This window comes from Thioalkalivibrio sp. ALE16, assembly GCF_000381305.1.
Lineage (GTDB): Bacteria > Pseudomonadota > Gammaproteobacteria > Ectothiorhodospirales > Ectothiorhodospiraceae > Thioalkalivibrio.
Map to the genome: position 1 here is coordinate 1 of NZ_KB906371.1, position 56498 is coordinate 56498.

52 protein-coding genes and 2 tRNA genes are annotated in these 56498 nt (G+C 66.4%); 43 read left to right on the forward strand and 11 right to left on the reverse strand.

The window, feature by feature from the left end; genetic code table 11:
- Nucleotides 1-595: 595 nt before the first annotated feature.
- The 3 genes from carA to greA are packed head-to-tail and all read left to right on the forward strand — an operon-like array spanning nucleotide 596 to nucleotide 5487.
- Nucleotides 596-1729, forward strand: a complete 1134-nt coding sequence (carA, locus tag F627_RS0112830; RefSeq protein WP_019584273.1) for a glutamine-hydrolyzing carbamoyl-phosphate synthase small subunit — start codon at nucleotides 596-598, stop codon at nucleotides 1727-1729.
- A 48-nt stretch (nucleotides 1730-1777) separates the two neighbouring features.
- Nucleotides 1778-5011, forward strand: a complete 3234-nt coding sequence (carB, locus tag F627_RS0112835) for a carbamoyl-phosphate synthase large subunit (protein WP_019584274.1) — start codon at nucleotides 1778-1780, stop codon at nucleotides 5009-5011.
- Nucleotides 5008-5487 carry a transcription elongation factor GreA gene (gene greA / locus F627_RS0112840; RefSeq protein ID WP_018867783.1) on the forward strand — a complete coding sequence of 160 codons (480 nt, stop codon included), beginning with the start codon at nucleotides 5008-5010 and terminating at the stop codon, nucleotides 5485-5487. The genes carB and greA overlap by 4 nt, the downstream gene beginning before the upstream one ends.
- 18 nt (nucleotides 5488-5505) lie before the next feature.
- On the opposite strand, the gene yhbY is transcribed toward greA, so the two are convergent.
- Nucleotides 5506-5805 (reverse strand): ribosome assembly RNA-binding protein YhbY, encoded by a 300-nt coding sequence (gene yhbY, locus F627_RS0112845; RefSeq protein WP_018867784.1) that lies wholly within the window; start codon nucleotides 5803-5805, stop codon nucleotides 5506-5508.
- Nucleotides 5806-5873: 68 nt separating this feature from the next.
- On the opposite strand from yhbY, the gene rlmE reads away from it, so the two are divergent.
- From rlmE to F627_RS0113000, 31 genes are all read left to right on the forward strand, one after another.
- Nucleotides 5874-6500, forward strand: coding sequence for a 23S rRNA (uridine(2552)-2'-O)-methyltransferase RlmE (gene rlmE, locus F627_RS0112850; protein ID WP_018867785.1), 627 nt, complete (start codon nucleotides 5874-5876; stop codon nucleotides 6498-6500).
- Nucleotides 6501-6542: 42 nt separating this feature from the next.
- The gene (ftsH, locus tag F627_RS0112855; protein WP_019584275.1) at nucleotides 6543-8507 is read left to right on the forward strand and encodes an ATP-dependent zinc metalloprotease FtsH; all 1965 of its coding nucleotides are present in this window, start codon (nucleotides 6543-6545) and stop codon (nucleotides 8505-8507) included.
- A 78-nt stretch (nucleotides 8508-8585) separates the two neighbouring features.
- Nucleotides 8586-9479, forward strand: coding sequence for a dihydropteroate synthase (folP, locus tag F627_RS0112860; protein ID WP_019584276.1), 894 nt, complete (start codon nucleotides 8586-8588; stop codon nucleotides 9477-9479).
- Nucleotides 9479-10819, forward strand: a complete 1341-nt coding sequence (gene glmM, locus F627_RS0112865) for a phosphoglucosamine mutase (protein WP_018877160.1) — start codon at nucleotides 9479-9481, stop codon at nucleotides 10817-10819. Before folP ends, glmM begins: the two co-directional genes overlap by 1 nt.
- Nucleotides 10820-10998: 179 nt before the next feature.
- Nucleotides 10999-11766: a triose-phosphate isomerase gene (gene tpiA / locus F627_RS0112870; protein ID WP_018875888.1), complete on the forward strand. Its 768-nt coding sequence runs from the start codon at nucleotides 10999-11001 to the stop codon at nucleotides 11764-11766.
- Complete coding sequence (gene secG, locus F627_RS0112875) at nucleotides 11763-12143, forward strand: preprotein translocase subunit SecG (RefSeq protein ID WP_018867790.1); 381 nt, start codon at nucleotides 11763-11765, stop codon at nucleotides 12141-12143. Before tpiA ends, secG begins: the two co-directional genes overlap by 4 nt.
- 22 nt (nucleotides 12144-12165) lie before the next feature.
- A tRNA-Leu gene (locus tag F627_RS0112880) sits at nucleotides 12166-12250 on the forward strand.
- Between the two features lie 265 nt (nucleotides 12251-12515).
- Complete coding sequence (locus F627_RS0112885) at nucleotides 12516-12872, forward strand: NADH-quinone oxidoreductase subunit A (protein ID WP_017941353.1); 357 nt, start codon at nucleotides 12516-12518, stop codon at nucleotides 12870-12872.
- Nucleotides 12863-13339, forward strand: coding sequence for an NADH-quinone oxidoreductase subunit B family protein (locus F627_RS0112890; protein WP_012982122.1), 477 nt, complete (start codon nucleotides 12863-12865; stop codon nucleotides 13337-13339). Before F627_RS0112885 ends, F627_RS0112890 begins: the two co-directional genes overlap by 10 nt.
- Before the next feature lie 17 nt (nucleotides 13340-13356).
- Entirely contained in the window at nucleotides 13357-14076 is a 720-nt protein-coding gene (locus F627_RS0112895) for an NADH-quinone oxidoreductase subunit C (RefSeq protein ID WP_019584277.1), read from the forward strand.
- Nucleotides 14069-15322 carry an NADH-quinone oxidoreductase subunit D gene (locus tag F627_RS0112900; RefSeq protein ID WP_019584278.1) on the forward strand — a complete coding sequence of 418 codons (1254 nt, stop codon included), beginning with the start codon at nucleotides 14069-14071 and terminating at the stop codon, nucleotides 15320-15322. Before F627_RS0112895 ends, F627_RS0112900 begins: the two co-directional genes overlap by 8 nt.
- The gene (gene nuoE / locus F627_RS0112905; protein WP_012982125.1) at nucleotides 15322-15852 is read left to right on the forward strand and encodes an NAD(P)H-dependent oxidoreductase subunit E; all 531 of its coding nucleotides are present in this window, start codon (nucleotides 15322-15324) and stop codon (nucleotides 15850-15852) included. Before F627_RS0112900 ends, nuoE begins: the two co-directional genes overlap by 1 nt.
- A gap of 1 nt (nucleotide 15853) precedes the next feature.
- Nucleotides 15854-17134, forward strand: a complete 1281-nt coding sequence (gene nuoF / locus F627_RS0112910) for an NADH-quinone oxidoreductase subunit NuoF (RefSeq protein WP_018877162.1) — start codon at nucleotides 15854-15856, stop codon at nucleotides 17132-17134.
- A gap of 33 nt (nucleotides 17135-17167) precedes the next feature.
- Nucleotides 17168-19567: an NADH-quinone oxidoreductase subunit NuoG gene (gene nuoG / locus F627_RS0112915; protein WP_019584279.1), complete on the forward strand. Its 2400-nt coding sequence runs from the start codon at nucleotides 17168-17170 to the stop codon at nucleotides 19565-19567.
- Between the two features lie 12 nt (nucleotides 19568-19579).
- On the forward strand, nucleotides 19580-20644 hold the full coding sequence (gene nuoH, locus F627_RS0112920; protein ID WP_019584280.1) for an NADH-quinone oxidoreductase subunit NuoH: 1065 nt from the start codon (nucleotides 19580-19582) through the stop codon (nucleotides 20642-20644).
- Nucleotides 20645-20654: 10 nt separating this feature from the next.
- Nucleotides 20655-21143 (forward strand): NADH-quinone oxidoreductase subunit NuoI, encoded by a 489-nt coding sequence (gene nuoI / locus F627_RS0112925; protein WP_018141815.1) that lies wholly within the window; start codon nucleotides 20655-20657, stop codon nucleotides 21141-21143.
- 15 nt (nucleotides 21144-21158) lie between these two features.
- Nucleotides 21159-21815: an NADH-quinone oxidoreductase subunit J gene (locus F627_RS0112930; protein ID WP_018867796.1), complete on the forward strand. Its 657-nt coding sequence runs from the start codon at nucleotides 21159-21161 to the stop codon at nucleotides 21813-21815.
- A gap of 99 nt (nucleotides 21816-21914) precedes the next feature.
- The gene (nuoK, locus tag F627_RS0112935) at nucleotides 21915-22220 is read left to right on the forward strand and encodes an NADH-quinone oxidoreductase subunit NuoK (RefSeq protein ID WP_018141813.1); all 306 of its coding nucleotides are present in this window, start codon (nucleotides 21915-21917) and stop codon (nucleotides 22218-22220) included.
- A 6-nt stretch (nucleotides 22221-22226) separates the two neighbouring features.
- Nucleotides 22227-24236: an NADH-quinone oxidoreductase subunit L gene (gene nuoL / locus F627_RS0112940; protein WP_019584281.1), complete on the forward strand. Its 2010-nt coding sequence runs from the start codon at nucleotides 22227-22229 to the stop codon at nucleotides 24234-24236.
- Between the two features lie 52 nt (nucleotides 24237-24288).
- Nucleotides 24289-25803 (forward strand): NADH-quinone oxidoreductase subunit M, encoded by a 1515-nt coding sequence (locus tag F627_RS0112945; RefSeq protein WP_019584282.1) that lies wholly within the window; start codon nucleotides 24289-24291, stop codon nucleotides 25801-25803.
- Nucleotides 25804-25816: 13 nt separating this feature from the next.
- On the forward strand, nucleotides 25817-27265 hold the full coding sequence (gene nuoN / locus F627_RS0112950; RefSeq protein WP_019584283.1) for an NADH-quinone oxidoreductase subunit NuoN: 1449 nt from the start codon (nucleotides 25817-25819) through the stop codon (nucleotides 27263-27265).
- Nucleotides 27266-27268: 3 nt separating this feature from the next.
- On the forward strand, nucleotides 27269-27613 hold the full coding sequence (locus F627_RS0112955; RefSeq protein WP_019584284.1) for a DUF2818 family protein: 345 nt from the start codon (nucleotides 27269-27271) through the stop codon (nucleotides 27611-27613).
- 60 nt (nucleotides 27614-27673) lie between these two features.
- A tRNA-Met gene (locus tag F627_RS0112960) sits at nucleotides 27674-27750 on the forward strand.
- A 214-nt stretch (nucleotides 27751-27964) separates the two neighbouring features.
- Nucleotides 27965-28420: a ribosome maturation factor RimP gene (gene rimP / locus F627_RS0112965; protein WP_019584285.1), complete on the forward strand. Its 456-nt coding sequence runs from the start codon at nucleotides 27965-27967 to the stop codon at nucleotides 28418-28420.
- 75 nt (nucleotides 28421-28495) lie between these two features.
- A complete protein-coding gene (nusA, locus tag F627_RS0112970) occupies nucleotides 28496-29992 on the forward strand; it encodes a transcription termination factor NusA (RefSeq protein ID WP_019584286.1) in 1497 nt (498 codons plus the stop codon).
- Nucleotides 29993-30056: 64 nt separating this feature from the next.
- A complete protein-coding gene (gene infB / locus F627_RS0112975; RefSeq protein ID WP_026332112.1) occupies nucleotides 30057-32813 on the forward strand; it encodes a translation initiation factor IF-2 in 2757 nt (918 codons plus the stop codon).
- Nucleotides 32813-33289, forward strand: coding sequence for a 30S ribosome-binding factor RbfA (gene rbfA / locus F627_RS0112980; protein WP_019584288.1), 477 nt, complete (start codon nucleotides 32813-32815; stop codon nucleotides 33287-33289). The genes infB and rbfA overlap by 1 nt, the downstream gene beginning before the upstream one ends.
- Before the next feature lie 31 nt (nucleotides 33290-33320).
- Nucleotides 33321-34280, forward strand: coding sequence for a tRNA pseudouridine(55) synthase TruB (gene truB / locus F627_RS0112985; protein ID WP_019584289.1), 960 nt, complete (start codon nucleotides 33321-33323; stop codon nucleotides 34278-34280).
- Between the two features lie 112 nt (nucleotides 34281-34392).
- On the forward strand, nucleotides 34393-34662 hold the full coding sequence (rpsO, locus tag F627_RS0112990) for a 30S ribosomal protein S15 (protein WP_017941333.1): 270 nt from the start codon (nucleotides 34393-34395) through the stop codon (nucleotides 34660-34662).
- Nucleotides 34663-34784: 122 nt separating this feature from the next.
- Entirely contained in the window at nucleotides 34785-36872 is a 2088-nt protein-coding gene (pnp, locus tag F627_RS0112995; RefSeq protein WP_019584290.1) for a polyribonucleotide nucleotidyltransferase, read from the forward strand.
- A 67-nt stretch (nucleotides 36873-36939) separates the two neighbouring features.
- Complete coding sequence (locus F627_RS0113000) at nucleotides 36940-37557, forward strand: class I SAM-dependent methyltransferase (protein ID WP_019584291.1); 618 nt, start codon at nucleotides 36940-36942, stop codon at nucleotides 37555-37557.
- A gap of 321 nt (nucleotides 37558-37878) precedes the next feature.
- Here the strand turns inward: F627_RS0113000 and F627_RS0113005 are convergent, their stop codons facing one another.
- Nucleotides 37879-38157, reverse strand: coding sequence for a hypothetical protein (locus F627_RS0113005; protein WP_017941330.1), 279 nt, complete (start codon nucleotides 38155-38157; stop codon nucleotides 37879-37881).
- A gap of 111 nt (nucleotides 38158-38268) precedes the next feature.
- Here F627_RS0113005 and F627_RS0113010 point away from each other — a divergent pair, with 111 nt between their 5' ends.
- Nucleotides 38269-39717: a circularly permuted type 2 ATP-grasp protein gene (locus tag F627_RS0113010; protein WP_019584292.1), complete on the forward strand. Its 1449-nt coding sequence runs from the start codon at nucleotides 38269-38271 to the stop codon at nucleotides 39715-39717.
- A 1-nt stretch (nucleotide 39718) separates the two neighbouring features.
- A complete protein-coding gene (locus F627_RS0113015) occupies nucleotides 39719-40678 on the forward strand; it encodes an alpha-E domain-containing protein (protein WP_042835265.1) in 960 nt (319 codons plus the stop codon).
- Nucleotides 40679-40717: 39 nt separating this feature from the next.
- Here F627_RS0113015 and F627_RS0113020 read toward each other — a convergent pair whose 3' ends face one another.
- Entirely contained in the window at nucleotides 40718-41542 is an 825-nt protein-coding gene (locus F627_RS0113020; protein WP_019584294.1) for a proteasome-type protease, read from the reverse strand.
- A gap of 164 nt (nucleotides 41543-41706) precedes the next feature.
- On the opposite strand from F627_RS0113020, the gene F627_RS0113025 reads away from it, so the two are divergent.
- Entirely contained in the window at nucleotides 41707-42303 is a 597-nt protein-coding gene (locus F627_RS0113025; RefSeq protein WP_018875902.1) for a histidine phosphatase family protein, read from the forward strand.
- Between the two features lie 113 nt (nucleotides 42304-42416).
- The gene (locus F627_RS0113030; protein ID WP_019584295.1) at nucleotides 42417-43001 is read left to right on the forward strand and encodes a histidine phosphatase family protein; all 585 of its coding nucleotides are present in this window, start codon (nucleotides 42417-42419) and stop codon (nucleotides 42999-43001) included.
- 111 nt (nucleotides 43002-43112) lie between these two features.
- Here the strand turns inward: F627_RS0113030 and F627_RS0113035 are convergent, their stop codons facing one another.
- Complete coding sequence (locus F627_RS0113035; RefSeq protein WP_018867815.1) at nucleotides 43113-43562, reverse strand: host attachment protein; 450 nt, start codon at nucleotides 43560-43562, stop codon at nucleotides 43113-43115.
- A 225-nt stretch (nucleotides 43563-43787) separates the two neighbouring features.
- Between F627_RS0113035 and F627_RS0113040 the strand changes: the two genes are divergently transcribed.
- Nucleotides 43788-44825 carry a DUF21 domain-containing protein gene (locus F627_RS0113040; RefSeq protein WP_019584296.1) on the forward strand — a complete coding sequence of 346 codons (1038 nt, stop codon included), beginning with the start codon at nucleotides 43788-43790 and terminating at the stop codon, nucleotides 44823-44825.
- 25 nt (nucleotides 44826-44850) lie between these two features.
- The gene (locus F627_RS0113045) at nucleotides 44851-45432 is read left to right on the forward strand and encodes a GNAT family N-acetyltransferase (RefSeq protein WP_019584297.1); all 582 of its coding nucleotides are present in this window, start codon (nucleotides 44851-44853) and stop codon (nucleotides 45430-45432) included.
- A 15-nt stretch (nucleotides 45433-45447) separates the two neighbouring features.
- On the opposite strand, the gene F627_RS0113050 is transcribed toward F627_RS0113045, so the two are convergent.
- From F627_RS0113050 to F627_RS0113060, 3 genes are read right to left on the reverse strand one after another with little or no spacing between them, the layout of a single operon-like run.
- The gene (locus tag F627_RS0113050) at nucleotides 45448-45834 is read right to left on the reverse strand and encodes a YajD family HNH nuclease (RefSeq protein ID WP_018880342.1); all 387 of its coding nucleotides are present in this window, start codon (nucleotides 45832-45834) and stop codon (nucleotides 45448-45450) included.
- Nucleotides 45835-45892: 58 nt separating this feature from the next.
- Nucleotides 45893-46927, reverse strand: coding sequence for an alpha/beta fold hydrolase (locus F627_RS0113055; protein WP_019584298.1), 1035 nt, complete (start codon nucleotides 46925-46927; stop codon nucleotides 45893-45895).
- Nucleotides 46917-48935: a site-specific recombinase gene (locus F627_RS0113060; RefSeq protein WP_019584299.1), complete on the reverse strand. Its 2019-nt coding sequence runs from the start codon at nucleotides 48933-48935 to the stop codon at nucleotides 46917-46919. Before F627_RS0113060 ends, F627_RS0113055 begins: the two co-directional genes overlap by 11 nt.
- A gap of 264 nt (nucleotides 48936-49199) precedes the next feature.
- Here F627_RS0113060 and F627_RS0113065 point away from each other — a divergent pair, with 264 nt between their 5' ends.
- The 3 genes from F627_RS0113065 (at nucleotide 49200) to F627_RS0113075 (ending at nucleotide 51749) form a co-directional block, all read left to right on the forward strand.
- Complete coding sequence (locus tag F627_RS0113065) at nucleotides 49200-49814, forward strand: BMC domain-containing protein (RefSeq protein WP_018867821.1); 615 nt, start codon at nucleotides 49200-49202, stop codon at nucleotides 49812-49814.
- A gap of 1 nt (nucleotide 49815) precedes the next feature.
- Nucleotides 49816-50388 carry an NUDIX hydrolase gene (locus tag F627_RS0113070; protein WP_018875908.1) on the forward strand — a complete coding sequence of 191 codons (573 nt, stop codon included), beginning with the start codon at nucleotides 49816-49818 and terminating at the stop codon, nucleotides 50386-50388.
- 92 nt (nucleotides 50389-50480) lie between these two features.
- A complete protein-coding gene (locus F627_RS0113075; RefSeq protein ID WP_026280262.1) occupies nucleotides 50481-51749 on the forward strand; it encodes a TlpA disulfide reductase family protein in 1269 nt (422 codons plus the stop codon).
- A gap of 19 nt (nucleotides 51750-51768) precedes the next feature.
- On the opposite strand, the gene F627_RS0113080 is transcribed toward F627_RS0113075, so the two are convergent.
- From F627_RS0113080 to F627_RS0113095, 4 genes are all read right to left on the reverse strand, one after another.
- The gene (locus F627_RS0113080; protein ID WP_018867824.1) at nucleotides 51769-52467 is read right to left on the reverse strand and encodes a rhodanese-like domain-containing protein; all 699 of its coding nucleotides are present in this window, start codon (nucleotides 52465-52467) and stop codon (nucleotides 51769-51771) included.
- An 89-nt stretch (nucleotides 52468-52556) separates the two neighbouring features.
- The gene (locus F627_RS0113085; protein ID WP_019584300.1) at nucleotides 52557-53861 is read right to left on the reverse strand and encodes a TlpA disulfide reductase family protein; all 1305 of its coding nucleotides are present in this window, start codon (nucleotides 53859-53861) and stop codon (nucleotides 52557-52559) included.
- Nucleotides 53862-53972: 111 nt separating this feature from the next.
- On the reverse strand, nucleotides 53973-55526 hold the full coding sequence (mltF, locus tag F627_RS0113090; RefSeq protein ID WP_019584301.1) for a membrane-bound lytic murein transglycosylase MltF: 1554 nt from the start codon (nucleotides 55524-55526) through the stop codon (nucleotides 53973-53975).
- Nucleotides 55527-55613: 87 nt separating this feature from the next.
- Nucleotides 55614-56474 carry a diiron oxygenase gene (locus F627_RS0113095; RefSeq protein ID WP_018877178.1) on the reverse strand — a complete coding sequence of 287 codons (861 nt, stop codon included), beginning with the start codon at nucleotides 56472-56474 and terminating at the stop codon, nucleotides 55614-55616.
- Between the last annotated feature and the right edge of the window lie 24 nt (nucleotides 56475-56498).

Genomic DNA, 56498 nt, shown 5'->3' on the forward strand with positions numbered 1-56498 from the left:
GGAGAGGGTTTTCGCGGGATCAGAGGCGCTGGATGTCTGAGCGGAGCCGAAGGCGCAGCGAGTTCAGCGCCGCCCGCGAAAACCCTCGGAGCGAGGGGAACCCCGGCCCGCGTAGCGGGCCGGGGTCGCGGCAGTCGGGCGTGTTTCTTGGGTACTTCTTTGCACGAGCAAAGAAGTACCTCGCGGCGCGCTGGCGAGTCAGCGCCAGGCAGTATGTGGACCGGAGGCACCGTAAAAACCGAACGATGAACCAGGACCAGCCACAACCAGGCAGGCGGCGGACCGAAGGCAGGTGAAACACCAGGCGACGAACGGGGGCCAGCCATCAACGGCATAGAATGAGGGATCGCCGGGCTGGAGCGGAGAGGCGGATGACGTCGCAAGCGGGCATCTCGTTGGACGCCGCGCGCGGCGCTCGCGTACACTTGAAGGCGTATCCGTACCCGTCCCGCGAGCACCGAACCGTTGTCCAGAACAGGGCCCTGTCCCTGTTGAAACGGTGCGGGCGAGGCCGGGTCAAAGACCCGAATCGATCGCAGTACCGCCGCCGGCGAACCGCCTGGCGGCCCCGACCCAGACCATCCGGAGGTCCCCTGTGTCCGCGCCCGCTCTGCTCGTCCTGGAAGATGGCACTGTGTTTCATGGTCAGGCGATTGGCGCCCAGGGCCAGACGGTTGGCGAGGTGGTGTTCAACACCGCGATGACCGGTTATCAGGAGATCCTGACGGATCCCTCCTACCACCGGCAGATGGTCACGCTGACCTATCCGCATATCGGCAACACCGGTACCAACCCGGAGGATGACGAGTCCACCCGCGCCTATGCCGCCGGGCTGGTCATCCGCGACCTGCCGCCGCTGGTGTCCAACTGGCGCTCGCGCGAATCCTTGCCGGATTACCTGCTGCGTCATGGCATTGTGGCGATCAGCGGGATCGACACCCGCAAGCTGACCCGTATTCTGCGCGAGAAGGGCGCGCTGAACGGCTGCATCCAGGCCGGTGAGGTGGACGAGCAAGCGGCCCTGGCCGCCGCGCGCGAGTTTCCCGGCATCAAGGGCATGGACCTGGCGCGCGAGGTCACCACGCGCAGCCGCTACGAATGGCTGGAGGGCACCTGGCAGCTCGGCGAAGAGCCGGCCCGGGTGGACCCGGAGCAGGCTGAATTTCATGTGGTGGCCTACGACTTCGGCATGAAGCAGAACATCCTGCGCAAGCTGGCGGACCGGGGCTGCCGCGTGACCGTGGTGCCGGCCGAGACCCCGGTGGACGAGGTGATGGAGCTGAAGCCCGACGGGGTGTTCCTGTCCAACGGCCCGGGCGACCCCGAACCCTGCACGTACGCGATCGAGGCGATCCGCGACATCTGCGAGCGCAAGCTGCCGCTGTTCGGCATCTGCCTCGGGCATCAGCTGCTGGGCATCGCCAGCGGCGGCAAGAGCGTGAAGATGAAGTTCGGCCACCACGGGGCGAACCACCCGATCCGCCACGAGGAAAGCGGGCGGGTGATGATCTCGTCGCAGAACCACGGTTTTGCGATCGACGAGGACAACCTGCCCGATACGCTGACGCCGACTTACCGGTCGCTGTTCGACGGCACGCTGCAGGGGATCGCCCGCACCGACTGCCCGGCCTTCAGCCTGCAGGGACACCCCGAGGCCAGCCCGGGCCCGCACGACGTGTCCCCGGCGTTCGACGACTTCGTCGAGATGATGCGCGCAGCGCGCCGCTAAAGCTCCTCCTCCCGATTTCCGATTTCGACAGCCTGCGAGAGCCGTCACATGCCCAAGCGTACCGACATCCAGAGCATCCTGATCCTCGGGGCCGGCCCGATCGTGATCGGTCAGGCCTGCGAGTTCGACTACTCCGGCGCCCAGGCCTGCAAGGCCCTGCGCGAGGAGGGTTACCGGGTGATCCTGGTGAACTCCAACCCGGCGACCATCATGACCGACCCGGAGATGGCGGATGCCACCTACATCGAGCCGGTGGAGTGGGAGACGGTCGCCAAGATCATCGAGAAGGAGCGCCCGGATGCGGTCCTGCCCACCATGGGCGGTCAGACCGCGCTGAACTGCGCGCTGGACCTGTCGAAGGAAGGCGTGCTCGAGAAGTTCGGGGTGGAGATGATCGGCGCCAACGAGGCGGCGATCGATATGGCCGAGGACCGCGATCACTTCAAGGCGGCGATGGCCGATATCGGTCTGGACACCCCGACCGCGATGCTCGCGCACTCCTGGGAGGAGGCGCAGGAGATCCAGCCGAAGATCGGCTTCCCGGTAATCATCCGCCCGTCGTTCACCCTCGGCGGCTCGGGGGGCGGTATCGCCTACAACCGCGAGGAGTTCGAGTACATCGTCAAGAACGGGCTCGACCTCTCGCCGGTAAACCAGGTGTTGCTGGAGGAATCGGCGCTTGGCTGGAAGGAGTTCGAGATGGAGGTGGTCCGCGACAAGGCGGACAACTGCATCATCATCTGCTCGATCGAGAACCTCGACCCGATGGGTATTCACACCGGGGACTCGATCACCGTGGCGCCGGCGCAGACCCTGACCGACAAGGAATACCAGATCATGCGCGACGCCTCGCTGGCGGTGCTGCGCAAGATCGGCGTGGAGACCGGTGGCTCCAACGTGCAGTTCGCGATCAACCCGGAGAACGGGCGCATGATCGTGATCGAGATGAACCCGCGGGTGTCGCGCTCCTCGGCGCTGGCCTCCAAGGCGACTGGCTTCCCGATCGCCAAGGTCGCGGCCAAGCTGGCGGTGGGCTACACCCTGGACGAGCTGAAAAACGAGATCACCGGCGGGCTGACCCCGGCCTCGTTCGAGCCGTCCATCGACTACGTGGTCACCAAGATCCCGCGCTTCACCTTCGAGAAATTCCCGCAGGCCGAGGCGCGCCTGACCACGCAGATGAAGGCGGTGGGCGAGGCGATGGCCATCGGCCGCACCTTCCAGGAGTCGTTCCAGAAGGCGCTGCGCTCGATGGAGACCGGCATGGACGGCCTCGACGAGCGTATCGACCTGCAAGCCGACGACGTGGTGGACCAGCTGCGCACCAAGCTCGCCAACCCCAGCCCGGAGCAGGTGCTGTACGTGGCCGACGCCTTCCGCGCCGGCTTCTCGATCCAGGACATCTTCGACCTGACCGCGATTGACCCCTGGTTCCTGGCTCAGATCCAGGAACTGGTGGACGTCGAGAAGGGCCTGCGCGACCGCATCCTGGGCGACATCAAGGCCGAGGAGATGTACCGCCTGAAGCAGCGCGGCTTCTCCGACCTGCGCCTGGCGACGATCCTCAACGAGACCGAGAAGGCCGTGCGCAAGCACCGCCACGGCCTCGGCGTGCGCCCGGTCTACAAGCGGGTGGATACCTGCGCGGCCGAGTTCGCGACCACCACCGCCTACATGTACTCCTCATACGAAGAGGAGAACGAGGCCGAGCCGACTGACAGGCAGAAGATCATGGTCCTGGGCGGCGGGCCGAACCGCATCGGTCAGGGCATCGAGTTCGACTACTGCTGCGTGCATGCGGCGCTGGCGATGCGCGAGGACGGCTACGAGACCATCATGGTCAACTGCAACCCGGAGACCGTCTCCACCGACTACGACACCTCGGATCGCCTGTACTTCGAGCCGCTGACGCTGGAAGACGTGCTGGAGGTCGTGGCGACCGAGAACCCGGCCGGCGTGATCGTGCAGTACGGCGGGCAGACCCCGCTGAAGCTGGCGCGCGATCTCGAGGCCGCGGGCGTGCCGATCATCGGCACCAGCCCGGACTCCATCGACCTGGCCGAGGACCGCGAACGCTTCCAGGCCCTGCTGAACAAGCTGGGACTCAAGCAGCCGCCGAACCGCACCGCGCGCAGCGAGGAAGAGGCGGAGAAGCTGGCCGACGAGATCGGCTACCCACTGGTGGTGCGTCCGTCCTACGTGCTCGGTGGCCGCGCGATGGAGATCGTCCGCGACCGCGAGGACCTGCGCAGCTACATGCAGAACGCCGTGTCCGTCTCCAACGATGCCCCAGTGCTGCTGGACCGCTTCCTGGATGATGCGATCGAGGTCGACGTCGACGCGATCTCGGACGGCGAGAACGTGATCATCGGCGGGATCATGGAACACATCGAGCAGGCGGGCGTGCACTCCGGCGACTCGGCCTGTTCGCTGCCGCCGTTCTCCCTGTCGATGGCGCTGCAGGACGAGATGGTCGAGCAGGTGCGCAAGATGGCGCTGGGGCTCAAGGTCGTCGGCCTGATGAACACTCAGTTCGCGATCAAGGGCGACGATATCTACGTGCTGGAGGTCAATCCGCGTGCCTCGCGCACCGTGCCGTATGTCTCCAAGAGCGTCGGCCGGCCGCTGGCCAAGATTGCCGCCCGCTGCATGGCCGGGCAGACCCTGCCCGAGCAGGGCGTGGGCGATGCGGTCTACCCCGATTACTACTCGGTAAAGGAATCGGTGTTCCCGTTCGCCAAGTTCCAGGGCGTGGACCCGATCCTGGGGCCGGAGATGAAGTCCACCGGCGAGGTGATGGGGGTCGGTCGCAGCTTCGCCGAGGCCTTCGCCAAGAGCCAGCTGGGGGCGGGCGTGCTGCTGCCGTCCACCGGCAAGGCCTTCGTGTCCGTGCGCGAGATCGACAAGCCGCTGGTGGGTGAGGTCGCGCGCCGCCTGGTCGAGCTGGGTTTCGAGGTTCTGGCCACCCGGGGCACGGCGAACGTGCTGGAGGAGGCCGGGATCGCGGTGACCCGCGTGAACAAGGTCACCGAGGGTCGTCCGCATATCGTGGACATGATCAAGAACGACGAGATCAGCTTCATCATCAACACCGTGGAGGGCAAGCAGTCGACCTCCGACTCCTACACCATCCGCCGCGAGGCGCTGATGCACAAGGTGGGCTATACCACCACCATTGCTGGGGCCAAGGCCACCGTGCAGGCCCTGGATCATCTGGGGGCGAACGACGTCTTCCGGCTGCAGGACCTCCACCAGGAAAATCTCGGAGGGAAAAGCGCATGAACAAGACGCCCTTGACCGTGACTGGCGCGGAAAAGATGAAGGAAGAGCTGAAGAAGCTGAAGGGCGAGGACCGCCCGCGCGTGGTCAACGCGATCTCCGAGGCGCGCGAGCATGGTGACCTCAAGGAGAACGCCGAGTATCACGCCGCGCGCGAGCAGCAGAGCTTCATCGAGGGCCGCATCCGCGAGCTGGAGGCGAAGCTCTCCAATGCCCAGATCATCGACGTCACGGCCCTGCCGCAGACCGGCAAGGTCGTGTTCGGGACCACGGTGGTGCTGGAGGCGACCGAGGACGGGCGCCAGGTGACCTACAAGATCGTGGGCGAGGACGAGGCCGACATCAAGAACAACATGATCTCGGTGTCTTCCCCGATCGCGCGGGCGCTGATCGGCAAGGAAGAGGGCGATGTGGTCACCGTGCAGGCCCCGGGCGGGGAGACGGAGTACGAGATCCTGGAGGTCCGCTACGTCAACTGACGCCGCCGTATCCGGCTGTCAGGCCGGGTCCAGCGAGACCTTCGGGTCCTCCGGGTTGCGCCGGAACAGGGTGGCGACATGACCGATGCGCTGAATCCGCTCGGCGCCGGTGCGCTCGCACAGTTCCTCGACGGCCCCGTTGCGGGCCTCGCGATCCCCGATATTCACCTTGATCTTGACCAGTTCGTGGTGGGTGAGCGCCAGTTCCAGTTCCGCCAGCACCGCGTCGGTCAGCCCGTTGCGGCCAATGGTCACGACGGGTTTGCGGGGATGGGCGAGGCTGCGCAGGTGGCGGCGTTGCGCGTCGGTCAGATTCACGGGAGGCCGTTTTTCGGTGTTGGAAAGCCAAAATTGTAGCACGCCGAGTGCCGGCGCAAGGATCGGGCATGCCCAAGCGTAGCCGCTCCAGCCAGCGCTGGCTGAAGGAACATTTCGATGACCCCTACGTCCAGCGGGCCCAGCAGGAGGGCTACCGCGGGCGCGCGGTCTACAAGCTGCAGGAGCTCGACGAGCGCGACCGGCTGCTGAAGCCCGGGATGCGCGTGGTGGACCTGGGTGCGGCGCCGGGCGGCTGGACCCAGTACGCCGCGCAGAAAATCGGGCGCAAAGGGGTCCTGGTCGCGACCGATATCCTGCCCATGGATCCCGTGCCGGGCGCGGAGATCGTGACCGGCGACTTCCGCGAGGACGCCGTGCTGGATGCGATCCTGAGCGCGCTCGGGGACGAGCCGGCCGACCTTGTGCTTTCCGATATGGCCCCCAACCTGACCGGTACGGATGCCGTGGATCAGCCGCGTTCCATCCATCTGTGTGAACTGGCGCTGGAGTTGGCCACCCAGATTCTGAACCCCCGGGGGGCTTTTCTGGTCAAGCTGTTTCAGGGCGAAGGTTCCGATGCCTACCTGGCCGAGGTGCGCCGCCGGTTTCGCTCGGTCAAGGTGCGCAAACCGAAGGCCTCGCGGCCTCGGTCACGGGAAGTGTATGTATTGGCACGCGAGCCCCGGGATGTGTAAAGCTGCCTGCAACTGACGATTGATGTTTTTCGAGGTGTCGTTTTGAACGGTCTGGCCAAGAACCTGATCATCTGGGCGGTGATTGCCGTCGTCCTGATGTCTGTCTTCAACAACTTCGGCCCACAGCAGCAGACGCAGGATGTGCGGAGCATTACCTACTCCGAGTTCATCCGCGATGTGCAGGGCGGTCGCGTGGATAACGTGACCATCAAGGGCGAGAAGATCGAGGGCACCACGCTGGAAGGCCAGCGATTCACCACGGTGAATCCGAACGACCCGGGCCTGATCGGCGACCTGCTGCAGAACAATGTGGAGGTCAATGCCCACGAGGAGGCCGAGCGTTCCCTGCTGATGAGCATCCTGATCAGCTGGTTCCCGATCCTGCTGCTGATCGCCGTGTGGATCTACTTCATGCGCCAGATGCAGGGCGGTGGCGCCGGCGGCAAGGGCGCGATGTCCTTCGGCAAGTCCAAGGCCAAGCTGATGTCGGAGGACCAGGTCAAGGTCGGCTTCGGTGACGTGGCCGGCTGCGACGAGGCCAAGGAAGAGGTCACCGAACTGGTGGACTTCCTGCGCGACCCGTCCAAGTTCCAGAAACTCGGCGGCCAGATCCCGCGCGGGGTGCTGATGGTGGGCTCTCCGGGTACCGGCAAGACGCTGCTGGCCAAGGCCATCGCCGGCGAGGCCAAGGTGCCGTTCTTCAGCATCTCCGGTTCCGACTTCGTCGAGATGTTCGTCGGCGTGGGTGCCTCGCGCGTGCGCGACATGTTCTCCGAGGCCAAGAAGCACGCTCCCTGCATTATCTTCATCGACGAGATCGATGCGGTCGGTCGCCAGCGCGGCGCCGGCATGGGCGGTGGTCACGACGAGCGCGAGCAGACGCTGAACCAGCTGCTGGTCGAGATGGACGGCTTCGAGGGCACCGAGGGGGTCATCGTGATCGCCGCGACCAACCGCCCGGACGTGCTGGACCCGGCGCTGCTGCGCCCGGGCCGCTTCGACCGCCAGGTGGTGGTGCCGCCGCCGGACGTGCGCGGCCGCGAGCAGATCCTCAAGGTCCACATGAAGAAGACCCCGATCGCGGAGGATGTGCGCCCGGACCTGATTGCCCGCGGTACGCCGGGCTTCTCCGGGGCGGATCTGGCCAACCTGGTCAACGAGGCGGCGTTGTTCGCGGCCCGGGCCAACAAGCGCCTGGTGGATATGTCCGACTTCGAGCGCGCCAAGGACAAGATCATGATGGGTGCCGAGCGCAAGTCCATGGTGATGTCCGAGGACGAGAAGAAGCTGACCGCCTATCACGAGGCCGGGCATGCGATCGTGGGCCTGACGGTGCCGGAGCACGACCCGGTGTACAAGGTCAGCATCATCCCGCGTGGCCGTGCCCTGGGTGTGACCATGTTCCTGCCCGAGGAAGACCGCTACAGCCATTCCAAGACGCGCTTGCAGAGTCAGCTGGCGAGCCTGTTCGGTGGACGTCTGGCGGAGGAAATCATCTTCGGCGACGAGAAGGTGACCACCGGGGCCTCGAACGATATCGAGCGCGCCACGCAGATCGCCCGCAATATGGTGACCAAGTGGGGGCTCTCGGAAAAACTGGGGCCGCTGGATTACGGCGAGGAAGAGGGTCACCCCTTCCTCGGTGGTCAGATGGGCAAGTCCAAGCCGATGTCGGATGACACCGCGCGGCAGATCGACGCCGAGGTGCGCCAGATCATTGATACCAACTACCAGCATGCGAAGCAGATTCTGGTGGATAATATCGACAAGCTGCATGCCATGGCCGGGGCGTTGATGAAGTACGAGACCATCGACGACAAGCAGATCGAGGACATCATGGCCGGGCGCGAACCCCGCGAACCCGCCGACTGGGACAGCGGCGGTGGCCCCGGCGGTACCGCGCAGGCCGGCGAGGAGCCCGACGCCAATGGCTCGGGTGACGGCTCCGAAGGTCGCGATGACGACGACAACAAGGGTGTTGTAGGCGGGCCCGCGCCGCAGTCCTGAGCGGGGCCCCCGCCGACGCGTCGAACCCAGGCCGCCAGGCCCTTTCCTGGCGGCCTTTTTCGTTGGTAGCAAAGGAGAATGATCGTGCCGACCGATGCACCGGTGCTGCAATGCGGAGCGCGCCGCCTGGACCTGGGGCGGCCACGCATTATGGGTATCCTCAATGTGACCCCGGACTCGTTCTCCGATGGCGGGCAATATGCCCGGGTCGAAGAGGCCCTGGCGCGCGCCCGCGCCATGGTCGCGGAGGGGGCGGATCTCCTCGATGTGGGGGGTGAGTCCACGCGTCCCGGCGCGGAGCCGGTACCACTGGAGGAGGAGCGCTGCCGGGTGCTGCCGGTGATCGAGGCGCTGCACGCGGAAATCGGTGTGCCGCTGTCCGTGGATACGATGAAGCCGGCGTTGATGCGCGAGGCGGTCGCGGCCGGCGCCGGGTTGCTCAACGACGTCAACGGCTTCCGAGCCGAGGGGGCCCTGGAGGCGGCGGTCGAGGCGGCGCGCGAGGATGGCGTGGCGCTTTGCGCGATGCATATGCAGGGCGAGCCGCAGTCGATGCAGCGTGCGCCGCATTATGACGACGTGGTGACCGAGATCGCGGCCTTTCTGGACCAGCGGGTGCGCGAATTGCGGGCCGCCGGCGTGCCGCGAGGCCAGATCCTGCTGGACCCGGGGTTCGGCTTTGGCAAGACCCTGGCGCACAACGTCGCCCTGTTTCGTGGCCTGCCGCATCTGGCCGGGGCCGGCCTGCCGTTGCTGGTCGGCGTTTCGCGCAAATCGATGATCGGCCAGTTGCTGGGGGATCGCCCGGTCGCCGAGCGGGACCCGGGGAGTGCCGTGGCGGCGATGCTGGCGGCGCAGGCCGGGGCGCGTGTCCTGCGTGTGCACAACGTCTCGGCGACCCGCGACGCGCTGGCGCTATACTCGGAGTTGCGGCCGGATGGCGGCGAAGAGCAGGACAATCGAGGGAACTGATGGGCAAGTATTTCGGGACGGACGGGATTCGCGGGCGCACCGGCGAGTGGCCCATGACGCCGGAGTTTGCGCTGCGGTTGGGCTATGCCGTGGGCGAGGTGCTGGGCGAGAACGGCCAGCGCCAGGGCCCGGTGCTGGTGGGCAAGGACACGCGGGTGTCCGGCTACATGTTCGAGTCGGCGCTGGAGGCCGGGCTGTCGGCCGCCGGGCTGGATGTCGCGCTGCTGGGGCCGATGCCCACGCCCGCGATCGCCTACCTGACCCATACCTTCCGTGCGACCGCGGGCATCGTGATCAGTGCCTCGCACAACCCGTTCCACGACAACGGGTTCAAGTTCTTCACGCCCGAGGGCGACAAGCTGCCGGATGCGACCGAGGCCGCGATCGAGGCGCGCCTGGATCAGCCGGCGCAGCCGATCGACGCGGCGCGACTGGGCAAGGCCGTGCGCATCAGCGATGCGGCCGGGCGCTATGTGGAGTTCTGCAAGAGCGCCATCCCGGCGCGCTCCGAGTTGCGCGGCATGAAGGTGGTGATCGACTGCGCCCATGGGGCCACCTACAACGTCTCCCCGCATGTATTCGAGGAGCTGGGCGCCCGTGTCGAGATCCTTGGCGCGAGTCCTGACGGCTACAACATCAACGAGGGCGTGGGCGCCCTGTACCCCGAGAAGGTGGCGGCGCAGGTGCGCGCCAGCGGGGCGGACCTCGGGATTGCCCTGGACGGCGATGGTGACCGCGTGATTCTGGCCGATGCCGATGGCACGGTCGTGGACGGCGATCAGATCCTCGGCATCCTGGCGCTGGCGCGGCAGCAGAGCGGGGGCTTCGATGGTGGGGTGGTCGGGACGCTGATGACCAACCTCGGCCTGGAGCAGGCCCTGAATGGCGCCGGCATCCCGTTCGTGCGCGCGAAGGTCGGGGATCGCTACGTGCTGGAGGAGCTCCGGCGTCGCGACTGGACCCTGGGTGGCGAGGGGTCGGGCCACATCGTCTGCCTCGAGCACACCACGACCGGTGATGGCACGGTCGCGGCGCTGCAGGTCGCCCACCTGATGCATCGCACCGGCCAGCCGCTGTCGGCGCTGGCCGCGGCGATCCCCAAGCTCCCGCAGTGCCTGATCAATGTGCCCGTCAGCGGTGCCGCTTCGGGCTGCCTGGAGGCCGAGCCGGTACGCGCGGAGGTTGCCGCGGTCGAGGGTCAGCTGGGCCAGCGCGGCCGAGTGCTGCTGCGTCCCTCGGGTACCGAACCGCTGGTGCGGGTGATGGTCGAGGGCGAGGACGCGAACGAGACCCGCTCGGCCGCTGAGCGCATCGCCGACAGTATCCGCGCGGCGATCTGACGCCCTCGGCGCCCGCGGGCGGCTCTCCCTGCGTGACCCCGCGCCGGGCGCCGCCGGCGTGGCGCGTGCCGGCTTGGTTGATTTGCTCCCGGTGCGCCGGTAACATCCCGCCGCTCTAATCATCATGATCGGACCCCGTCTATCCATGGGGTGCGTCCGACCGCAGGAGGAAGATCCGCATGCGCACGCCGCTGGTCGCCGGAAACTGGAAGATGAACGGTTCGCGGGACGCGAACCGCGCGCTCCTGAGCGCCCTGAAGGGCAGCCTGGGCGATATCCGGGGCGTGGACGTGGCGGTGTGTCCGCCCGCGGTCTACCTCGCCGAAATCGCCGACGACCTCTCGGGCGGCCCCATTGCGGTGGGTGCCCAGGATTGCTCGGACCAGGAGAAGGGCGCCTACACCGGCGAACTGGCCGGCGCCATGCTGGCCGAGGTCGGCTGCCGTTACGTGATCGTCGGGCACTCCGAGCGCCGTGAGCGGCAGAACGAGGACAGTGCCTGGGTGGCCGCGAAATTCGTTGCGGCCCAGGCGGCCGGCCTGATTCCGATCCTGTGTGTCGGCGAGCAGAAGGACGACCGCGAGGGTGGCCGTACCGAGAGCGTCGTGGCCGAGCAGCTGGATGCGGTGCTGGACGCGGCCGGGGTCGAGGCCTTCGCCAGTGCCGTGGTGGCCTACGAGCCGGTCTGGGCGATCGGCACCGGGCTGACCGCCACGCCGGAACAGGCCCAGGAGGTGCATGCCTTCATCCGTAATCGCGTCGCCGGCCGCGACCCGCGCATCGCCGCGGAGCTGCGCATTCTCTACGGCGGCAGCATGAAGGCCGACAATGCATCCGGGCTGCTGGCGCTGGAGGATATCGACGGCGGTCTCATCGGCGGCGCCTCGCTGGATGCCGACGGGTTCACCGCCATCGTCCGTGCCGCGGGCGAGCGAGTCGCAGCATGATTTACGGCCTGCTCCTGGTTGTCCAGGTCGCGGTCTCGATCGGCCTGATCGCGCTGATCCTGATGCAGCACGGCAAAGGGGCCGATGCCGGCGCCGCCTTCGGCAGCGGGGCTTCGGCAACGGTGTTCGGGGCGGCCGGTTCGGCCAACTTTCTGAGCCGTTCGACCGCGTTTCTGGCGGTGGTGTTCTTCCTGAATAGCCTGACACTGGCCTATCTGGCCGCCTCCAGCCCGGAGGCCGAGAGCCTGCTGGACCAGATGGAGGCCATGGAAGAGGAAGGTGACGGTCCGCCGGATCTTCCGCGCGAGGTGGTCCCGGGGCAGGAGCCCGCGGGCGATACCCCGCAATCCGGCCGGCCGGCCGACGTGCCCGACTGATCCCGGGTACCTGTACCAAACGGCAGATGTGGTGGAATTGGTAGACACGCTATCTTGAGGGGGTAGTGGCGCAAGCCGTGTGGGTTCGAGTCCCACCATCTGCACCAAATTCTGGATGGCCCGGGTTGCTCTCTGTTCCTGAGTGCCCGGGCCAAATAACAATAAAATCAGCGTCTTATAAAATTACGAATACTTGACACCGTTTTTGGGCATCACCTAGACTCCGTGCCCGGTGTGCGGTCCTGTCTCGTCTCCACGAGGGCGGTCCGTACCCGCGCTTTCAACCAGCAACGCTGAACGGCTCGCCGGCGCGCCCGATCCACGCGACGCCTCGCGAACCTGCCCGCCAGAGGCGGCGTACGGGAGAGAGAAATGCTGGAAGGTTATCTACCCATCCTGCTGTTCATCGCAGTGGGCATCGTGATCGGGATCGTACCGCTGATCGTCGGTATGGCGGTGGGTCCGCGCAAGCCGGACGCCGCCAAGAACTCGCCCTACGAGTGCGGCTTCGAGGCCTTCGAGGACTCGCGGCTCAAGTTTGATGTGCGCTTCTACCTGGTGGCGATCCTGTTCATCATCTTCGATCTGGAGATCGCCTTCCTGTTCCCGTGGGCAGTGTCGCTAGACACCATTGGCCTGTTCGGGCTTCTTGCGATGGCGCTGTTTCTCGTCATTCTGGTGGTCGGTTTCATTTACGAGTGGAAGAAGGGGGCGCTGGAATGGGAATAGAAGGCGTTCTTGAAAAGGGCTTCGTCACGACCTCGGCGGACAAGCTCATCAACTGGGCCCGTACCGGCTCCCTGTGGCCGATGACCTTCGGCCTGGCGTGCTGCGCGGTGGAGATGATGCACGCCGGTGCGGCGCGCTATGACCTCGACCGCTTCGGGATTATCTTCCGGCCCAGTCCGCGCCAGTCGGACGTGATGATCGTCGCCGGCACCCTGGTCAACAAGATGGCCCCGGCCCTGCGCAAGGTCTACGACCAGATGCCCGAGCCACGCTGGGTGATCTCCATGGGCTCCTGTGCCAACGGGGGCGGGTACTACCACTACTCCTACGCCGTCGTGCGCGGCTGCGACCGCATCGTGCCGGTGGATGTCTACGTGCCGGGTTGCCCGCCGACGGCCGAGGCGCTGCTCTACGGCATCATCCAGCTGCAGAACAAGATCCGGCGCACGAACACCATCGCGCGCTGACGCACCCGGGGTTTCCGATGGCTGAACAAGACAACTGGATCGACGCCCTGCGGGCGGAACTGGGCGATGCCCTGGAAAGCCTGCACGAGGCGAACGACGAGATCACCGTCGATATCACGCCCGGGTCCTGGCGCGAGGCGGGCGAGAAGCTTCGTGATGCGCTGGGTTTCGAGATCCTGATCGACCTGTGCGGGGTGGATTACCTCGAATACGGCCAGGACGAGTGGGGTACCGATTCCGCCACCAATACGGGCTTCTCCCGGGGAGTCGAGGCTGCGACCTCGGGGCGCTTCACCTTCGATGACGCGCCGGAAGATTCCAACTGGGACGGGCCGCGCTTCACCGTGGTGGCCCACCTCCTGTCGGTGGCGCACAACCGCCGCGTCCGCATGCGGGCCTGGCTGGACGATGAGGAATTTCCCGAGATCGAGTCGCTGGTGGAGGTCTGGGCCTCGGCCAACTGGTTCGAGCGCGAGGCCTTCGATCTGTTCGGCATCCTGTTCTCCGGGCACCCGGACCTGCGCCGCATCCTCACCGACTACGGCTTTGTCGGCCACCCGTTCCGCAAGGACTTCCCGCTGATCGGCCACGTCGAGATGCGTTACGACGCCGAACAGGCGCGCGTGGTGTACCAGCCAGTGACCATCGAGCCCCGCGTGCTGGTGCCCAAGGTGATCCGCGGCGACCATCGCTATAGCGAGGGCGAGAAGCCGGGCGAAGGAGCCGAGAATGCCTGAGATTCGCAACTTCACCCTGAACTTCGGGCCGCAGCATCCGTCCGCCCACGGCGTGCTGCGTCTGGTGCTGGAGATGGACGGCGAGGTCGTGCAGCGCGCCGACCCGCATATCGGTCTGCTCCATCGCGGCACCGAGAAGCTCGCCGAGAGCAAGCCCTACAACCAGTCCATCGGCTATATGGACCGTCTCGACTACGTGTCGATGATGGCCAACGAGCACGGCTACGTGCTGGCGATGGAGAAGCTGCTGGGCATCGAGGCCCCGCTGCGGGCGCAGTACATCCGGGTAATGTTCGACGAGATCACCCGCATCCTGAATCACCTGATGTGGCTGGGTGCGCATGCGCTGGATATCGGCGCGATGGCGGTGTTCCTGTATGCCTTCCGCGAGCGCGAGGACCTGATGGACTGCTACGAGGCGGTCTCGGGTGCGCGCATGCACGCGACCTATTACCGTCCGGGCGGCGTCGCGCGCGACCTGCCGGGCACGATGCCGAAGTATCAGCCGTCGTCCTGGAAGTCCCAGGAGGTCGTGGACGACCTGAACCGGATTCGCCAGGGCTCGCTGCTGGACTTCATCGAGGCCTTTACCGAGCGCTTCCCGGGCTGCGTGGACGAATACGAGACCCTGCTGACTGACAACCGGATCTGGAAGCAGCGCACCGTGGGCATCGGCGTGGTCGATCCCGACCGTGCCAAGCAGCTGGGCTTTACCGGTCCGATGCTGCGCGGCTCCGGCATCGAGTGGGACCTGCGCAAGAAGCAGCCCTACGAGGTCTATGACCGCCTCGATTTCGATATCCCGGTGGGCGTTAACGGCGACTGCTACGACCGCTATCTGGTGCGCATCGAGGAGATGCGCCAGTCCAACCGCATCATCCGTCAGTGCGTGGACTGGCTGCGCCAGAACCCGGGCCCGGTGCTGCTGGAGGATCACAAGATCACCCCGCCGAAGCGCGAGGAGATGAAGGCCGACATGGAGGCCCTGATTCACCACTTCAAGCTGTTCACCGAGGGCATGTGCCTGCCGGAAGGCGAGGCCTACGCCGCGGTGGAGCATCCGAAGGGCGAGTTCGGGGTGTATCTGGTCTCCGATGGTTCCAACAAGCCCTATCGCCTGAAGGTTCGCCCGCCGGGCTTTGTGCACCTGTCCGCGCTGGACGAGATGGCGCGCGGCCACATGCTGGCCGATGTGGTCGCCATTATCGGGACCCAGGACATCGTATTCGGGGAGATCGACCGCTGATGGCTGCCGAACAGAAAACCGTCGCCTTCCACAAGCCCGCCGGCAAGAAGGTGGAGCTCAGCGACCACGAGCGCGAAGAGATCGACGCCTGGCTGGCGCGCTATCCCGAAGACCAGAAGCGCTCTGCGGTGCTGGGCGCCCTGCGCGCGGTGCAGCACGAGGATGGCTATCTCTCCACCGCCAAAATGGACGCCGTCGCCGAGTACCTCGGCCTGCCGGCGATCGCGGTCTACGAGGTGGGCTCGTTCTATTCGATGTACGAGCTGGAGCCGGTCGGCAAGCACACGATCATGGTGTGCAACAACATCTCCTGCATGCTGCGCGGCTCGGAGCAGATCATCGAGCACCTGGAGAACCGTCTCGGCATCAAGCTCGGCGAGAGCACGCCGGACGGCAAGTTCTACCTGAAGATGGAAGAGGAGTGCCTGGCGGCCTGCTGTGGCGCCCCGATGATGCAGGTGGATCACGTCTACTACGAGAATCTCACGCCCGAGAAGGTCGACGAGATCCTCGACGGTCTGGAGAAGTAGCATGGCCAACCAGATCTGCTTTGCGACCCGCTACCTGGACGATCCGGCCTCGCTCGAGACCTACAAGAGCGTCGGCGGCTACCAGGCGCTGGAGAAGGTCTACAAGGGCAAGATGGCCCCCGAGGATGTGATCGAGGAGGTCAAGACCTCCAACCTGCGCGGCCGCGGCGGCGCGGGCTTCCCGACCGGGCTCAAATGGTCCTTCATGCCGCGCAACACCCCGGGCCAGAAGTACATCGTCTGCAATTCGGACGAATCCGAGCCGGGCACCTGCAAGGACCGCGAGATCCTGATGTACAACCCGCATGCCCTGATCGAGGGCATGGCGATCGCCGGCTACGCGATTGGCGCGACCGTGGGCTACAACTACATGCGCGGCGAGTTCATGGACGAGGTGAACACGCGCTTCACCGCGGCGCTGAAAGAGGCCTACGACGCCGGTTATCTCGGCAAGGACATCTTCGGTTCCGGGGTCGATTTCGATCTCTACCCGTCGCTGGGTGCCGGGGCCTACATCTGCGGCGAGGAGACGGCGTTGCTGGAGTCGCTGGAGGGCAAGAAGGGCCAGCCGCGCTTCAAGCCGCCGTTCCCGGCCAACTTCGGTCTGTACGGCAAGCCGACCACGATCAACAACACCGAGTCGCTGGCGTCCATCCCGTCCATCATTCGGAATGGTGGCCAGTGGTTCGCGGATCTCGGCGTGCCCAAGTCGGGTGGCGAGAAGCTGTTCTCCGTCTCCGGGCATGTGAACAAGCCGGGCAACTACGAGATCCCGCTGGGCACGCCGTTCAAGGATCTCCTCGAGATGGCCGGCGGGGTGCTGAACGGCCGCAAGCTGAAGGCGGTGATCCCGGGCGGCTCCTCGGTGCCGGTGGTCCCGGGCGACGTGATGCTGCAGGCCAACATGGACTTCGACTCCATCGCCCATGCCGGCTCCATGCTGGGTTCCGGCGCGGTGATCGTGATGGACGAGACCGCCGACATGGTCAAGGCCCTGCAGCGCATCTCGCGTTTCTACTTCTCCGAGTCCTGCGGCCAGTGCACGCCCTGCCGCGAGGGGACCGGCTGGCTCTACCGCATGCTGACCCGCATCGTGGAAGGCCAGGGCCGTCCCGAGGACCTGGAACGCCTGGACGACGTGGCGAGCAAGATCGAGGGGCACACCATCTGCGCCCTGGGTGACGCCGCGGCCATGCCAGTGCGCAGCTTCGTCAAGCACTTCCGCCACGAATTCGAATACTACATCCAGCACGGCCGGAGCCCGGTGGCAGACGCCGCCTGACGCTCTACCGCGCCATCGCATCAGGAATCGAGCATGAGTCAGGATCAGAAACAGGATCTGGTCAGCATCGAGATTGACGGCCGTACGGTGGAGGCGCCCAAGGGCGCCATGCTCATCGACGTCGCCGATGATGCCGATATCCGCATCCCGCGCTTCTGCTATCACAAGAAGTTGTCGGTGGCGGCCAACTGCCGCATGTGCCTGGTGGAGGTGGAGAAGGCGCCGAAGCCGCTGCCGGCCTGTGCGACGCCCGTGATGGACGGGATGAAGGTGTACACCCAGTCCCCGCTGGCGCTGCGCGCGCAGAAGGGGACCATGGAGTTCCTGCTGATCAACCACCCGCTGGATTGCCCGATCTGCGATCAGGGCGGCGAGTGCGAGCTACAGGACGTGGCCATGGGCTACGGCGAGAGCGTGTCCACCTACACCGAGGCCAAGCGCGTGGTGAAGGACAAGGACATCGGTCCGCTGATCGAGACCGAGATGACCCGCTGCATCCACTGCACCCGCTGTGTGCGCTTCGGCGAGGAGATTGCCGGGGTGCGCGAGCTGGGGGCGACCGGGCGCGGCGAGCACATGCGCATCGGCACCTATGTCGAGAAGACCGTTGCCCACGAGCTGTCGGGCAACGTGATCGACCTGTGCCCGGTGGGCGCGCTGACCGCCAAGCCGTCGCGCTATGGCGCGCGTGCCTGGGAATATGCCCAGGCCGCCACCATTGCCCCGCACGATGCCGTGGGCTCCAACTTGTTCCTGCATACCGATGACGGCCGCGCGATGCGCGTGGTCCCGCGCGAGAACGAGGCCGTCAACGAGACCTGGATCTCCGACCGCGACCGTTTCAGCTACACGGGCCTGTACGCCGAGGATCGCCTGACCCGTCCGCGCATCAAGGTCGATAACCAGTGGCAGGAGGTCTCCTGGGAGACTGCGCTGAGCTATGCGGTCGAGGGCCTCAAAGAGGTCGCTCCGGAGCGCATCGGCGCCCTGTTGTCGCCATCGCTCTCGCTGGAGGAGCACTATCTCGCGCAGAAGGTGCTGCGCGGCATGGGTGTGACCGATATCGATCACCGCGTGAACCAGCGCGATTTCCGCGACGAGGCCGCAGCGCCGCTGTTCCCCTATCTGGGTGCCGCGATCGGCGATCTGGAAAACGCCGATGGCGTCCTGCTGGTCGGTAGCAACCCGCGTCGCGAGCAGCCGCTGATTGCGCACCGCCTGCGCAAGGCCGCCTCGCGTGGTGCCCGGGTCAGCCTGATCAACGACATGCTGCTGGATCTGACCTATCCGGTGCAGGCCCAGCTGGTCGGTGACGCGCACGACCAGGTGCTGGCGCTGGCCGGGGTCGCCGGACAGATCGCCGCGGCCGGCAAGGCGCTGCCGAAGAAGCTGGAAAAGGTCGTCAAGGCGGCCGAGACCGACGACCCCGCCACGCGCGAGGCCTTCGAACGCGCCGCGCGGGCCCTGCTGGACGCGAAGCAGGGTCACGTCCTGCTCGGGGCTGCCGCGATGCAGGGGCCGGCCTTCTCCACGTTGCGGGCCCTGGCCGGCTGGATCGCCAAGCATACCGGGGCGAGCCTGGGCTACCTCCCGCAGGGCGCCAATGCCGGGGGCGCGTGGCTCGCGGGTGTACTGCCGCATCGCGGTCCGGCCGGCCGCGAGCTGGAGACTGCCGGCGCCGATGCCGCCGCGATGCTGGAACAGGGCCGCGACGCCTTCGTGATCGCCGGGCTCGAGCCGGGGCGTGACGGCGCCGACCCGGTCGCCTTCCGCGCGGCCCTGCAACAGGCCGGGCTGGTCGTCGCGCTCACCAGTTTCGCGAACGAGGACCTCGAGGCGGTCGCCGATATTCTGCTGCCGATCGCCACCAGCTTCGAGCACTCCGGAACCTTCGTGAACGCCGAGGGTCGCTGGCAGAGCTTCCGCGCCGCCGCGCGCACGCCGGATGACGCGCGCCCCGGGTGGAAGGTGTGGCGTGTGCTGGGCAACCTGCTGGAGCAGGCCGGCTTCGATTATCTCGACTCGCCTGCGGTGCGGGACGAGCTGAAGGGGCAGCTGGCCGATGCCAGCTTCGACACGGGCGTCAACCTGAACAAGGTGCATGTGGACCTGCCCGAGGCCGGCAGCGGCGAGGGCCTTCTGCGCGTGCAGGCGGCCGCTCTCTACAGCGGCGATCCGCTGCTGCGCCGCGCCGAGCCGTTGCAGACCAGCCCCGAGGGGCAACTGGCGGAGAGCGTGCTGGTGCACCCCGACTCCGCCGGCGGGCATGCCCACGGCAGTCGCGTGCGGCTGCGTCAGGGCAAGGCCGAGACGGAACTGACCCTGCTGCTGGACGATTCGGTACCGCCGGGCCTGGCCGTGACCTTCGCGGGCTCCGCGGCGATGGGGGCCCTCGGCCTGCCGAACACCACGGTCGCGCTGGCGCGGGCCTGAGGGACTTAAGACATGTTCGACTGGATGATGAACCTCTTCTACAGCCTGCCGACCGTGATGCAGATCCTGATCGGCATTCAGCTGATCGTGATCCCGCTGATGCTGGCCGTGGCCTACACCACCTTTGCCGAGCGCAAGGTGATTGGCTACGCCCACGTGCGGGTGGGCCCGAACCGGGTCGGCCCGCGGGGCTGGCTGCAGCCGATCGCGGATGCGCTGAAGCTGCTGACCAAGGAGGTCATCCTCCCGACCAACGCCAACCGCTTTCTGTTCCTGAGCGCGCCGGTGCTGACGATCGCCCCGGCCCTGGCCGCCTGGGCGGTGGTGCCGTTCTTCGAGGGCGGCGCGCTGGCGGATGTGAATGCCGGACTCCTGTACCTGCTGGCGCTGACCTCGCTGGGTGTGTACGGCATCATCATCGCCGGCTGGGCCTCGAACTCGAAATACGCGCTGCTGGGTTCGCTGCGTTCGGCCGCGCAGCTGGTGTCCTACGAGATCGCGATGGGCTTTGCCCTGGTCGGGGTGCTGATGGCCGCCGGCACCCTGAACGTGGGCGGGATTATCGAGGCGCAGTCGGGGAGCATGTACCACTGGTTCCTGCTGCCGCTGCTGCCGATGTTCTTCGTGTATTTCATCTCCGGGATCGCGGAGACCAACCGCGCCCCGTTCGACGTGGCGGAAGGCGAGTCCGAGATCGTCGCGGGTTTCCATGTGGAATACTCGGGCATGGCGTTCGCGGTGTTCTTCCTCGCGGAATACGCCAACATGATCCTGATCTCGGCGCTGACCGCGATCCTGTTCCTCGGCGGCTGGCTGTCGCCGTTCCAGGGGATCCTGCCGGCGGCCGCCTTCGATGTGCCGGTGATCGGTTCGTTGCTGGATCACGGGATCCACTGGTTCCTGTTCAAGACCGCGATCTTCCTGTTCGCCTTCCTGTGGTTCCGCGCCACCTTCCCGCGCTATCGCTATGACCAGATTATGCGCCTGGGCTGGAAGGTCCTGATCCCGGTGACCATCGTCTGGTTGTTCGTCGAGGGCGTGCTGGTCGCCTTCAACGTCGGCCCGTGGTTCGCGTGAGGAGTTCGAGATGAAAGCCGTGCGCCGTTTCTTCAAGAGTTTCCTGTTCTTCGAGCTGCTGCTGGGGCTGCGCCTGACCGGGCGGTACCTGCTGAGTCGCAAGTTCACCGTGCAGTACCCGGACGAGAAGACTCCGATGTCGCCGCGTTTCCGGGGCCTGCATGCCCTGCGCCGCTACCCCAATGGGGAAGAGCGCTGCATCGCCTGCAAGCTGTGCGAGGCGGTCTGCCCGGCGCTGGCGATCACCATCGATTCCGAGGAGCGCGCCGACGGCACGCGCCGCACCACGCGCTATGACATCGACCTGTTCAAGTGCATCTTCTGCGGCTTCTGCGAGGAGGCCTGCCCGGTGGATTCCATCGTCGAGACGCACATCTTCGAGTACCACTTCGAGAACCGGGGCGAGCAGATCATGACCAAGGACAAGCTCCTGGCCATTGGTGATCGCTTCGAAAAAGAGATCGCGCAGGCGCGCGCGGTCGATGCCCCCTACCGGTAACGCAGGGAACGCCTCATGACCTTCGAGCTCGTCCTTTTCTATCTGTTCGGCGCGATCCTGCTGGGCGGCGCGCTGGCCATGATCAGTGTGCGCAACCCGGTACATGCCGCGCTGTTCCTGGTGCTGTGTTTCGTGGCGGCCGCCGCCCTGTGGTTGCTGGCGGAGGCCGAGTTCCTCGGTATCGTGCTGGTGCTGGTGTACGTCGGCGCGGTGATGGTGCTGTTCCTGTTCGTGGTGATGATGCTGGACATCAACCTGGCCAAGCTGCGCGAGGGCTTCACCGAGTACCTGCCGGTGGGCATCGTGGTCGCGCTGGCCATGGCCACCGTGCTGGTGCTGGTGATTACCCGCTACATCACCATGGACGTCCCGGAACGCGCCGGGCCCGAGTACGCCAATACCGAGGCCCTGGGCGCGATCCTGTACACCGAATACGTGTATCCGTTCGAGATTGCCGCGGTGATCCTGCTGGTCGCGATCATCGCCGCGATCTCGCTGACCATGCGCAAGCGCCCGGACAACAAGTCCATCGATCCGGGCAAGCAGATGGCCGTCTCCCGCGAGGGTCGCGTGCGCATGGTCACCATGGCGTCGGAGAAGAAGAAGGCCCCGCGCCGGGGTGGGCAGGGGTCCGGGGCCGACGCGCCGGGCGGCAAGGACGAATCCAAGTAGGCAAACCGAGTGCAATCCCAATCGGGGATCCCGGCCGCGCGCGGCGGGACCCGGACACCGGGGGCGGACGCCGCCCCCGAAAGAACTCAGGGCTAGAACATGATTACGCTAGAGCACTACCTGGTGCTGGCCGCGCTTTTGTTTTCCATCAGCGTGGCCGGGATCTTCCTGAATCGGAAAAACGTGATCGTGCTGTTGATGTGCATCGAGCTGATGATGCTCGCGGTCAACATCAACTTCATTGCCTTCTCGTTTTTCCTGCAGGACCTCGCGGGCCAGGTGTTCGTGTTCTTCATCCTGACCGTCGCCGCGGCCGAGGCGGCCATCGGCCTCGCCATCCTGGTGTTGCTGTTCCGTAACCGCGGAACCATCAACGTCCAGGACATGGACGCAATGAAGGGATAACGGGCCATGGATACGATCTATCTGCTTATCGTTCTGGCGCCGCTGTTCGGCGCGATCGCCGCCGGACTTTTCGGCCGCCAGATCGGGCGTACCGGCGCGCACAGCGTCACCATCCTGGGGGTGGCGATCTCGTTCATCCTGTCCGTGGTGGTGTTCTGGGCCCACGTGTTCGGGGATGCCGGGGTCTACAACGAGACCGTCTACACCTGGATGGTCTCCGACGGCATCCAGTTCGAGGTCGGGTTCCTGGTCGACAACCTGACCGCGATGATGATGCTGGTGGTCACCTTCGTGTCGCTGATGGTGCACATCTACACCATCGGCTACATGCAGGACGATCCGGGTTACCAGCGCTTCTTCGCCTACATCTCGCTGTTCACCTTCTCCATGCTGATGCTGGTGATGGCGAACAACTTCATGCAGCTGTTCTTCGGCTGGGAGGCTGTGGGTCTGGTCTCCTACCTGCTGATCGGCTTCTGGTACAAGCGCCCGACCGCGATCTACGCCAACATGAAGGCGTTCATCGTGAACCGGGTGGGGGACTTCGGGTTCCTGATCGGGATCGCCGCGCTGGTGTTCTACGCCGGCAGCCTGAACTACACCGAGGTGTTTGCCGAAGCCGAGTCGATGCGGGATGCGACCATCACCATCTGGCCGGGCTGGACCTTCGGTCTGCTGGATCTGGCGCTGATCTTCCTGTTCATCGGTGCGATGGGCAAGTCCGCCCAGGTGCCACTGCACGTCTGGCTTCCGGACTCCATGGAGGGCCCGACCCCGATCTCCGCGCTGATCCACGCGGCGACCATGGTGACCGCGGGCATCTTCATGGTGGCGCGCATGTCGCCGCTGTACGAGTTCTCCGTTCCGGCGCTGTCGTTCATCCTGATCATCGGGGCGATCACCGCGTTCTTCATGGGCCTGATCGGGCTCGTGCAGAATGACATCAAGCGCGTGGTGGCCTATTCGACGCTGTCGCAGCTGGGCTACATGACCGTGGCGCTGGGGGCCTCGGCCTACGCCGCCGGGTTGTTCCACCTGATGACGCACGCCTTCTTCAAGGCGCTGCTGTTCCTGGCTGCCGGCTCGGTGATCATCGCGATGCACCACCTGCAGGACATGCGTGCGATGGGCGGGCTGCGCCGGCACATGCCGGTCACCTACGTGACCGCGCTGATCGGCTCGCTGGCGCTGATCGGATTCCCGTTTTTCTCCGGGTTCTTCTCCAAGGACGCGATCATCGAGGCGGTCGGCTACTCGCAGATCCCGGGGGCGGCCTTTGCCTACTGGCTGGTGCTGGCCGGGGTGTTCGTGACCGCGCTGTACACCTTCCGCATGTTCTTCATGGTGTTCCACGGCGAGGAGCGCTATGACCAGGCGCACAAGTACATGCCGGACCATGGCGATGACCACGACGACGAACATGGTGACGATCATCACCACGGACCGCTGCAGCCGAAGGAATCGCCGTGGGTGGTGACCGTTCCGCTGGTGCTGCTGGCGATCCCGTCCGTGGTGGCCGGCTACTTCATCGGCCCGATGCTGTTCGGCGACTTCTTCGCCGACAGCCTGTTCGTGCTGCCGGAGCAGGACGTGCTGGCGACCAAGGGCGAGACCTACACCGGGGTGGTCGGCTTCGTCCTGCACGGTCTGATGCTGCCCGCGTTCTGGCTGGCCATGGCCGGCCTGGGTACGGCCTGGTACCTGTACATGAAGCGGCCCGAACTGCCCGGCGTGATTGCCGAACGGCTGAAGCTGGGTGTGCGCATCCTCGAGGACAAGTACGGCTTCGACCGCTTCAATGACTGGTTCTTCGCCGGCGGGACGGTCCGCCTGGGCCGGGCGCTGTGGCGCTATGGCGATGCGCTGATCATCGACGGGCTGCTGGTCAATGGCACCGCGCGCTCGATCGGCTGGATCTCGTCCCGCGTGCGCCACATGCAGTCCGGCTTCCTCTACCACTACGCGTTCGTGATGATCATCGGCCTGCTGGTCCTGATGTTCGCCTTCGTGATCTGAGCGGCTTCGACACCCATGCGCTCGAAGCCCATCGCTGTTTCAAGGAACGACCATGTTTGCTGACTGGCCTATCTTGAGTCTGTTGATCTGGCTGCCGATTCTCGGCGGCTTCCTGGTGCTCGCCGCCGGGCGCGATGCGCCCCACGTGGCGCGGCGCCTCGGGCTCGCGGTGGCCGTGGCGACCTTCGTGGCCAGTCTCCCGCTGTGGTTTGCCTTCGAGCGCGGCACCGCGGAGATGCAGTTCCAGGAGCTGGCCTCGTGGATCCCCGCGTTCAACGTGAACTACCACCTGGGCGTGGACGGTATATCCATGCCGCTGATCCTGCTGACCACGCTGATTACGGTGGTTGTGGTGGTCGCCGCCTGGGAATCGGTGAAGGATCGCATTGCCTACTACATGGCGGCGATGCTGGTGATGGAAGGCCTGATGATCGGCATGTTCGCGGCGATGGACGCGGTGCTGTTCTACGTGTTCTTCGAGGCGATGCTGATCCCGATGTTCCTGGTGATCGGCATCTGGGGCGGACCCCGGCGCGTCTACGCGACGATCAAGTTCTTCCTCTATACCTTTCTGGGTTCGGTGTTCATGCTGGTCGCGCTGATCTGGATGTATATCCAGTCCGGCAGCTTCCTGATTCAGGACTTCCATGCCTTGCAGATCGGCCTGACCGCGCAGATCCTGATCTTCCTCGCGTTCTTCATGGCGTTCGCGGTGAAGATCCCGATGTTCCCGGTCCACACCTGGCTGCCGGACGCGCACGTGGAGGCGCCCACCGGTGGCTCGGTGATCCTGGCCGCGATCATGCTGAAGATCGGGGGCTACGGCTTCCTGCGCTTCTCGCTGCCGATCACCCCGGATGCCAGCGCGGTGCTGGATACCATGATGATCGTGCTGTCGCTGATCGCGATTGTCTACATCGGGGTTGTGGCGCTGATCCAGAGCGACATGAAGAAGCTGATCGCCTACTCGTCGATCGCGCACATGGGCTTCGTGACCCTCGGCTTCTTCCTCGCGTTCTACATCTACTCGAACACCGGGGACTGGGAAGGCGCCTCACTGGGTATCGCCGGCGGCATGGTGCAGATGATCTCGCACGGCTTTATCTCGGCGGCGATGTTCCTCGCGGTGGGCGTGCTCTATGACCGCCTGCACAGTCGCCAGATCGCCGACTACGGCGGTGTGGTGAACACCATGCCGTGGTTCGCTGCGTTCTTCGTGCTGTTCGCGATGGCCAACACCGGGCTGCCGGGCACCTCCGGGTTCGTCGGCGAGTTCATGGTCATCCTGGCGGCGTTCAAGGCGGATTTCTGGATCGCCTTCCTGGCCGCGACCACCCTGATCCTGGCGGCCGGCTACACCCTGTGGCTGGTCAAGCGCGTGATCTTCGGCGCGGTGGCCAACGACAACGTGGCCGGTCTCTCCGACATGAACCGCCGCGAGTTCTTCCTGATGGGCGTGCTGGCCTTCTTCACGCTGCTGCTGGGCGTGTGGCCGGCCCCGCTGCTGGATGTGATGAACGCGACCATCGACCACCTCGTGGCGCATATCGCGCAGTCGAAGCTCTGAAGGGACGCCTGACATGAATTTCGAGATCCCCAATTTCCTCCCCGCCGTGCCCGAGATGTTCGTGCTCGGGATGGCGTGCCTGATCCTGGTGATCGACGCGTTCCTGCCGGATTCGCGGCGCGATGTCACCTACGGCCTGGTGCAGGCGACGCTGGTGGCGGCGGCCGGCCTGACGCTGTGGCTGATGGGTCCGGAGACGGTCCTGACCTTCTCGGATACCTTCGTCAAGGACCCGATGGCGGACATCCTGAAGGTCGCGGTGTACGTGACCAGTTTCCTGGTATTCCTGTATTCCCGCCCGTACCTGATGGAACGCGGCATCCACAAGGGCGAGTTCTACGTGCTGGGCCTGTTTGCCGTGCTCGGCATGATGATTATGATCTCCGGGCACAATCTGCTGACCCTGTACCTGGGCCTGGAACTGCTGTCGCTGGCGTCCTACGCGCTGGTCGCCTTCTGGCGCGACAACTCGCGCGCCACCGAGGCGGCGATGAAGTACTTCGTGCTGGGTGCGCTGGCCTCGGGGCTGCTGCTGTACGGCATGTCCATGATCTACGGCATGACCGGCTCGCTGGATATCGCCGTTATCGCCGCCCAGCTGGTGGCCGCCGACGAGAGCCTGAACATCCCGCTGGTGTTCGGCCTGGTGTTCCTGGTCGTGGCGATCGCCTTCAAGCTGGGGGCGGTGCCGTTCCACATGTGGGTACCGGATGTGTATGACGGTGCGCCCACCGCGGTGACGCTGTTTATCGCCACCGCGCCGAAGATCGCCGCGTTCGCCTTCCTGATGCGCCTGCTGGTGGAGGGCATGGGTCCGATGCACGCGGACTGGCAGGGAATGCTGATCATCCTGGCCGTGCTGTCGCTGGCGGTGGGCAACGTGATCGCGATCGCCCAGACCAGCATCAAGCGCATGCTCGCCTATTCGACCATCGCCCATATCGGCTTCCTGTTCATGGGCATCCTGGCGGGTACCGACAGCGGTTACGCCGCGGCGATGTTCTATGTGATCGTCTACGCGATTACCGCGGCCGGGGGCTTCGGCATGATCGTGTTCCTGTCGCGCAAGGGCTATGAGGCCGACCAGATCGACGACTTCAAGGGCTTGGCCAAGCGCAACCCCTGGTTCGCGTTCATCATGCTGCTGCTGCTGTTCTCCATGGCGGGTGTGCCGCCGACCGTCGGGTTCTACGCCAAGCTGGCGGTGATCCAGGCGGCCGTGGGCGCCGAGCTCGTCTGGCTGGCGATCGTTGCGGTGATCTTCTCGATCATTGGTGCCTTCTACTACCTGCGTGTGGTCAAGATGATGTTCTTCGACGACCCCCAGGAGGGGGCCGAGGAGCCGGTGCAGCCCTCCGGCGCACTGGCCACCGCGCTCAGCATCAACGGGCTCGCGGTGCTGCTGCTGGGAATTTTCCCGGGGCTGCTGCTGTCTCTCACCCACTACGCAATCATCGGGTAACTTGTGACACAGTGGATTCCGTTTGAAGCCCTCGTCTGGGGGTTTGTGGTCGTCGCCTTCATCAGCGCGAACCTGCCCTGGCTCAGTGAACGCATCGGGTTGATGGTGCTGCCGGAGAGTGGCACCAAAGGCCCGTGGACCCGGATCGGGGAGTGGCTGGTGCTGTATTTCCTGGTCGGCGCCATTGGCAAGGGTCTCGAATTCCAGGCGACTGGCGGCATTCATCCACAGGGCTGGGAGTTCTACGTGATCACCCTGTCGCTGTTCGCGATGTTCGCGTTGCCCGGCTATATCTGGCGCTATGACCTGCGCCCGCATCTGCGCGCGGGGCAGCGCCGCACCCGGTAAATAATCGCCGGCAACCCTTGCGGCGCCGGGCGTCGCTTTGGTATAGTTCTGCGTCTCGGATGCGGGGTGGAGCAGTCTGGCAGCTCGTCGGGCTCATAACCCGAAGGTCGCAGGTTCAAATCCTGCCCCCGCTACCAATTGTCAGAGAGGCCCCGTACGGGGCCTTTTTGTTAAGGACCCATGGTCCGGTCGCAACTGCTCGCGGTCGGCCCGCCGTCCTTAAGGCCGCGCTCCCGCGCGCCTCGCAGCGGATGTTTCGCTGCAGTCATCTTGAGAGGTGTACGAGGGGCGTTCGGCGCCCTTTTTTTGTTTCTGGGTCCCGCCCGCGGGACGGAGTCGATCGAGACGCCCTTGTCGCAGAAGGCTGAACAACTGAACACGCTGCTAACCCCGGTGGTCGAGGGGGAAGGCATGGAGCTGTGGGGGCTGGAGTATCACGCCGGCTCCAAACCACCCGTGGTGCGGATCTTCATCGATGGCGAAAATGGCGTCACGGTGGATGACTGTGCACGTGTCAGTGAGCAGGTCGGTGCTGTGCTGGAAGTCGAGCAGGCCCTCAAGGGAAACTACACGCTCGAAGTATCCAGCCCGGGGGTGGAACGCCCCCTTTTTACCCCCGAGCAGTTCCGGCGCTACGTCGGCCACCCGGTGAAGGTGCGCCTTGCGTGGCCGGAGCACGACCGTCGCAATTTCCGTGGCGTGTTGCTGTCGGTGGACGAACCCATGATCGAAGTGGAAGTGGACGGCATGGCCTACGAGCTGCCGCTGGCCGCGATCCACAACGCGCGTGTCCTTGAACAGCTGTAGAGACGGCTGGCGTACAGGGCGCTGCTACGCTTTTGTTGAATCGGCAGGCGACTGCCGAGTGCGGAGAGGCAAGACATGAATAAGGAGATCCTGCTGGTCGCCGATGCCGTGGCGAACGAGAAGGGAGTGGAGAAGGACATCATCTTCGACGCCCTGGAATCGGCCCTGGCGATGGCGACCCGCAAGTACCACGGCGGCAAGATGGACGTCCGCGTGAGCATCGACCGCGAGGAAGGCGACTACGAGGCCTTCCGCCGCTGGACCGTGGTGGACGACGAGGACCCGGAGTTCGAATCCCCGGAGTACCAGATCCTGCTGTCCTATGCCCAGCAGAAGAACCCGGACGCCCAGATCGGCGACGTGATCGAGGAGCCGGTCGAGGCCGTGGACTTCGGCCGCATTGCGGCCCAGACCGCGAAGCAGGTGATCGTGCAGAAGGTGCGCGAGGCCGAGCGCGCGAAGGTGGTCGCGGAATATCAGGATCGTGTCGGCACGCTGGTGATGGGGATCGTCAAGCGGACCGACCGCAATGGCACCTATGTGGATCTCGGGAGCAACGCCGAGGCCCTGATCCCGCGTGAACACATGATTCCGCGCGAGACGGTACGCACCAATGACCGCCTGCGCGGGTTCCTGAAGGAGATCCGTCCGGAGGCGCGCGGGCCACAGCTGATCCTGAGCCGCACCGCGCCGGAGTTCCTGATCGAGCTGTTCAAGCTCGAGGTGCCCGAGGTCGGTCAGAACATCATCGACATCATGGGCGCGGCCCGGGATCCGGGCATGCGCGCGAAGATTGCGGTGCGCTCCAACGACCCGCGGCTGGATCCGGTCGGGGCCTGTGTCGGCATGCGCGGTTCGCGGGTGCAGTCGGTGTCCAACGAGCTGGCCGGCGAGCGCATCGACATCATCGTCTGGGACGAAAACCCGGCGCAGTTCGTGATCAACGCGATGTCGCCGGCCGAGGTTCTTTCGATCGTGGTCGACGAGGACAAGCAGTCGATGGATATCGCGGTCGAGGAAGACAAGCTGTCCCTGGCCATCGGCCGCGGCGGCCAGAATATCCGCCTGGCCTCCCAGCTGACCGGCTGGGAGCTGAACGTGATGACCGAGGAGCAGGCGGCCGAGAAGAGCGAGGCCGAGGCCCAGCAGCTGGTCACGTTCTTCATGGGGGCCCTGGACGTCGACGAGGAAGTGGCCGGCATCCTGGTGCAGGAGGGCTTTACGACCCTGGACGAGGTGGCCTATGTGGATGAAGCCGAGCTGCTGGCGATCGAAGAGTTCGACCAGGACATGGTCGAGGAGCTGCGCAACCGCGCAAGCGATGCGCTTCTGACCAAGGCCATTGCGGCCGAAGACGGTCGCGAGGGCTTCGAGCCCGCCGAGGACCTCCTGAACATGGATGGCATGACCGTGGCACTGGCGAACACGCTGGCGTCACACGGGGTTTGCACCATGGAGGACCTGGCGGAGCAGGCATCCGACGATGTGGTCGAGATGACCGGGCTGGATACGGAGCAGGCGTCGGCGCTGATCATGACGGCGCGCGCCCCGTGGTTCGAGACCGGGGACTGATCCCCGGCCGTTCGACGTACGACCCCGTATCACAGGCTGTCGGTTGGCCTGAAAAGAATCTGGAATGGAGGTAGGCGCCATGGCGCAAATGACAGTGCAGCAATTCGCGGAATCGGTGGGGACGCCGGTTGACCGCCTCATGGTCCAGCTCAAGGAGGCGGGCGTCGAGGTCGATGGCCCCGAGGCGGCGATCACCGACGCGGAAAAGCGCAAGCTGCTCGATCACCTCCGCCAGTCGCACGGCGAGGGTGGCGAATCCGGACGCGTGACGCTGAAGCGCCGTACCCAGGCGCAGACCCTCAAGGTCAGTTCCGGGCAGGGGCGTTCCAAGACGGTCAACGTCGAAGTTCGCAAGAAGCGCACGCTGAAACGCAAGCCGACCGAGGTACAGCCGGAGGCGCCGGTGGAAGAAGCCCCGGCCGCCGAGGAACAGGCGCCGGCACCGGAGGCTCCGGAAGAGACGCGTGCCGCCACCCCGACGGAAGAGCCGGCTGCCGAGGCCCCGGTTGAGGAAACTCCGGCGGCCGAAGAGCCGCCCGTCGAGGAGCCGGAGGCCGAGACGCCGGCCGAGCCGGAGCCCGAGGTCGCCGAGGAGGCCCCGGCCGAAGAGCCCGCGCCGGAACCGGAGCCCGAGGCGTCGGCCAAGCCGAAGCGCCCGCTGAGCCGGACCGAGCAGCTGGCGCTGCAGGTCGAGGCCGAACGCGAGGCCCAGCGCAAGGCATCCGAGGCCCGCAAGCAGGAGGCCGTCGAACGCGAGGAGCGCCAGAAGCGCCGGCAGAAGGAGCTGGAGGCCCAGGAGGCCAAGCGCGAGAAGGAAGAACAGGCACGACTGGAACGCGAGGCCGCGGCCCGGCAGGCCGCACCGGCCGCCGCACCGGCGGCACCGGCGGGTGATGCCAAGGCCGGCAAGGGTGCTCGCAAGGGTGGCCGCAAGGATGACCGCAAGGAACTTCACGTGGCCGGCGACCGTCGTGGCCGTCGCAAGAAGGGCGAGGGTCGCAAGGCCCAGTCCGCCGCGGCCCAGGCGGTGACCAGCAAGCATGGTTTCGCCAAACCCACCGCGCCGGTGGTGCGGGATGTCGAGGTGCCGGAAACCATTACCGTGGCCGATCTGGCCCAGGCGATGGCGATCAAGGCCCCTCAGCTCATCAAGGCACTGATGGGTATGGGCGTGATGGCGACCATCAACCAGTCCATCGATCAGGACACCGCGATGCTGGTGGTCGAGGAGATGGGGCATAACCCGATCGCCGCGAAGGAGACCTCGGTCGAGGACGAGATCGATACCGGTCTCGAGCAGAACGCCGAGGCCAAGGCGCGCCCGCCGGTGGTGACTGTGATGGGGCATGTCGACCACGGCAAGACCTCGCTGCTGGACTACATCCGCAAGGAGAAGGTCGCTTCCGGCGAGGCGGGCGGGATTACCCAGCACATCGGCGCCTACCATGTGAAGAACAATCACGACGGCGTGACCTTCCTGGATACGCCGGGGCATGCGGCGTTCACCGCCATGCGTGCCCGCGGCGCCCAGTCCACGGATATCGTGATCCTGGTGGTGGCCGCGGATGATGGCGTGATGCCGCAGACCATCGAGGCGATCCAGCATGCGAAGGCGGCTGGCGTGCCCGTTGTCGTCGCGGTCAACAAGGTCGACAAGCCGGAGGCCGAACCGGATCGGGTCATGAACGAGCTGTCCCAGCACGAAGTGATCCCGGAGGCCTGGGGCGGCGATACTCAGTTTATCCACGTCTCTGCCCATACCGGGCAGGGGATCGACGAACTGCTGGAGGCCCTGGGCCTGCAGGCCGAGGTGATGGAACTGAAGGCCCCGGACGAGGGCCCGGCCCGTGGCGTGGTGATCGAATCGCGTCTGGAGAAGGGGCGTGGCCCGGTGGCGACCATCCTGGTGCAGTCCGGCAAGCTCAAGCACGGTGACATCCTGCTTTCGGGCAAGGAGTACGGTCGCGTGCGGGCCATGTTCGACGACACCGGCGCGGCGGTGAAGGAAGTCGGTCCGTCGATGCCGGTGGAGGTCCTCGGCCTCTCCGGCGTGCCGGAGGCAGGCGACGAGGTCCTGGTAGTCGCGGACGACAAGACGGCCCGCGAGGTGGCCGAGCACCGTGACACCAAGCAGCGCGAGCGCAAGCTGGCCGCGCAGCAGGCAGCCAAGCTGGAGAACATCTTCAACCAGATGCAGGAAGGCGAGATCGCCACCGTGAACATCCTCATCAAGGCGGATGTGCAGGGGTCGGCCGAGGCGCTGCGCGAGTCGCTGGTCAAGCTGTCGACCGACGAGGTCCGGGTGAAGGTGGTGTCCGCCGGTGTGGGCGGGATCTCCGAGTCCGACATGAACCTGGCGATGGCCTCCGAGGCGATCGTGATCGCGTTCAACGTGCGTGCCGATGCGGGTGCCAAGCGCCTGGCGGCCGAGAACGAGATCGACGTGCGCTATTACTCGGTGATCTACGAGGCCATCGACGACGTGAAACAGGCGCTGTCCGGCCTGTTGTCGGCGGAGATCCGCGAAGAGGTGATCGGCCTGGCCGAGGTGCGCGACGTGTTCAAGGCCTCGGGCTTTGGCCAGGTCGCGGGCTGCCTGGTGGTCGAGGGCTCGGTCAAGCGCGGCAACCCGATCCGCGTGCTGCGCGACAACGTCGTGATCTACGAGGGCGAGCTGGAGAGCCTGCGTCGCTTCAAGGAAGACGTGAACGAGGTCAAGGCGGGTACCGAGTGCGGTATCGCGGTGAAGAACTACAACGACGTGAAGGCGGGTGACCAGATCGAGGTCTTCCAGCGCGTCGAGGTGGCCCGGACGCTCTGATGCCTGGAAACCGCGACTTCCATCGTTCGGATCGGGTCGGCGAGCAGATCCAGCGCGAGCTGGCCGAGCTGATCCGCATGGAGGTCAAGGACCCGCGCGTGGGGATGATTACCCTGGCGGGTGTCGAGGTCTCGCGGGATCTCGCTCACGCCCGGGTGTTCTTTACCCAGCTGGAGGGTGCCGAGAAGGGCCAGGAGGCGCAGAAAGGGCTGAATAATGCGGCCGGCTTCCTGCGCCGGGCGCTCGGCCAGCGCATGCGGCTGCGCTCGGTGCCCCAGCTGCGCTTTGTCTACGACGACACCCCGGAGCGTGGCGCCCATCTGTCGTCCCTGATCGACCGGGCGCTGGCCGAGGATCGGGCGCATCACGCGCATGACTCCGACTCTCCGGAGGAAGGCGGCGTGGATGACGGGGCCGAGGACGACGGGGCCGAGGAAGATCGCGGGTCGGACCGGGGGCCGGAACGCGGGGCCTGAGCCCGGGCGTCTCCGGTTGAGTGACTTCCACATGGCGGGCAAGCGGCGCGAGGTCGACGGCATCCTGTTGCTGGACAAGCCGCGGGGGCGCAGTTCCAACCAGGCGCTGGGCCGGGTCAAGTATCTGCTGCAGGCGAAGAAGGCCGGTCACACCGGGGCACTGGACCCGCGGGCGACCGGCCTTCTGCCGTTGTGCTTCGGCCAGGCGACCAAGGTCTCCGGGTGGCTGCTGGATGCCGACAAACGCTACGTCGCCGAGGCCCGTCTGGGGGTGGAGACGGACAGTGCCGATCTCGACGGCGCGGTGATCCGGGAGGCGGCCGTCCCCGCTATCGATCCGGCGACGCTGCGCGAACTGGAACAGCGCTTCAGCGGCGAGCAGGCGCAGGTGCCGCCCATGGTTTCGGCGCTGAAACATCAGGGCCGGCGGCTGTACGAACTCGCCCGCCAGGGCGTGGAGGTCGACCGGCCCCCGCGCGCGGTGCAGATCCATTCCCTCCACATCGAGCAGACGGCGCCGGATCGCCTGCGTCTGGAGGTGCACTGTTCGAAGGGGACCTACATCCGCTCGCTGGTCGCCGACATGGGTCATGCACTGGGTTGTGGCGCGGCGGTGGATACCCTGCACCGCGTGGGGCACGGTCACTTCGATGCGTCCGCGATGGTTTCGCTGGAGGCGATCGAGGCGGCCTTCGAGGCAGGTGGTGCACCCGCGATCGAGGCGCTGCTGCAACCCGCGGAGACGGCGCTGGCGCACTGGCCGGCCGTGACCCTGGATGCCGCCGCCAGCGCCGCGATGCGGCATGGCAACGCGGCGGCCGACACGGCGGTGATCGGGGCGTTGCCGGGAGCGCCCGATGCGCCGAACGAGGCCGACACGGGCTGGCCGCTGGTGCGGGTGTTTGATCCCGATGGGCGGTTCCTGGCCGTAGGGGTGCGCGACGACCAGGGGCAGGTTCGCGCGCGGCGTCTGTTCGTCCCGGCGGCCTGAACCGGCCGGGTTGTTTTCTGTTCATGCCGGCGCGCGGCGTGCTACCATTACGCGCCTATCGCCAGCGCCACTGGTCGATTAACGGTCTAGAAATCTCAGGAGTCAGGTTTTCATGTCGCTCACTACCGAAGAAAAATCGGCCATCGTCGAGAAGCACAAGCGCGATGCCAACGACACCGGTTCGCCGGAGGTCCAGGTCGCACTGCTGACGGCCCGCATCCAGCATCTGATGGGTCACTTCGACAAGCACAAGCAGGATCATCACTCGCGCCGCGGCCTGCTGAAGATGGTCAGCCAGCGTCGCAAGCTGCTGACCTATCTCAAGCGCCACGACCAGGACCGCTATCAGGCCCTGGTCAAGGAGCTTGGGCTGCGCCGCTAAGGCCGGTACAACGGGCCCGCGCCACTGGTGCGGGCCCGTTCGCTTTCGGGCCTGCGCAAGCGGGTCGCGGAGGCCAGAATTCAGGCATTACAGTCGTCAGAACACGGGAAACGGGAAAAAACGTGGCATACAAGAAGTCATTCCAGTACGGAAACCATACCGTCACCTTCGAGACCGGTGACATCGCCCGCCAGGCCAGTGGCGCCGTCCTTGTCAACATGGCCGAGACCGTGGTCCTGGTCACCGTGGTCGCCCGCAAGGATGCCGAGCCGGGGCGCGACTTTTTCCCCCTGACCGTGAACTACCAGGAACGCACCTACGCGGCCGGCAAGATCCCCGGTGGTTTCTTCAAACGCGAAGGGCGTCCGAGCGAGAAGGAAACCCTGACCTGCCGTCTGATCGATCGCCCGATCCGTCCGCTGTTCCCCGAGGGCTTCAAGAACGAGACCCAGGTGGTCGCGACGGTGATGTCGATCAACCCCGAGGTGGATCCCGACATCCCCGCGATGCTGGGGACCTCGGCGGCCCTGGCACTGTCCGGCGTGCCGTTCGCGGGGCCCATTGGCGCCGCGCGTGTTGGCTACCGTGCCGGCGAGTACCTGCTGAACCCGACCTATAGCGCGCTCGATGAATCCGAGCTCGACCTCGTCGTGGCCGGCACCGAAAACGCCGTGCTGATGGTGGAGTCCGAGGCCAATCAGCTTTCCGAAGAGGCGATGCTGGGTGCGGTGATGTTCGGCCACGAACAGATGCAGGCCGCGATCCAGGCGATCCGGGAACTGGCCTCCGAGGCGGGCAAGCCCGCCTGGGACTGGGAGCCGCCGGTGTCCATCGAGTCGCTGGAAGATCAGGTCAAGGGCGTGGTTGGCGACGAGTTGGTCGAGGCCTACCAGATCGCCGAGAAGCAGGCGCGCACCCAGCGCATCGGTGAGCTGCGCGGCAAGGCCGTGGAGGCGCTGGCCAGCGAGGAAGAATCCGGGCCCAGCGCGGATGACGTGAAGACCGCTTTCCACGATCTCGAGTACCGCCTGGTGCGTGATCGCATCCTGGACGGCAACCCGCGCATCGACGGTCGCGACACGAAGACCGTGCGCCCGATTACCGTGAACACGGGCGTGCTGCCGCGTGCACACGGCTCCGCGGTTTTCACCCGCGGCGAGACGCAGGCGCTGGTGGTCGCGACCCTCGGGACCGACCGCGACGCCCAGGTCATTGACGCCCTGGAAGGCGAGCGCCGCGACCGCTTCATGCTGCACTACAACTTCCCGCCCTACTGCACCGGCGAGACGGGCTTTGTCGGCACGCCCAAGCGCCGCGAGATCGGCCACGGGCGCCTCGCCAAGCGCGGGGTGCAGGCGGTGATGCCGAACGAGACCGACTTCCCCTACGTGATCCGCGTGGTTTCCGAGATCACCGAATCCAACGGCTCCAGCTCGATGGCCTCTGTCTGCGGCACCTCGCTGGCGCTGATGGATGCCGGCGTGCCGCTGAAGGCCCCGGTCGCGGGCATCGCGATGGGTCTGATCAAGGAAGGCGACCGCTTCGCGGTGCTCTCCGACATCCTGGGCGACGAGGACCATCTCGGTGATATGGACTTCAAGGTCGCCGGCACCTTGGACGGGGTCACCGCGCTGCAGATGGACATCAAGATCGACGGGATCACCCGCGAGATCATGGAGCAGGCGCTGGCCCAGGCCCGCGAGGGCCGGATGCATATCCTCGGCTGCATGAACGAGGCGCTGCCGCGCCACCGTGAAGAGATGTCGTCGCACGCGCCGCGCTTTATCACCATGAAGATCAACCCGGACAAGATCCGCGACGTGATCGGCAAGGGCGGGGCGACCATCCGCGCCCTGACCGAGGAGACCGGCGCGAGCATCGACATCCAGGACGACGGTACCGTGAAGGTGGCCTCCACCGACCAGGCCGCCGGGCTCGAGGCCAAGCGCCGCATCGAGGAGCTGACCGCGGATATCGAAGTCGGGCGTCAGTACACCGGCAAGGTCGCGAAGATCATGGACTTCGGGGCGTTCGTCTCGATCCTGCCGGGTCGCGATGGCCTGGTGCATATCTCGCAGATCTCCGACGAGCGGGTCGAGAACGTGGGGGACTTCCTCTCCGAGGGGGACTCCGTCACCGTGCGCGTCCTGGAAGTGGACAAGCAGGGGCGCATTCGCCTGAGCATGAAGGCGGTCGAACCGGAGTCCTGATCGGGCTCGTTTCGTTCACGGGCACCGGATCGCGGTGCCTGGCCATTCAGATTCGGGACGCTTGGGCATGGATCTCGTCAGTATTCGCAAGAGTTACCGGCGCTACGCACGGCATTACGACGCGACGTTCGGACGGGTGTTCGCGACCGGGCGTGCGAGTGCGCAGGAAACCCTGGCACCGCTCTCCGGCAAGCGCATCCTCGAAGTCGGGGTCGGGACCGGCATTTCGCTCCCGGATTATCCGGACGACTGCGAGGTCGTCGGGATCGACGTCTCCCGGGACATGCTCGAGGTGGCCCGGGGCCGCCTGAACGGCGGCCTTCCCGCTGTGTCGGGGCTGTGCGAGATGGACGCGGAACAACTGGGCTTCGCCGACAACAGCTTTGACGCGGTGGTGGCGATGTACGTGGCGACCGTCGTGCCCAACCCCGATGCCCTGTTCGCCGAGATGTGGCGGGTCTGCCGCCCGGGCGGGCGGTTGCTGGTGGTCAACCACTTCGCCTCGCAGCAATGGCTGCTGCGGGGCTTCGAGCGCTGCCTGCGCCCGCTCTCCAAGGCGGTCGGTTTCCGCCCGGACATGGAATACGAGGACTTCGTCCGCGTGACGGGGCAGGAACCCTGCATGGTCGCGCCGGCCAGCCTGTTCGGGTACTGGAAGCAGGTCGAATTCCGCAAGCCCGCCTGAACGTCGTTCCTCGCAGGGCGCCGCCAGAGCGCCGTCAATGCAGGGCCGCGCAGGGGCCGACCACGAGATTGCCACGGCCCCTGCGGGACCTCGCAATGACGAGGATCCGAGCACCGTCATCGCGAGGCGCGCAGCGCCGTGGCGATCTCCATGGAGCGCCCCGACGCCGGAGGGGACAAATGCCGGGGTTCCGTCAGAAGGGTCCTCCCTGCGCGCGCCCTTCAGGCCGACCTGCGGCTGTTCAACGCGCGTCGCGCTTTGGTGTCACGGTCCCCTGGCGGGACCTGGTGATGACGGTGTTTGTGGTAGTCGCGCCGGCAGTCAGCGGCGTGTGAACAGCGGCAGCTCGTGGCGCCGTGCATTGGCCGCGATGAAGCGGCCCCGCCCGCCCAGTTCCCGGTCCAGGGCCGCCTGTTGGGTCGAGGCCTCGCCGATGAGGGTCGCGAGGAAGACCTCGAGTTCGCGGCCATCCACCCGAAGATCGCCAAAGGGGGAGCCGTCCGCCGCCGGCTGCCAGAACAGGCGCGGTTGCCAGTTGCAGCCCTGGATCTTCGGGTGGTGGTACAGCTCGATCAGCCGTTGTTCGAGTGCGTCGGACATGGGAACCTCGGTTGGGGCATGGTGGACGAAAGCCTGTAGCCCTTTCGCCCGTTGTCGCGAAAAGGCGTTACTGTAGAGGAACCCCGCCCACCGCGTCAGAGGACCCGACGAATGGCCATCGACTGGAAGCGCTATGACCCCGCCCCGTTGTACGACGAACTGATCAATAAGCCCGGCAAGCCGCGCGGGCCGGGCAAGGCGCTGGCGGAATACCTGGCCTCGCTGGACGAGGGGGAGATCCACAGCCGCAAGCAGGCCGCGGACAGTGCGATCCTCGAGATGGGCATCAGCTTCACGGTCTATACCGAGGGCGAGAACATCGACCGCGCCTGGCCGTTCGACATCATTCCCCGGGTGATCGCGCGCAAGGAGTGGGACCAAGTCTCGGCCGGGCTGGAACAGCGCCTGAACGCGCTGAACCTGTTCATCGACGACATCTACAACGAGCAGCGGATCTTCCAGGACAAGGTGATCCCGCGCTATGTGCTGAACCAGTCGAAGAACTTTCGCGAGCAGTGCATCGGGATCAAGCCCCCGCAGGGCGTCTGGGCGCACATCTGCGGCAGCGACCTGGTGCGCGACGGATCGGGGCAGTTCTATGTCCTGGAGGACAACCTGCGCGTGCCTTCCGGGGTCTCCTACATGCTGGAGAACCGGCAGGTCACCAAGCGCGTGTTCCCGGAGATGTTCGAGAGTTCCAGCATCCTGCCGGTGGATGAATACCCCACCCAGCTGTTCGACATGCTGGCGTCGATCTCGCCGCGCCCGCAGGACTACCCGGAGATCGCGGTGCTGACCCCCGGCATCTACAACTCCGCGTACTTCGAGCACTCCTTCCTTGCCCAGCGCATGGGCGCCGAGCTGGTGGAAGGCGCGGACCTGGTGGTCGGGGACGACGACTGCGTCTACATGCGGACCATCGACGGCCTGGAGCGCGTCGACGTGATCTACCGCCGCATCGACGACGAGTTTCTCGACCCGGAGGTCTTCAACCCCGACTCGATGCTCGGCGTGCCCGGCCTGATGCGCGCCTGGCGCCAGGGCAATGTGGGACTGGCCAACGCCCCCGGCGCGGGCGTGGCCGACGACAAGGTGATGTATGCCTACGTCCCGGACATCATTCGCTACTACCTGGACCAGGAGCCGATCATCCCCAACGTGCCGACCTATCTCTGTGTGAACGAGAAGGACCGCGCCTACGTGCTGGACCACCTCGACGAGCTGGTGGTCAAGCCGGCCAACGAGTCCGGCGGTTACGGCATGCTGGTGGGCCCGCACGCGACCAAGAAGCAGCGGGCCGAGTTTGCCCAGCTGATCAAGAAGGACCCGCGCAACTACATCGCCCAGCCGACGCTGGATCTGTCCGTGGCCCCGACCCTGTGCGGTGACGAGATCGAGCCGCGCCATCTGGACCTGCGCCCGTTCATCCTCCAGGGGGTGCGCACCGACGTGACCGCCGGCGGGCTGACGCGCGTGGCCATGCGCAAGGGCTCGCTGGTGGTGAACTCCTCGCAGGGCGGGGGCAGCAAGGACACCTGGATCGTGGACGAGGAGAACTGAGATGCTCTCGAGAGTCGCCGAACGCGTTTACTGGATGGCGCGCTATGTCGAGCGCGCCGAGAATACGGCACGCATGGTCACGGCCTTCAATCTGTTGGCGCTGGACATGCCGAAATCGGTGCAGGTGTCGTGGAAGGGCCTGGTGGAGGTCACCGGCAACGAGGGCCTGTTCGACAATCACTATCAGCGGGACGATGAACGCAATTGTGTGAAATTCCTGCTGGCGGATGCCGACAACCCGAGCTCGGTGCTCAACTCCCTGCGGTCGGCGCGCGAGAACGTGCGTACCACCCGCGACCTGGTTCCCTCCGAGGCCTGGGAGGTGATGAACGAGCTGTACCTGTTCGCCCGTGACCATATCGATCAGGGCATCGGCAAGCGCGGCCGTTTCGAGTTTCTCTCCGAGGTGGTTCAGCGCTGCCAGACCCTCACGGGGCTGCTGGCTGGCACCATGAGTCATGATGCGGCCTACGACTTCATCCGCCTGGGGCGCAATCTGGAGCGAGCCGACATGTCCACCCGGCATGTCGACGTGGGCGCACTCAAACTCCTGAAAAAGGACGGCGAGGATCCCGAGCCCTACGAAGGACTGCTATGGACCAGCATCCTGCGCTCGGGGAGTGGCTTTCAGATGTACCGCCAGCATGTGAAGCGCCGGATCAACGGTGTGGACGTGGTGCGGTTCCTCCTGCAGGACACCGCCTTCCCGCGTTCGGTGACCCACGCCCTGACTCAGGTGCAGGATGCGCTGGAGAAGCTGCCACGCAACGAACTGCCGCTGCGCCTGGTGATCCAGGCGCGCCGCCACGCCTCCAGTGCGCATGTGGAGGAGCTGATCGCGGAAGACGGCCTGCATGCCTTCATGGATGTGCTGCAGCGGGATATCGGGGATATCCACGGCGCGAACGTGGAGACCTGGTTCCGGATCGCGCCGACGCAAGCCCAGACTCAGGCGGCATAGGGAGGCACTGGATGGATCGCGGGTGAAGCCGCGATCCGTTCAGCGGCGGGACTTTTTCGGCTTGCCGGAAGAGGATGCGGCCGACTTGCCGGATCCGCGGCTGACGCGGGTCCCGCGCTGCTTGCGTGCGTGGGCGGACTCCCAGTCGAAGCGCGGCAGGTCGGTAAAGGCCTTCTTGATGTTGGTGTCCCAGGCCTGGGTGAGCGAGCGCAGGTAGGCGTCGTCGGTCTCCAGGCACAGGTAATGGTCGAAGGTCAGGGTGCCCCGCTCGTAGACCATCACCTCGATCGGGGGGCCCACGGTCAGGTTCGAGCGAATGGTCGAGTCGATGGAGACCAGGGCGCAGCGCGCGGCATCCCCCAGCGGGGTGGCCGGTTCGATGATGCGATCCAGGATCGGCTTGCCGTACTTGCTCTCGCCGATCTGCAAAAAACGCGTCTGCTGCGAGGTGGTGATGTAGTTGCCCTGCGGGTAGACCATGAAGATCGCCGGGGTGTCGTCGCCGATCTGGCCCCCGATGATCAGCGTGGCCTCGGCCTTGATGCCGGAGCGGGACAATGCCTCGGAGTGCTTCTCCGCTTCCTCGCGGTTGAGCCGTCCGAGGTATTCGGCGGCATCCGACATGCGTTCCACCGTTGCCAGGCTTTCCTCGGCGCCTTCCTCCATGTCGCGCTTGAGTTGTTGCACCACCGACTGCGTGGTGGCCAGATTGCCCGCGGCGAGGACCACGAAGACCCGTTGCCCCTCGATTTCGAAGGTGTGCATCTTGCTGTAGGTGCTCACCTGGTCCACGCCCGCGTTGGTGCGGGAGTCGGAGGCGAAGACGAGGCCGTCGTCCAGATCGATGGCGACACAGTAGGTCATGGGGGCGCGGGTTTCCGGGCAAGGCAGTGACGGCATACTAGGGCTGGGGTCGGGGGGCGTCAACGCAGTGTCGCGTTGAGTGCCGTCGGCGGATGCACCGAACCGGTGCCCCCGCCGCGTGGTCTGCAGGCCTACTGAATGCGTGTTCTTGCGAGGAGATGCCGATGTTTCGTTCCGGCCTGTGGCTGTTGCTGACCCTGCTGTTCCTGCCCACGTTGGCGAGTGCCGATGCGCTCGAGCCCGATGCCCTGATCGAGCGCCTGCAGGCGGGCGGGCTGGTGATCTACTGGCGCCACGCCGCGACCGATCACAGCCGCCGCGATCAGGACCTGACCGACATGAGCCGCTGCGAACTGCAGCGCAATCTGGACGACCGCGGACGCGAGCAGGCGCGCCGGGTCGGCGCCGGCTTCGAACGTCACGCGATCCCGGTCGAGCGCATTTTGAGCTCGGCGTTCTGCCGCAATATCGACAGCGCCCGGATCGCCTTCGGCGAGGGCTCCTGGGAGGTTCGGGACGACCTGTTCAACGTGCCGCCGGTGCGCGACCGTCAGCGACAGCAGGCGCTGGTGACGGCCCTGCGGGACTATCTCGTGACGCCGCCGGAGGATGGCGACAGCAACGTGGTGATCGTGGGGCACAACATCAACCTCCAGCGCGCGGCGCGGGTGCGCATCGACGAAGGCGAGATCGCGGTGTTCGAGCCGGGCGGGGATGCGCCCCGCGTGCTCGGCATACTGACCCCCGAGGATTTCGACTAAGCGACCCCGGCCCACCCTGGCGGGCCGGGGTCGCGTGGCCGGGCAGAATGACGCCGGAGCGTCTACGCAAAGGGGAGGGCGGAAAGATCGGGGGTGATGTGGTGAGGAACGGGATGGTGGGTGGAGTACTGGCCCTGATGCTGGCGATGGTGGCTCCGGCCGGCGCCGAGCCGCTGGCACCGAAGGCCCTGATCGAGCGCCTGCAGGCGGGCGGGCTGGTGATCTACTGGCGGCATGCGGCCACGGATCGGTCGCACGACGACTATGACCTCTCCGACATGACGGACTGCGAAGGGCAGCGCAACCTGAGCACCCGCGGGCGGGAACAGGCGCGGCAGGTGGGCAAGGGCTTCGAGCGGCACGCCATACCGGTCGAGCAGGTGCTGACCAGCGAGTTCTGCCGTAACTGGGAGACCGCGCACTACGGGTTCGGCGAGTACGAGATCCGGACCGAACTCTACAATCTGCCGATTATTCAGGATGCTGCGCGCCGCGAGGAGCTGATCGAAGGGCTGCGGCGGCACCTGAACACGCCGCCCGAGGCCCCGGAGAAGAACATTGTGATCGTGGGCCATGACCTGAACCTGCGCCACGCCGCGGAGGTGGAGATCGACGAGGCCGAGATGGCCGTGTTCGAGCCACATACTGACGGGCCGCGTCTGCTCGGAACGCTGCAGCCCGACGACCTGAAGCACTAGGGGAAACCCTGGTTAATGCGCACGCTCGCGCTCGAGTCGCTTATGCGTGCGAACAAGGCGCGGGGACGCGGTGGTGAACCCCGACCCCGCGTCGGGGCCGGGGCGGGTCGGTCAGTAGAGGAAGTCCGGCAGGTGCTTGCGCAGGCTGGCGGCGTCGGTGGACTTGGTCACGTTCTTGGCCACCTCGGCGGTCACGCTCTGGGCGACGGTCGGGTCCAGTACCTCGCGCAGGGCGCCCAAGAAAGTCGGCGCGGCGACGATCACGAGTCGCTTGAAGGTGCCCTCGTGATAGGCGGCCTTGAGCCGCTCGGCGACTTGGCGGGCAAAACGGTTGCGTTCGTTGGCGGCGGGATCGGTACTCTCCTGCATGGCGTGCCGCGCATCCCCGCTGGCACTGCTCCAGCTGCGCCCGGGGCGATCCGAGACGAGATCCTGGTTGTGGGCGCGGGACTCGCTGTGCGAGAGCGTCTCGCTCTCGTGCATCCCCTGACAGGCGCGGCCCTCGCAGGCAAAGATGCGGGCGCGCGCGGCATCGGCGACAACGATCCAGACAGTGTCCATGCAGATCCTCCTGTGGCGTAGACGGTGGCCCCGGGTACCCGTTGGACGGGGCGACGGGACCGCTGCGGGGCCGGCCCGGCAGGCACCGGCCCCGTCTTCGAGTGTAGATGCTCTGCAGCGGCTTGGGGTGGTATCGCAAAGAGCAGGGCCTGTTCCGTGCGGGCGCGCACGGCGTACGGCGCGGTACCCTGATGCCATGTATGCGCGAGCCAAGGAAAAGATCCCATGAGCCTCCTGACCTGGCTGGGTATCCTCGTCTGCCTCTCTCAATCGGCGATCCTGTCCGGGCTCAATCTCGGGCTGTTCTCGCGCAGCAAGCTGGAACTGGAGGTCCAGGCGCAGAAGGGGGATCCGCGCGCGGAACGCCTGCTGGCCCTGCGCGGCGATGCGAACTTTGCACTGGTGACCATCCTCTGGGGCAATGTCGCCGTCAACGTGCTCCTGGCGCTGCTGTCGGGCTCGGTGATGGGGGGCGTGGCGGCGTTCCTGTTCTCCACGGTCGTGATCACGATCTTTGCCGAGATCCTGCCGCAGTCCTATTTCTCCCGGCACGCGCTGAAGGTGGCCGGGGCGCTCTATCCGCTGCTGCGGTTCTACCAGTTCCTGATGTATCCGGTGGCGCGCCCCACGGCCTGGGTGCTGGATCGCTGGCTCGGCGGCGAGGAGATCCGGTTCTTTCCGGAGCGCGATCTGCACTATCTGATCGATCTGCATATGCAGGCGCACGGCAGCGAGATCACGCGGGTCGAGGGCCGCGGTGCCCGCAATTTCCTGGAGCTGGACGACATCCTGGTGCAGCACGAGGGGCAGGCGCTGGATCCGGACAGCGTGGTCGCCATGGAATTCGTGGACGGGCGCCCGGTCTTCCCCGCGATCGCGCCGCGGACCGATGATCCGTTCCTGGTTCGGCTCAATCGGCCGGGGCGGGGATGGATAGTGATTACCGACCCCGAAGGCGAGCCGCGCACGGTGATCCGGGTCCCGGAGTTTACCCGCGAGGCCCTGTTTGCACCGGAACGCTTTGATCCCCAGCATCACTGCCATCATCCTCTGGTGGTGCGTGATGGGGGCCGACGTCTGGGCGGGCTGGTGCCGCATTTCAAGGTGCGCCCGGCCAGCAGTGGCGACACCGTGGTCGGCGACGATGTCATCCTGCTGTGGACCGATGATCAGCGCCGCATCCTGAGCGGGACCGATATCCTGGGCCGTTTGCTGCGCGGTGTGGGGCAGCCGGCCCCGGCCGACACCCCAGGAGCGGTCTGAGCGCGAGCGCAGGAGGCCGAAACGAATGGAATTCAGGACCGTGGGCGGGGCGGGTATAACGCCCTATCTGGACGCCGTGGCACGCCTGCGTATCGCGGTGTTCCGCGAGTGGCCGTACCTCTACGACGGCAGTGCGGAGTACGAGGCGCGGTACCTGCAGGACTATGCGGACTGCCCGGACAGCACGCTGGTGCTAGCGCTGGAAGATGGCCGTGTGGTGGGCGCTTCCACCGCGTTGCCTCTGGCCGCGGCCGAGGCGGAATTCCAGGCCCCGTTTCGCGAGCAGGGGCTGGACCCGGCGGCGTACTACTACCTCGCGGAGTCAGTGCTGGAGCCGGAGTTTCGTGGTCAGGGAGCCGGGCACCGGTTCTTCGACGAGCGCGAGGCGGCGGCCCGCCGGTTGGGGTTTGCGCATGCCACCTTCTGTGCGGTGGTGCGCCCGCAGGATCACCCGCGGCGCCCGGCGGACTATCGGCCGCTGGACGGTTTCTGGAGGAGGCGCGGCTACACCCGGGCCGAGGGCCTGGTCTGCCAGTTTCCCTGGCCGGATATTGGCGAGACGCAGGGAACCCACAAGCCATTGCAGTTCTGGTGGCGCGGGCTGTGAAGCGGTCGCGGGGGTTTACGCCCCCGAATCGTCATCCTGTGGATCGTTGTCCCCCTTGAGCATGCCGGCCAGCCCGGCGAACGGGTTGTGCGTGGCCGTGGTGCCGCCCGTCTTGCCGCTTCCGGGGGTGGCATCGGTATAGCGCTGGTGCTCGTTGTCGTGGCAGTACAGGCACAGCAGTTCCCAGTTGCTGCCGTCCGGGGGGTTGTTGTCGTGGTTGTGGTCGCGGTGGTGTACCGTCAGCTCGCGCAGATTGGCGCGGGTGAACTCCCGCCCGCAGCGCCCGCAAACCCACGGATACATCTTCAGGGCCTGCTCGCGATAGCCGCGTTCGCGCTCCGCCTGGTCGCGCCGACTGCGGGCCACCAGGTCGTCAAGACGGTTGGAGGTCGAGTGGCTCATGGGGCGTTCTCCAGAGGTTGCTGCATCGAGCGTAGCTTTGATGCGCCGGCGGGGCCAGTCAGTCTAGATCCCGAAGGTATTGCGTTAGCGCATCGAGGCTGCGTTCGTGGCCGGAGGGGAGGGGGGCTTGCGGGTCCTGCAGCCACGCGGCGATGTCGGCGAAGGTGGTTCCGGCGCGGGTGTAGCGGGTCAGCATGTGGTAGCCCTCGGGGTAGAGCACGGCGCGGTGGGCACCGGACTCCTGCGCGGAAAGCCCCTCCAGCAGGCGCGCCAGGGGGCGCGGTGGCACGAGGTCGTCGCGCGCCCCGTAGAGGGTCAGGCTGGGCGCGGGCAGGTCGGGACCGGTCTCCAGCGCGCGGGTCATCAGGGTGGTCAGGCCGTCGAGGGCATCGATGCGCGCGTCGCGCAGCACGAGCGGGTCGTCGCGCATCTGTTGCAGCACGGCGGGGTCGTCCGTCGGGTGGATATCCAGTTCCGCCGCCATCTCGCCGTCCAGGCGCCAGCCGGGCGCCAGGCGCGCTCCCAGCCACAGGCCGAAGCGCTGATACCAGGGCATGTCGCCCCGGCTCCAGACGGCCGGGGCGATCAGCACCGTGCCGGCTACAAGGGGTGTCCCGTCCCCGGCATCGGGCGCCTCCGCCGCGGCCAGCAGGGCGACCGCGCCGCCCATGCTCTTGCCGACCAGGTAGGGCGTGCGATCGGGATAACGCGCCTGCAGCAGCCGCAGCGCGGTGCGGGCGTCCTCGGCCATGATCCGATGACCGGACCAGTAGCCGGCATTGCGCGTGCCGCCGAAGCCGCGCTGGTCATAGGCGTAGACCGCGATGGCATGCTCGGCGAGGGCCTCGCCCAGGGCCTGCATGCTGCCGCCGTGGTCGTTGAACCCGTGCAGGGCCAGCACCACCTGCTCCGGGGTCTCCGGACCCCAGCGATGCAGCGGCAGTCGATCACCGTCCGCGGTGTGGATGACCTCCGGGGCGAGGATCGGCACGCGGGACTCGCCACCGGACGGGTTGGGCACCGCTCCGGCACAGCCGGCCAGCCACAGGATGGCCAGCGGCAGCAGGAGACCCCGGGCGTGGCTACCGAGCATCGCCTTTGTCGTTGTCGTCGGCGGCGGCAACGGCACGCGGGGGGAACAGGAATTCCCGCGGGCGTTCGCGCAGATGATGGCCGTAGGCGCGGAAGACGCGGCCGAAGGCCCCCATACGCACGCCCCGGGCGCGCAGCGCGACGTACAGCGCGAGGCCGAAACTGACCCACAGGTTGACGGCCCCGATCAGCAGCACGAAGACCAGGAACAGTGTGAATATCCCCAGCCCGGGTGTCTCGCTGGCGGTGATATAGCCGAGATTGGCCGAGGCGAAGGCCACGTGCTGGATATCCAGCGGCAGGCTCAGCAGGTAGCCGACATATCCGGTGACCCCGAGCAGGACACCGAACAGGAAGTTCCCGATCAGGGCCCCGTAGTTGTAGCCGATCCAGTCAGCCAGGCGGTGGCGGGCGCCGGTGGGCAGCAGGCGGCGCAGCCAAGGGTGTTCCCGCAGCCGGCCGGGCAGGTCGAGATAGGCGCAGCGGTTGTCGAAGAAGCCGGCGATCAGGCCGGAGACGAACAGCCAGACCCCGGCGATCGCGGCGAAGAACAGCGCCAGCCCCATGATCGGGCGCAGGCCGTCCATCAGGTAGTCGGCCTCCTGGCCGGACAGGATCGGGGCCTCGAACAGGCGGGCGGGAAACAGCCCGATCAGGATCGCGGTGGGCAGGGCGATGCCCACGTTGCCCAGCACCGCGGCAAACTGCGAGCGTCCCACCCGCATCAGGAGGTCCGCCATCTTGCGCGGGTCGGCCGTCCCCCGTTCGCTCTCCTCGATGGCGGCGGCCAGGCGCGCGGCGGTCATCGCCGGCTGTTTGGTGGCGACGGTGAAGTGCAGGATGTGGATCAGCACGAAACCGAGCCCGTAGTTCAGGCTGGTCCACAGTGTGTAGGCTGCCTGGGACAGATCCAGGGCCCCGATCTGGATCTTGATCAGCGCCATAACCGCGATAATCAGCCCGGCGCCGGCCCCGGAGCGCAGCATCTGGAAGTATTCGCCGCGCGACTGGGTGATGTAGTGCTCGCCGGTGTCGCTGACATGCTGGGTAATGCTGCGCGAGACCAGCTTGATGTTGTCCTGCCACAGCGCGCGCACCCCGTGCTGGCGGGCGCTGATGGTGATGAGTTCGCGGAACACGCCGACCGAGGCGGCGCGGGTATCGCGCTCCGCATCGGGTTCCAGCAGGTCGAGCAGCTTGTGGATGCGCCGGAGGGTCTGGTCCAGGCGTTCCAGCAGGTGGGTCAGGGACAGGCTGTTGCCGTGGGTGATGGCCAGCTGGCGCAGGCGCGCGATCTGCTCGCCGCACTGCTCCAGCAGCACGCGGGCGTGGCGGTCGTCCATGCGTTCGCGGTTGGGGTCCTCCAGCGCGGCACGATAGTCGCGCACGTAGGCGGAGATCTCGCGCTCCTGGGCCACAAACGCCGAGTTGCGCTCCGCGATCGACGGGTCCAGGCGCAGGAGTTCCGGTTCCAGTTCCTCGGCCGCCACCCAGATGGACAGCATCTCCAGGGCGTAGAGGATCTCCTCGCGGGCCCGGTGCAGGACCCCGGGATGCTCGCCGGACAGGCAGCCCAGTGCCTCCAGCAGGCGCCACCAGGCATCGTCCGGAAGGGCGGCGACCCATACGGCATCGTCGGTCTGGTGAAAGACGTGAAACAGCACATCTTTCAGATCCTGGCGATCCATCGGGCGCGGGTTGATGCGCTCGTAGATCAGCTCCGCCGCCTCGCGAAAGAATCCCTTGCGCGAGAACAGGCCGATCCCGGTGTACAGCGTCAGGTGCCGGGCGTCCTCCAGCCCGTCCTCCAGTCGCTGACGCAGCCGTTCCTGCAGGCCCGGGTGGTCCGCGAGCGCCAGGGTCAGTTGTTCGATCCGGCCGATAACCGGGGCCACATTGAGGGGATCTTCCGGGCGCAGCCAGTCGACGAGTTCGCGCAGGGTCTCGGCCAGGTCGAGGTCGGCATCTTCCACGCGGGCCAGGAGGTGTTCCGCGTCCTGCTTTGTCATGACAATCCCTGTGGCGGCTGGGCTGGCGTAGCATTATACGAGGCCATACGGGGGTTGTGTCGGCGCGTTGCAGGGGCTCCGATGCGGCCCGGAGATTGAGCTTGAGGCCCGCTGCGTTCACAATGCGCCCCTCAATTCTCCCGTGTACTCACGCAGGCCGGCGGTAGCAGGCGGCTTGCGTAACCTGTGCGCGGACGCCCCGCGCGGGTTCGGGCCGCGACGCGCGGGACCCATGGGGCCCAGGCCCCGGCCCAGAGCGAATCGATGATCCAGCTGCGTACCTACGTCTACATGGATTCCCTCCAGCCGCAGCTGGCGGAATACATGGCTACGGTCTCCCAGGGCTTTCTGCCCGTACCGGGGGACTCCTGCCTGTGGGTGGAGGTTTCGCCGGGGATGGCGGTGCACCGTCTGACCGACGTGGCGCTGAAGGCGACCAACGTGCACCTCGCGCAGCAGGTCGTGGAGCGCGAGTTCGGTTCCATGGTGATCCACCACCGCGACCAGAGCGAGGTGCAGGAGGCCGGTCGCGTGCTGCTCTCGCGCCTGGGCGCCAGCCAGGAGGATCGTCAGCCCTGCCGCATCCCGTGGCAGGAGACCATCCGCGGGATGACCCCGGATCACACCGTGCTGATCAACCGCCAGAACCGCCGCGGGAACATGATCCTGCCGGACCAGAGCATGTTCATCCTCGAGGCGGAGCCGGCCGGCTACATCATCTACGCCGCGAACCAGGCGCTGAAGGCGGCCAATGTGTCGCTGATTGATGTGCGCGCGGTGGGCGCCTTCGGGCGCCTGACCCTCGCCGGCCGCGAAGGCGACGTGGACGAGGCGGCGCGCGCCGCGATCCACGCGCTGCACAACCCCGCCGGGACCTGAGATGCATCGCGCGCAGCTGCTGGACCTGCTGGCCCGTCACCAGACGACCTTCATCGAGGAGGCCGGCTTCGTCCGCCGCGCGCTGGATTTCGTCAACGACCACCCGGACTGCTTCAATTGCGACCTGACGCCGGCCCACGTGACCGGCTCGGCCTGGGTGGTCAGTCCGGATCGCGAGCAGGCCCTGCTGTTGCTGCACGGCAAGCACCATCGCTGGTTCCAGCCAGGCGGGCATGCCGATGGTCAGGCGGATATCCTGCAGGTGGCGCTGCGCGAGACACACGAGGAAACCGGCTTGTCCCCCGAGCATATCCGGCTCGTCGAGGAAGACATCTTCGACCTGGATATCCACACCATCCCCGCCAGCCCGCATTTCCCGATGCACGAGCACATCGACGTGCGCTTCCTGCTGGAGATCGATGACCGCCTGCCGGTGCCCGGCAGCCACGAGTCGCACGACATCCTGTGGGTCCCGCTGCAGCATGTCTCGCGCTACAACAACAGCCGTTCCCTGTGGCGGATGGTGGAGAAGACCCGCCGCCTGCGGACCTACCGGCACATTCACCCGCGCTGATCCCGTATCCCCAGCGGGGTGGTGACGTTTCCGCCCGCCCGGCGGGGCGCTATAGTCGCCTTCCGTCTCCCTGATCCATGCGTCCTGTGTCGATGAGCGTTCTGCCACGTCTTGGCCTGCTGCTGTGCCTGATTCTAGCTGCGCCGGTGCTGGCCGACGCCGCGGAGCCGCGTTCGATGACCGTGACGGATCCCGCCGGCGTGGAGCTGGACGTGACCGTCTACCCGGCCGAGGGTGAGCGCCTCTACCTCTGGCTGCTGCCGCAGGCGGGCGCGCACGCCAACCATGCCGAGTTCGGCCGCGAGCTGGCGGCCATGGGCATCGAGGTCTGGCAGGTGGACCTGCTGGATGCCCATTTCCTCCCCCGCACCAACGAGAGCATGCGCAGCCTGGATGGAGTCAGCGTGGCCGCGTTGCTGCGCGCCGCGCATGAAGAGACGGGCAAGGAGGTCATGCTGGTGGCCTCCGGTCGCCCGGCCATCACCGCGCTGCGCGGCCTGCGCCAGTGGCAGAAAGACGGGCCCGAGGCGGCCTACGTGCTGGGTGCGGCCCTGGCCTTCCCCAACCTGATGGTGGACACGCCAGTCGCCGGGGCGCCCGCGGAGTTTGTGGATGTCGTGCGGGCCACCAGCCTTCCGGTGTTTCTGCTGCAGCCGACCCAGGGCGTCTACCGCTGGCACCTGGACGAGATCCTGACCGACCTGCGCCGGGGTGGCAGCGCGGTATTCGTGCAGATGATCCCGGGGGTGCGCGACTTCTACTACCTGCGCCGTTCCGACCCCGAACCGGAGGAAGTGGCCATGGCGGCCCGTCTGCCCGCGCAGTTGCTGCAGGCGGGCCGGTTGCTGGCCAGCGTCCCGCGCCCGCTGGCGGCGGCGCCGATGCCGGAACTCGCGCACGAGGTCGAGGCCGGTCGGGGGCTGGTAGCGCGCGATCACCCACCGCCGGTTGCGGACTTCACCCTGACCGATCACCTTGGCGATGAGCAGTCGCTGTCCGACTACGCGGACCAGGTGGTCCTGCTGAACTTCTGGGCCAGCTGGTGCCCGCCCTGCGTCCACGAGATCCCGTCGATGAACCGCATGGCCGAGACCCTGGGCAAGGGTTTCGCCATCGTCTCGGTTAACTATCAGGAGAGCGCCGAGCACATCTCCGCCTTCATGGACGAGGTGCAGGTGGATTTCCCGGTGCTGATGGATTTCGACGGCCGGGTTGCCGCCGACTGGCGTGTATTCGCCTTCCCCAGCTCCTTCATCCTTGGCCGCGACGGCCGCGTGCGCTATTCCGTCAACAGCGCCATCGAATGGGACGACCCCGACGTCATCAACCGCGTCCGTACCCTCATGACCGAGCCCGAATAGCCGGCCGGACGGTCGTGCGTTATTCGTCGGTGGAGCCTTCCACCGTGGTCAGGCCGAAGGCGTGCCACATTTGCATGCCGCCGCGGTACCACTTGATGCGTTCGGCCGGGTAGCCGAGGTTGGTCAGCGTGCGGATGTTGGTGGGGGACTGCCCGCACCAAGGGCCGTTGCAGAACAGCACCAGGGTCTTCGCGTGGCTGAAGTCGTAGAAGTCCCCGTCGAAGACCACGTCGAACCGGTCGCTCAGCACATTGCGTACGTCGTCCGGGTCGGCCCCGGAGGCGAAGTGCAGGCGATCCCAGGGGATGTTGATGGCACCGGGGATGGTGCCGCGGCGATATTCGCGTGGGGTGCGTGAATCGATGATCAGCAGGTCGTCGCGCTCGGTGGTCTGGCGCAGGTAATCGATGAACTCCAGTTCACCCAGCGTCTCGACCCCTCGACCCAGGCTCATCGGCTGGATGCAGAAGGGCGGACAGGGGCGCGCAATCTGCGCATAGTCGAGATCGATGGTCGCGAAGGTGTCCTGGTCGCGGGTAACCGTCACGCGCTCGTCGCCGTGGCGCACCTCGAACTCGGCCATGTCCGTGGTGATGCCCACCTCCACCTCCGCGAAGGTGGGCGAGGCCACCAGCAGTGCCAGGCTCGCGAGCAGGCCGCGTACAAGGGGCGATGCGGGCTCGGGCTTTTTCATCGGATTCTCCTCGGCATCCGCCATTCCTTTAGCTTAGTCCCGAATGCTGACGAGCACGCGCAAGGGCCCACGCCTGGCGGGTATTTCGAGCGATCGCGGGGTTACCCTTGCGCCTACTCGTCGAGGAGTTCGCGGATCTGGTCGATGACGCCGGGTTCGGTCCATTCGATCGCGCCGAACAGGTAGTAGCGCAGCTGGCCCTCGCGGTCGATGACGTAGCTGGTGGGGTAGGCCATCGCGCGCCAGTCGTTCAGGGAGGCCTGGTCCGGGTCGAGGAGGATGGTGAAGTCCGTTTGCACTTCGTCCTCGATGAAGCGTCGGATGGTGGCCTCGTCCTCGCCGAGATTCACCGCGAGGATGCGAAAGCCTTCCGCGCGCAGTTCATCCTCCAGCAACTGCATGGATGGCATCTCGTGCACGCAGGGCGGGCACCAGCTGGCCCAGAAGTTCACCAGCACGACCTCGCCGCGATAGTCCTCCAGACGCCGGGTGTCGCCGGCAAGGTCGGGCCGTTCCAGCGGCGGGGCAGCCACGGGTTCGTCCAGGGTGTTGGTGTTCAGTTGCGCGTCGCTGCCGGTGGGGGTGCGCACGGCCAGGTCGGTGTCCGCCTCGGCCACGGCCGGCGTCCGCTGGCGGGGCAGGCGCGAGAGCATCTCCATGCCGAAGGCGATCTCGCGGTGGAAGTGCTCGCTCGCGAGTTGCTCGCCGGCCGTGGCATCGGGGCGGAAGAAGAACCGGTCGCGGATCCCGGGAAGCAGGCGGGCGCCCACAGCACTGCCGCCCTCCGAGAGACCCGCGCGGATGCGGCCGAGCTGCTGGCGCTGTGGGGATTGCGCCGGTTGCAGAATGTACACAGGGAGGTTGGTCAGTCCGACGATGGCCTGCAGCTCGGTACCTTCGGTGTCCACGCCGGTGTGCAGGTAGGGGCTGGCCATCAGCAGGCCGGCCAGGTGGTCCGCATCCGGGTGGGCGAGCTGCCACTGGTAAAGCCCGGTGAGCAGCCAGGGCAGGGCGCGGTCGTGGCCGAACGCGAAGACGGCTCGACCGGTATCGGCGTGAGCCGACTCGATCAGGTCCGCGACGGTCGTGGTGGGCATGTCATCGAAGCTGGAGGCCGCCTCCGGCAGGAAGTGGCCGCTGAAGGGGTCCACCAGCCAGACCTCGATGCCGATGGCCTGCAGGGCCAGGGCCTGGGTGCGGTGGCCGTCGCGCAACCCGTGCTCGGACGGGAACCACAGCAGCACGGCGTCGCCGTCGGCGCGATAGCGCTCCACCGGCACTTCGGCGCCGCCGGCCTCGATGATGGCGGCTGCGTTCGCAGCGCCGGTTGGATCCCCGGCATCCTGGGCCAGGGCGATAAGCGGCGTCCCCAGAAGCGCTACCAGAGAGAGCAGAACAACGGCGAGAGAACGGGTCATGCAGGCCTTTCCGGAGGGTGTTCGGGGAGAGACGCACGAGGGCTCGATATTGATCCGCCGGTGCTGAATGCAGTCCCGTCGTCCCGTGGACATCCTTGTGAGACTCCACACCTAGAGCGACACCGGGACCCGGCGATACGGCTCGGGGGGCGGCGGTCTGTGGTCGCCGCTTTCGGGGAAGCGCTGGATCAGCTTGTCGTAGTAGCTGCGGATGTTCTGCACGTAGACGACCGGCTCCCAGCCACGGGCGTAGCCATAGCGGGTGCGCTCGTACCATTCGGGGTCGGCCAGGCGCGGGAGCCACTGCATCACGTCCAGCCAGCGATCCGGATCGTCGCCATGCGCATCCGCCAGGCGACGGGCGTCGTGCAGGTGACCGAGGCCGACGTTGTAGGCCGCCAAGGTCATCCAGGTGCGGTCCGGTTCCGGGATTCGCTCCGGGAGTCGTTCGCGCAGATCCAGCAGGTATCGCGTGCCACCGTCCACGCTCGATGCGGGATCGGTGCGGTCGTCGATGCCGAGACCCGCAGCGGTGTTCTGGGTCAGCATCATCAGCCCGCGCACGCCGGTGGGCGACACGGCGTTGGCATTCCAGTGTGACTCCTGATAGGCCACCGCCGCGATGAAGCGCCAGTCCAGGCCGTATTGCTCGCCGGCGCTCTCGAACAGGTCGCGAAAGCGATCCAGGCGGTCCTCCACTCGGCGGGCGAAGGTCAGGGCGTCCACCAGATCGTGGGTCTCCAGGTGGCCCAGGTAACGGTCGGTCATCAGCTCCAGTTCGCGGTTCTCGCGCAGGCGCTCGATATAGCGTTCCGCCGCTTCGATCAGGCTGTGGTCGAACCCGGACGGGAACAGCCAGGTGACGGTCGCACCGCGCTCGAACTCGTACGCGGTGCGCAGCTCCGGATGCAGGCGCCGCAACCGCCCGAACTCCAGCGAGTTCATCAGGGCGTAGTCGATCTCGCCTTCGGCCAGGGCCTGGCGCAGCGCCTCGGCAGTTCCCAGCGGTACCAGTTCAATCGGAGGGTCACGGGGCTCGTCGCCCAGGATCTCCACGGGGTTCTCTTCCGGATCGGCGGATTCGGGGCCCTCCGCCAGGGTCGAGCTCCGTTGTCTTGAGGCCTCGACTTGGGCCAGGTGGTCCCGCAGGCGTTCCGGCAAGGGGGATTGCGCGGTGAACCCCAGACGGGTTCCGGCAGGCAGATCGTCGAGGGCGGACAGGGCCGCGTTCGCTTCGTTGCCGCGCCAGAAGGCGAGGAGCTGCTGGATCGCGAGGATCTCCGGGCCCGGTTTGACCGCGGGATCGCCGGGATCGACCAGCAAGCCGGCGGCAAGATCCACGCGCTGTTCGCGCAGACGCTGGTGGGCCTCGGCCGCTGTGTCCACGCGGGTGACCCGGATGCGCGTGCCTAGCTCCCGCGCAAAGCCGTGCAGCAAGTCGAGGTCCAGTTGGTCGTGGCCGTTGGCCATGGTCAGTTCCGAACGGCCAAGTGGAGTGTCCACCAGAACGACCTGCAACTCCTCGCGAAAGGTGAGCTGCTCCAGTGCAGAGGGTGGCTGGAACCAGACCCGCAGACCAATCATCACCAGCAGCACGATGAAGATGCCGAGCTCGATCTGACGCCAGGTCGTGCTTGGAGGTCGGAGCTGAAGGTGCGGGGCCATGGACTGGATGATACCCAATCAAGCGGCGTGGCCGCGCGGGACGCGGCGGCGCCGGGTCCGGGTGCTGGTCCTGGCCGGAATGTTTCCCTATCGCCAGTTCAGGACCAGCCCCTGAGCGCGCAGGATCTGCAGCGCGGGGTCGACACAGGTGTCGATGAAGGCGGCCCGGCGCGGATTGTCGCGTGCCAGTCGGCGGTAGTCCGGACCCGCGGGCAGGCCCGCGAGCTGGTAGATATCCGCCGTCGGGTAGTAGAAGGCGTGCACGAACTGACGGAATACCCGGCGCATCAGCGGCCGGTAGGTGGTCTTCTGCCAGGCGGGCAGGGAGTCCAGGTAGCTTTCCAGCGTGTCGCGGGCATGCGCCATGTGGCGGGCCTCGTCGATCATGTGGGTGGTGACGACGTCATGCACCGTGGGGCTTATCTGGTCGCGGCGCTGGTGGATCAGCCGGTTCATCCGATCCGGCACTTCCTCGCCGATCATCACCGCGATCCAGAAGATCGAGGACTCGAACGGGGCGAAGCGTCCGACCAGCGTGGCGAGACGTGGCTTCGGGAAGCGCTTCTCCGGCAGCTCCAGGCCGCTGCGCCGCATGAACTCGATGAACATCAGGCTGTGCCCGGCCTCTTCGCGCAGCTCGTGCAGGCGGTAGTTCAGCCGGTCCAGCCGGCCGGTCGAGTGCATGGAGATGCGCGAGATGCGCTCCATGAACAGGCCCTCCAGCCACAGTGCCCCGCTGATGAAGTAGAGGAACTCGTACTGCGACAGGCGGCGTTTCTGCTCGGCGGACAACGCCGAGTATTCCGGCGTACCAAATAGCGAGACGGCCTCTTCCGGGATCCAGAAGTCCTTCGGCGACAGCGCATCCCAGCGAATCCGCGTGAGCGGATCCTGGTATGGCGAACTGTTGCGGCTCAAGTGATCGAGCAGCTCCTGGGAGGAATTCATCGTTGGCGTGCCGGGGCCCATGCG

Bases quoted from the DNA above. Each gene is read 5' to 3' on its own strand.
- F627_RS0113065 (WP_018867821.1), top strand. From the start codon at position 49,200: ATGATCCAGCTGCGTACCTACGTCTACATGGATTCCCTCCAGCCGCAG.
- rbfA (WP_019584288.1), top strand. From the start codon at position 32,813: ATGCCTGGAAACCGCGACTTCCATCGTTCGGATCGGGTCGGCGAGCAG.
- folP (WP_019584276.1), top strand. From the start codon at position 8,586: ATGATCGTGCCGACCGATGCACCGGTGCTGCAATGCGGAGCGCGCCGC.
- nusA (WP_019584286.1), top strand. From the start codon at position 28,496: ATGAATAAGGAGATCCTGCTGGTCGCCGATGCCGTGGCGAACGAGAAG.
- greA (WP_018867783.1), top strand. From the start codon at position 5,008: ATGAACAAGACGCCCTTGACCGTGACTGGCGCGGAAAAGATGAAGGAA.
- nuoL (WP_019584281.1), top strand. From the start codon at position 22,227: ATGGATACGATCTATCTGCTTATCGTTCTGGCGCCGCTGTTCGGCGCG.
- F627_RS0113050 (WP_018880342.1), bottom strand. From the start codon at position 45,834: ATGAGCCACTCGACCTCCAACCGTCTTGACGACCTGGTGGCCCGCAGT.
- truB (WP_019584289.1), top strand. From the start codon at position 33,321: ATGGCGGGCAAGCGGCGCGAGGTCGACGGCATCCTGTTGCTGGACAAG.
- F627_RS0113070 (WP_018875908.1), top strand. From the start codon at position 49,816: ATGCATCGCGCGCAGCTGCTGGACCTGCTGGCCCGTCACCAGACGACC.
- carB (WP_019584274.1), top strand. From the start codon at position 1,778: ATGCCCAAGCGTACCGACATCCAGAGCATCCTGATCCTCGGGGCCGGC.
- F627_RS0113030 (WP_019584295.1), top strand. From the start codon at position 42,417: ATGGTGGGTGGAGTACTGGCCCTGATGCTGGCGATGGTGGCTCCGGCC.
- F627_RS0113000 (WP_019584291.1), top strand. From the start codon at position 36,940: ATGGATCTCGTCAGTATTCGCAAGAGTTACCGGCGCTACGCACGGCAT.
- tpiA (WP_018875888.1), top strand. From the start codon at position 10,999: ATGCGCACGCCGCTGGTCGCCGGAAACTGGAAGATGAACGGTTCGCGG.
- nuoE (WP_012982125.1), top strand. From the start codon at position 15,322: ATGGCTGCCGAACAGAAAACCGTCGCCTTCCACAAGCCCGCCGGCAAG.
- F627_RS0113025 (WP_018875902.1), top strand. From the start codon at position 41,707: ATGTTTCGTTCCGGCCTGTGGCTGTTGCTGACCCTGCTGTTCCTGCCC.
- F627_RS0113045 (WP_019584297.1), top strand. From the start codon at position 44,851: ATGGAATTCAGGACCGTGGGCGGGGCGGGTATAACGCCCTATCTGGAC.
- F627_RS0113010 (WP_019584292.1), top strand. From the start codon at position 38,269: ATGGCCATCGACTGGAAGCGCTATGACCCCGCCCCGTTGTACGACGAA.
- secG (WP_018867790.1), top strand. From the start codon at position 11,763: ATGATTTACGGCCTGCTCCTGGTTGTCCAGGTCGCGGTCTCGATCGGC.
- F627_RS0113060 (WP_019584299.1), bottom strand. From the start codon at position 48,935: ATGACAAAGCAGGACGCGGAACACCTCCTGGCCCGCGTGGAAGATGCC.
- F627_RS0113055 (WP_019584298.1), bottom strand. From the start codon at position 46,927: ATGCTCGGTAGCCACGCCCGGGGTCTCCTGCTGCCGCTGGCCATCCTG.
- F627_RS0112895 (WP_019584277.1), top strand. From the start codon at position 13,357: ATGGCTGAACAAGACAACTGGATCGACGCCCTGCGGGCGGAACTGGGC.
- mltF (WP_019584301.1), bottom strand. From the start codon at position 55,526: ATGGCCCCGCACCTTCAGCTCCGACCTCCAAGCACGACCTGGCGTCAG.
- F627_RS0113005 (WP_017941330.1), bottom strand. From the start codon at position 38,157: ATGTCCGACGCACTCGAACAACGGCTGATCGAGCTGTACCACCACCCG.
- F627_RS0113040 (WP_019584296.1), top strand. From the start codon at position 43,788: ATGAGCCTCCTGACCTGGCTGGGTATCCTCGTCTGCCTCTCTCAATCG.
- F627_RS0112890 (WP_012982122.1), top strand. From the start codon at position 12,863: ATGGGAATAGAAGGCGTTCTTGAAAAGGGCTTCGTCACGACCTCGGCG.
- nuoN (WP_019584283.1), top strand. From the start codon at position 25,817: ATGAATTTCGAGATCCCCAATTTCCTCCCCGCCGTGCCCGAGATGTTC.
- F627_RS0113075 (WP_026280262.1), top strand. From the start codon at position 50,481: ATGAGCGTTCTGCCACGTCTTGGCCTGCTGCTGTGCCTGATTCTAGCT.
- nuoK (WP_018141813.1), top strand. From the start codon at position 21,915: ATGATTACGCTAGAGCACTACCTGGTGCTGGCCGCGCTTTTGTTTTCC.
- infB (WP_026332112.1), top strand. From the start codon at position 30,057: ATGGAGGTAGGCGCCATGGCGCAAATGACAGTGCAGCAATTCGCGGAA.
- nuoI (WP_018141815.1), top strand. From the start codon at position 20,655: ATGAAAGCCGTGCGCCGTTTCTTCAAGAGTTTCCTGTTCTTCGAGCTG.
- F627_RS0113035 (WP_018867815.1), bottom strand. From the start codon at position 43,562: ATGGACACTGTCTGGATCGTTGTCGCCGATGCCGCGCGCGCCCGCATC.
- F627_RS0113080 (WP_018867824.1), bottom strand. From the start codon at position 52,467: ATGGCGGATGCCGAGGAGAATCCGATGAAAAAGCCCGAGCCCGCATCG.
- F627_RS0112930 (WP_018867796.1), top strand. From the start codon at position 21,159: ATGACCTTCGAGCTCGTCCTTTTCTATCTGTTCGGCGCGATCCTGCTG.
- nuoH (WP_019584280.1), top strand. From the start codon at position 19,580: ATGTTCGACTGGATGATGAACCTCTTCTACAGCCTGCCGACCGTGATG.
- F627_RS0112945 (WP_019584282.1), top strand. From the start codon at position 24,289: ATGTTTGCTGACTGGCCTATCTTGAGTCTGTTGATCTGGCTGCCGATT.
- F627_RS0112885 (WP_017941353.1), top strand. From the start codon at position 12,516: ATGCTGGAAGGTTATCTACCCATCCTGCTGTTCATCGCAGTGGGCATC.
- F627_RS0113095 (WP_018877178.1), bottom strand. From the start codon at position 56,474: ATGAATTCCTCCCAGGAGCTGCTCGATCACTTGAGCCGCAACAGTTCG.
- F627_RS0112900 (WP_019584278.1), top strand. From the start codon at position 14,069: ATGCCTGAGATTCGCAACTTCACCCTGAACTTCGGGCCGCAGCATCCG.
- nuoG (WP_019584279.1), top strand. From the start codon at position 17,168: ATGAGTCAGGATCAGAAACAGGATCTGGTCAGCATCGAGATTGACGGC.
- F627_RS0113020 (WP_019584294.1), bottom strand. From the start codon at position 41,542: ATGACCTACTGTGTCGCCATCGATCTGGACGACGGCCTCGTCTTCGCC.
- rlmE (WP_018867785.1), top strand. From the start codon at position 5,874: ATGCCCAAGCGTAGCCGCTCCAGCCAGCGCTGGCTGAAGGAACATTTC.
- nuoF (WP_018877162.1), top strand. From the start codon at position 15,854: ATGGCCAACCAGATCTGCTTTGCGACCCGCTACCTGGACGATCCGGCC.
- F627_RS0113015 (WP_042835265.1), top strand. From the start codon at position 39,719: ATGCTCTCGAGAGTCGCCGAACGCGTTTACTGGATGGCGCGCTATGTC.
- glmM (WP_018877160.1), top strand. From the start codon at position 9,479: ATGGGCAAGTATTTCGGGACGGACGGGATTCGCGGGCGCACCGGCGAG.
- F627_RS0113085 (WP_019584300.1), bottom strand. From the start codon at position 53,861: ATGACCCGTTCTCTCGCCGTTGTTCTGCTCTCTCTGGTAGCGCTTCTG.
- rpsO (WP_017941333.1), top strand. From the start codon at position 34,393: ATGTCGCTCACTACCGAAGAAAAATCGGCCATCGTCGAGAAGCACAAG.